The organism is Streptomyces sp. NPDC038280, from assembly GCF_055600045.1.
Genome location: NZ_JBVJYZ010000007.1, coordinates 227,820 through 285,035 on the forward strand (window position 1 = coordinate 227,820; position 57,216 = coordinate 285,035).

Sequence of the window (57,216 nt, forward strand, 5' to 3'; positions counted from 1 at the left end):
GCCTTGGCCCGCTGACCGGCGTCGCGGAAGAGCGTGCGGATGAGCGCGAGCGTGGACGGCATCAGGCAGGCACCGGCGACTCCGAGCAGCGCCCGGGCGGCGATCAGGGTCGCCGGGGAGTCGGCGTACGCGGCGGCGAGGGACGCCGCGCCGAAGAGTGCCGCGCCCATGAGCAGCAGCCTGCGGCGGCCCACGCGGTCGCCCAGCGCGCCCATGGTGATGAGGAGGCCGGCGAGGACGAAGCCGTACATGTCGAGGATCCAGAGCTGCTCGGTGGCGCCGGGCCGGAGATCCTCACTGATGGCGGGGATCGCGAAGTAGAGGATGGAGACGTCCATCGAGACCAGGAGGAGAGGCAGCATCAGCACGCCGAGCGCGGTCCATTCGCGGCGGCCCGCAAGGGGGGTCGTAGAGGTCATGCGGCGGAGCGAACCAGCGTGCCGCGTACGCCGCAAACAGCGACCTAGTGCACCCGTGCCCAATGCCGCGCGCTGACAGTCCAGTTGACTGGTCGGGAGCGTGTACGGGGCAAGGGGCGCACTAGTACACTGCGGCACCGTGCCGACACAGCCGCCCTACCTCAGGATCGCCGCCGAGATCCGGGGTCGCGTCGTCTCCGGCGAGCTCGCCCCCGGCGATCCCATCCCCTCCACGCGCGCGATCACGCGGGAGTGGGGCGTGGCGATGGCCACCGCGACGAAGGTGATCGCGGCGCTGCGCGAGGAGGGACTCGTGCGGGTGGTGCCGGGCGTCGGGACCGTCGTCACGCACGCCGGGTCGGAGCGCCCGGCGGCCGGCGGGGCGCCGCTGACGCGGGACCGGATCGTGCGGACCGCGATCGGCCTGGCCCGCGCCGACGGCCTGGCCGCTCTGTCCATGCGCCGCGTGGCAACCACCCTGGGCCTGTCGACGATGGCGCTGTACCGCCATGTGCGCGGCAAGGGCGAACTGGTCGTGCTGATGACGGACGCGGCGTTCGCGGAGGTGCCGCTGGGCGCGGTGCCGGATCACTGGCGGGCCGGTCTCGAGCAGGCGGCGCGGTGGCTGCGGGGCGCGTACACGCGGCATCCGTGGATGGCCCAGGCGATGGCGTCCTTCACCCGGCCGACACCCTCCCCGCACGCGATGGCGTACACGGAGTGGGTCCTGGCGGCGCTGCGGAGGACCGGCCTTTCGCCGTACGCCATGGTGCATGTCCATCTGACGGTCTTCGCGTATGTCCAAGGCGTGGCCATGGCAGCCGAGTTGGAGTCGCAGGCGATCCAGGACACCGGGCTGTCGGACGAGGAATGGATGGCACGGAACGAGCCACAGTTCGAGGCGATCGCCGCGGGGGGCGGGTATCCGCTGCTCAACACCCTGTTCACACAGGACGACTTCGAGCTCGACCTCGATTCCCTCTTCGAATTCGGGCTTCGGCGAACACTGGACGGCGTCGCCGTGTTGATCGCCGAAACGTCCGGTTAACGAACATCACCTTTCGGGCACCGGACGATTTCCGGCCAACTTCTTGACGCGGTCCTGACAGCGAGCCGTCACGGCTGCCACTCTTCCCCCGGTTCTGCGCATCACTGCTCCACCACTCTGTTTGCTCCTCCCGGACGGCCCACCCAGCCGCCGGTACCCCCCTCGCAAAAGGAGTTCGCGTGAGATCCACGCCAAGCCGTCGCGCCACAGCGACGGGCGCTCTGATCGCCGCCGCGGCCATGCTCGCCGTCGGTGTCCAGACCGGTTCCGCCACGGCGGCCGGTGACGCCGGTACCGCCGCTCCGAAGGCCCAGGCCACCGGCCAGGCCGACCCCGGCGCACTGCCCGCCGACCTCTCTCCCGCCCAGCGCACCGCGCTGATACGCGCGGCCGACGCCTCCAAGGCGGACACCGCCAAGAGGCTCGGCCTCGGAGCCCAGGAGAAGCTGGTCGTCCGTGACGTCGTCCAGGACCGTGACGGGACGACGCACACCCGCTACGAGCGCACTTACGCCGGACTCCCCGTACTCGGCGGTGACCTGATCGTCGAGGCCACCAAGGCCGGGAAGACCGCGAGCGTCACCAAGGCCTCCCACGAGCGGCTGGCGAACGTGGACACCGCCGCGGCCATCGCCCCGGCCGCCGCCAAGTCGCAGGCGCTGAGCGCCGCCAAGGCGGAGGGCTCGAAGGCAGCGGACGCCAACCGCGCCCCGCGCAAGGTTGTCTGGATGGCCCAGGGCAAGCCCGTCCTCGCGTACGAGACCGTCGTCGGCGGCCTCCAGCACGACGGCACCCCGAACGAGCTGCACGTCGTCACCGACGCCAAGAGCGGCAAGAAGCTCTACGAGTGGCAGGGCGTCGAGACCGGCACCGGCAACACCATGTACAGCGGCCAGGTGACCCTCGGCACCGCGCCCTCGTACACGCTGACCGACACCGGTCGCGGCAACCACAAGACGTACAACCTCAACGGCGGCTCCTCCGGCACCGGAACGCTCTTCTCCGGCGCGGACGACATCTGGGGCGACGGCACGCCGCAGAACAAGGAGACGGCCGGCGCCGACGCGCACTACGGCGCCGCGCTCACCTGGGACTACTACAAGAACGTGCACGGCCGCACCGGTATCCGGGGCGACGGCGTCGGCGCGTACTCGCGGGTCCACTACGGCAACGCGTACGTCAACGCCTTCTGGCAGGACAGCTGCTTCTGCATGACGTACGGCGACGGCTCGGCCAACACCAAGCCGCTCACCTCCATCGACGTGGCCGCGCACGAGATGACGCACGGCGTCACCTCCAACACGGCGGGCCTCCAGTACAGCGGCGAGTCCGGCGGTCTCAACGAGGCCACCTCCGACATCTTCGCGGCGGCCGTCGAGTTCTACGCCAACAACGCCCAGGACAAGGGCGACTACCTGGTCGGCGAGAAGATCGACATCCGCGGCAACGGCACCCCGCTGCGCTACATGGACAAGCCGAGCAAGGACGGCTCCTCCAAGGACGCGTGGTACTCGGGCATCGGCGGCATCGACGTCCACTACTCCTCGGGCCCGGCGAACCACTGGTACTACCTGCTCTCCGAGGGCAGCGGCGCCAAGACCATCAACGGCGTGAACTACGACTCGCCGACCTCGGACGGTCTGCCGGTCACCGGCATCGGCCGGGACAAGGCCTCGCTGATCTGGTTCAAGGCGCTCACCACCAAGTTCGGTACGACCACGAACTACGCGGGTGCCCGCACCGGCACGGTCGACGTGGCCAAGGCCCTCTACGGCGCCACCAGCCCCGAGGTCACGGCCGTCGAGAACGCCTGGGCCGCCATCAACGTGGGTACCCGCCCCGGCGGCGACCCCGGCACCGGCAAGGTCTTCGAGAACACCGCCGACGTCTCCATCCCGGACAACGGCGCGGCGGTCACCTCGGCGGTCAACGTCACCGGCATCGCCGGCAACGCCCCCTCGACCCTCAAGGTCGGCGTCGACATCATCCACACCTGGCGCGGTGACCTGGTCGTCGACCTGGTGGCCCCCGACGGGTCGGTCTACAACCTGAAGCCCTTCAGCTCCTCCGACTCGGCGGACAACGTCCAGGCGACCTACACCGTCAACGCCTCCACCGAGGTGGCCAACGGCTCCTGGAAGCTCCGCGTCCAGGACAAGGCCGCCCAGGATGTCGGCTACATCAACAGCTTCAAGCTGACCTTCCCGTAACCGGGAGACAGCGGGAGTGACACCGGCCGCCCGGAGGGACATCCGTCCCTCCGGGCGGCCGCGCGTTCAGTGGGGGTTGCCCGCGTGGGTCAGCGTCTCCCAGGCGACGAAGAGGTTGTTGGAGCCGGCCGGCCGCTGCTGCTCGGTCAGCCGCTGGGTGCGGGACATCGCGTATCCCATGCGGTGGTGCAGGGCGTTGAAGCCGACCTCGGTCACCGGGCCCATGTGGTCCTTCAGACTGCCGCCGCAGAGCCAGGACGGCACGGGCTCGCCCAGTTCGTAGGTGGCCTGGAGGCCGAGTGCGTGCCGCAGCCGGTCGGCGATCTCGGGGTAGAGGTCCTGGCCCTGGATGCGGCTGGTCTCGGCGATGTGGGAGATGGCGGAGAGGCCGTACCCGGTGTGGGTGAGGTCGCGGCAGGTCTCCTGGGTGAGGCCGTCGGTGAAGGTGCTCTGGCCCTGCCAGTAGCGGACGATCTCGTCACGGGTGTCGAGTCCGCTGCCGGGGGCGGTCCTCGGCAGCGATCCGTCGGAGTTCAGGTAGATGTACGCCGGGACCCGCCCGCGGAACTTGCCCACGGCCTTGTCGTAGGCCGCCCGGTCCTCCAGGAAGACCGCGATGCCGATCGCCGCCTCCGTCATGCTCAGCTCCCAGTTGCCGTTGGAGTGGGAGCCGCCCGCGACCTCGGGCAGATAGACCGTGCGGAGCATCGTCCCGAAGCGGCCGGCGTTCGGCCAGCCGCTGTAGGTGTACCTGATGATCTCGGCGGCCCTCGGCCACGAGGAGCCTGCCCAGCCCGTCTGGAGCGGGGCGTTGGAGTTGGTGTGGTCCCTGATCACGGCCGACCAGGCGTCCATGATCTCGATCGCCTTCTTCGCGTACCGGCTGTCTTGCGTGACGTACCAGGCCAGCGAGAGCGTGTACGCGGCCAGGGCGTCCTCGCGCTCGTCCGTGCAGCCGTAGTTGGGCTGGGAGTACGAGCCGCACTCGACGATCGCGCGGGGCCTCGGCGTACGACTGAGCGAGGCGTACTTGCTCGCGAGCATCTGGTCGTACGCCGCCTTCCACGGCTGCGCGCCGGCCTGCACCCTCGCCCGTACGAAGTCGAGCTGCGGACGGCTGACCAGGACACCCGGATGGGTGAACGCCGCTGGGGCGGCGGCCTGTTCGGGTGCGGCGACCGCCATGGGGGTGAGGGTCAGGGCAGCCGCCACGGCCAGGACCAGAGCTCTGATTCCGCTACGCATAAGGGGTGCCCTTTCGTTCAGCCACATGAACAACGGGCGACACAATGAACGCCGCGTTGAACGTGGAAACTAAGGGCACCCCATGGACACGTCAAGACTCTGGTACGGACCAACCGGTCCGGGTCATCGCATCAGCACCCCGGCCCCCTCCCCCGTCGCCTCGGTCGGCAGCGCCACCAGACCGAGGTCCGCGCCGGTCGCGAGCAGCGGGTGGGCCGGCAGGATCCGGACCGTGCAGCCGTAGGGGCCCGTCCGGTCCAGCGCCAGCGGTCCCTCGTACAGCCAGCGGCCGTCCATGTCGGGACCGCCCCCGGCCGGTTTCAGCGAGCAGAGCCGGGCGTCGTCGATCGCGTCGTCGGTGTCGACCCGCCCGGCCACCGCCTGGACCTCCACGTCCTCCGGCTGCAGCGGGCCGAGCGCGACGCGCACCCGCAGCGCGAGGGTGGCGCCCAGTTCGACGACTCCGCACTCCTCGCCGGCCTCCACATGGCCGACCGCGACCTGCGGCCAGGCGGCCCGTACCTTCGCCTTCCAGGCGGCGAGCTCCCGCGCCCGGTCCTGGTCGAGCGCCCGGTGGGCGAGGGCGGCCGGCGCGTACAGCCGCTCCACGTACTCGCGCACCATCCGTCCCGCGAGCACCTTCGGGCCGAGCGTGGTCAGCGTCCTGCGGACCATCTCGGTCCACCGCTCGGGGACGCCCGAGGCGCTCCGGTCGTAGAAGCGGGGCGCGACCCGGCCCTCGATCAGCTCGTAGAGCGCGTGGGCCTCCACGTCGTCGCGGCGGTCCTCGTCCGGGGAGCCGTCGGCGGTCGGGATGGCCCAGCCGAAGTCCGGCTCGAACCACTCGTCCCACCAGCCGTCGAGCACGGAGAGGTTGAGGCAGCCGTTGAGCGCGGCCTTCATCCCACTCGTGCCGCAGGCCTCCAGCGGCCTCAGCGGATTGTTCAGCCAGACGTCACAGCCGGGATAGAGCCTGCGCGCCATCGCCATGCCGTAGTCGGGCAGGAAGACGATGCGGTGACGCACCCGGGGATCGTCCGCGAACCGCACCAGCTCCTGGACCAGGCGTTTGCCGCCGTCGTCCGCGGGGTGGGCCTTGCCCGCGACGACGATCTGCACCGGGCGGGTCGGGTGCAGCAGCATCTCCGTCAGCCGGTCCCGGTCGCGCAGCATCAGGGTGAGCCGCTTGTACGAGGGGACCCGGCGGGCGAAGCCGATGGTGAGGACGTCGGGATCGAGGACCCCGTCGATCCAGCCGAGCTCGGCGGTGAGGGCGCCGCGCTGCCGCCAGGAGGCGCGCAGTCTCTCGCGCACCTCGGTGACCAGCTGTTCGCGCAGGGTGCGGCGCAGGGCCCAGAGGTCCTGACTGCTGGTGTCGGGGCCGAGCCGGGTCACCTCGGGGGCGACCCAGGTGGGGGCGTGCACTCCGTTGGTGACGGAGGTGATGGGGACTTCCTCGGCGTCGAACCCGGGCCACAGACCGGCGAACATCTGACGGCTCACCGCGCCGTGGAGGGTGGAGACGCCGTTGGCCCGCTGGGCCAGGCGCAGTCCCATGACGGCCATGTTGAACAGGCGCGGCTCGCCGCCCGGATAGGTCTCCATGCCGAGGCCGAGGATCCGCTCGACGTCCACGCCGGGCAGTTCGCCGCCGTCACCGAAGTGGCGGGCGATCAGATCGCGGTCGAACCGGTCGATGCCGGCGGGCACAGGGGTGTGGGTGGTGAACACGGTCCCGGCCCGCACCGCCTCCAGGGCCGCGTCGAAATCGACCCCCTGATCGGAGAGTTCGCGGATGCGTTCGAGTCCGAGGAAGCCGGCATGGCCCTCGTTGGTGTGGAAGACCTCGGGCTCGGGCCGCCCGGTGAGCCTGCTGTGGATGCGCACGGCCCGGACGCCGCCGATGCCGAGGAGCATCTCCTGAAGCAGCCGGTGCTCGCTGCCGCCGCCGTAGAGCCGGTCGGTGACCTCGCGCTCGCCGGGCTGGTTCTCGTCGACGTCCGAGTCGAGCATCAGCAGCGGGACGCGGCCGACCTGCGCGACCCAGATGTGGGCGTGCAGCGAGCGGCCGGCGGGCAGGGCGAGGGAGACCCGCGCGGGTGTCCCGTCCGCCTCCCGCAGGAGGGTCACCGGCAGCTCGTTCGGGTCCAGGACGGGGTAGTGCTCCTGCTGCCAGCCCTCGCGGGAGAGCGACTGGCGGAAATAGCCGTGGCGGTAGAGCAGACCGACCCCGGTGAGCGGTACACCGAGGTCGCTGGCGGCCTTGAGATGATCCCCGGCGAGGATGCCGAGGCCGCCGGAGTACTGCGGAAGAGCGGCGGTGACGCCGAATTCGGGCGAGAAGTAGGCGATGCCGGCCGGGAGCTCGCCGAGCTGCTCCTGGTACCAGCGGGGTCGGTGCAGATAGTCGTCGAGGTCGGCGGAGGCGGCGGCCAGCTTCGCCAGGAAGTCCTGGTCCGCCGCGAGCTCGCCCAGCCGGGCGGCGGGCACGGAGCCGAGCAGCCGGACGGGATCGCCGTCGGCGGCCCGCCAGCCGTCGGGGTCGACGGAGTGGAAGAGCTCACGGGTCTCGGCGTGCCAGGACCAGCGCAGATTGCGGGCCAGGTCGCTGAGTGGTCGAAGGGTGTCGGGGAGGACGGGGCGCACAGTGAATCGACGGATTGCCTTCACGTGTTCCACCTTCGCAGGGGAGGTACGGATCGGGGCGGACACACCACGCTGTGCGTCCGACCGTGTCCCCGAAGACCGTAGGGCACCCGGCCCCGCGCGACCACGGCGCACGGGGGCGGGGCGGCGCAGTCAGGAAAGCGCCCCCACCGGCACGTCGTAGGGCGAACCGTCGTTGACGGCGGCCGGGTCGAACGCGCCGGCCGCCGCGTACCGGGCGGCGATCTCCTCCAGTTCCCGCCGGGGAATCACCTCGTGGACGTCGGTGAAGCCCTCCGGGGCCCGCTGATGGGCCAGATTGATGACGACCTCCGGGCCGAGCTTCCGGTTGGCGCGCTGGAGCGCGGTCATGGCGGGCCTGCGGTCCGCCTCGTACGCCGCGAGCGCCACCGCCGGGTCGCGGTGCACGGCCAGGGAGTGGGCGAGGGCGCGGCCGTCGACGATGGACTGGGTGGCGCCGTTGGAGCCGATGGGGTACATGGCGTGGGCCGCGTCGCCGATCAGGGTCGTACGGCCGTGGGTCCAGCGGTCGAGGGGTTCACGGTCGACCATCGGGTACTCGAACGCTCCGTCGGCGGCCCTCAGGGTGTCGGGGACGCTGACGCCGTCGAACTCCCAGCCCTCGTAGTGGTGCAGGAACCGCTCCACCGGCACCGGCCGGTTCCAGTCGCCCCGCGAGAGCCGGGCGAGCCGCGACGCGTCGTCCACCGATTCCGCGGGCATCGCCAGGGCCCAGTTGACCAGCACCTCCCGGTGGGCGCCGGCCGGCTCGGTCATCGGGTAGACGACGGCCTTCTGGCGGTCGTCCCCCGCGATGATCATGGCCGAGCCGGCGCTGCCGGCCGGCATCCAGGAGGTGCCGCGCCACACCAGCATGCCGTTCCACGGCGGGGCGCCCTCGCCGGGGTTGAGGGCGGCGCGGACCGCCGAGCGAATGCCGTCGGCTCCGATCAGGAGATCCGGTTCGAGCGAGGCACGGCCGCGCAGCTCGCCGTCGCGGTGCTCCAGCTGGATGCGGGGGCGGCCGTCCGGAAGCATCTCCAGGCCGATGACCCGGACGCCGGTGACGAGGGCGCCGGGGCCGAGCCGTTCGCGTACGGCGTCCGCGAGGACCTCCTGGAGATGGCCGCGGTGGATCGAGAGCTGGGGCCAGCGGTAGCCGGCGCCCAGCCCGCGCGGTTCACCGGTGATGAGCGCGCCGGAGCGGTGGTAGTAGCGCAGCTCGCGGGTGCGCACGGCGCGGCTCTCCAGGCGCGGGAGCACACCGAGCGCGTCCAGTTCGCGGACGGCGTTGGGCATGATGTTGAGCCCGGCGCCGACCGGCTGGATCTCCCGGGCGGCCTCGACGACGGTGACGCGGTCGAAGCCCGCGGTGTGGAGGGCGAGGGCGGCGGTGAGCCCGGCGATGCCGCCGCCCGCGATGACGATGTGCCGGGACCGGTGTGCGGCATGGGGGGGCATGGTCTCCTCCTCAGGCGGCCGTGGGGCCGGCGCCGGACCGGGGCGTGGAGCGGCGCACCAGCGTCTCGTTGTCCCGGGTCAGGTCGAGTATCGAACGCAGCAGGACCACGGGGGCGCCTCCGCTGCCCTCGTCGTAGAGGCGTATGTCGTCGCTGTAGGCCTTGCGGGCGATGCCGAGGTGGCGGGCCCGGAAGGTCTTGAGGATGCGCAGCACCCGGGCCAGGGACGCGGCGGAGGCCGCCAGTTGCGGGGGCAGTCGGTGGACGGTCTCCCAGCTGATCGCGGCGGACAGCTTGGAGACGGCGGAGGTGCCGCCCGCGTGCCGGGCGTGGAAGGCACGCCAGCTCGGCAGGCTGTACTGGACCGATTCGGCGAGGAACGCGTCGTAGGCCGGGTTGGAGCGGTCGGACTGCCACAGCGTCAGATCGACGAGCCAGAGCGGCACCTGCGCGGCGGCCGGGCCGAGGTAGTCGCGCCCGGCCACGTCTATCTCCTCGAAGTAGGAGCGCAGGGTCTGCGCGAAGTACACCGGGGAGACATGGGCGACGGTGAAGTCGATCGAGTCGACCATCGACTGGACGTGGTGGGCGGTGCGGTCCAGCGTGAGGGCGAAGCCCGGGTCGTACGGTTCCAGCCTGGCGAGCTCGCCGCAGGTGTCGAGGGCGGCGACCAGACCGGGGAAGACCATCCGGACCGCCTCCTGGAGGTCGGCCTCCATGGGGTGCCCGGTGTACATCCGCTGGCGTCGGCCGAGCGGGTTCCAGGTGGTGTAGTGGTGCACGGTGTCGCGGGGCACCATGTCGGTGCGGCGGGCCAGTTCCTCCAGGACCGGCAGGACTTCGGGGACGGCGGCGACGGGCTGGGTACCGTGCCGTTTGAGCGAGCCGAGCAGCATGCCGAGGTCGCGCATCGCGGCGAGCGCGTCGACGACGCTCCACTCGGCGACACGGTCGAGGTCGGGCACGAGTGCGCGCAGGGCGACGGTGAGCGCCGCGACGTCGGCGTCACGGTTCATCGCGGGCAGCGCGGCGAGCAGGGCGTCGGCGCCGAGCGGGTCGGCCGCGCGGATCTCGGCGATGCGGTAGCGCGGGTCGCCGTGTGTATCGAGACCGGGCGCGACAAGGTCGTACAGGGTCAACGGAATGTCCCCCTCGGGCGAGGTTGGGCAGCGGGTGGATGCGGTCCGCTCAGCGGTTACCGCGGGTCGCCCACCCGGTCCGGGCGCGGTGGCGCCGTCGCGGGCCGGGGCAGGCGAAGCCGTACGGAGAGCAGGGCGGCCGCCCCGGCGAAGGCGGCGCCGACCAGCAGCGCCGTCCTGTAGCCGGTGGTCTCGGCGACCGCTCCGGCGGTCTCGGTACGGGCGGTGGCTACGGCCACCAGAACGGCCAGGCCGAGCACCGAGCCGAACTGCTGGCTGGTGTTGACGAGTCCGGAGGCGAGTCCGGTCTCCTCGGCGGTGGCTTCCGCCGTGGCGGCCACATTGGTGGTGACCATGACCAACGGCAGGGCGGCGCCGAGCACGAGGCTGGGCGCGAGGACTGTGGTGAAGAAGGTGCCGTCGGCGCGGAGCGCGAGGGCCAGCCAGAGGGTGCCGGCGAAGAGCAGCCCGAAACCGAGGGTCATGGTCCGGGTGAGACCGAGCCGGTGGATGATCCGGCCGGTCTGCGGAGCGACGGCGACGACGACCAGGGACAGCGGAAGCAGCCCGAGGCCGCCGGTCAGCGGGGAGTGGCCGAGCACGCGCTGCAGATAGAGGCTGACCAGGAAGAACATCGGGAACAGCGCCATCTGGGCGAGCGCGCTGAGGACGTTGGCCAGACGCAGCGCGGGCCGCTTGAGGACCGCGGGCGGCACCAGGGGCCGGGCGGTCCTCGTCTCCAGTACGGCGAAGACGGCGAGCAGGGCGAGTCCGGCGGCGCCGGTGACGAGGGTACGGGCGCCGGCCCAGCCGTTCTCGCCGGCGCCGACGAGGGCGTAGGCGATCAGGCCGAGGCCGCCGGTGACGGTGAGGGCGCCGCCCAGGTCGAAGCCCGCTCCGGCGCGGGCGGCGTCCTTGGCGCCCGCGGAGCCGCGGGGGAGCCTCCCCCCGTCGAGTACGCGCAGTGCCAGGGTGGCCAGGAGCAGCCCGACGAGCACATTGAGCCAGAAGGTGGAGCGCCAGCCGAGGACGTCGGTGAGGATGCCGCCGAGGACGGTGCCGACGACGCCGCCGAGTCCGCCCATGGCGGCGAACGCGCCGAGCGCCTTGTGCCGGGCGGGGCCGTCGGGGAAGAGCGTCAGCAGCAGCGCGAAGGCGGCCGCGCCGGCCAGTGCCGCTCCGACGCCCTGCGCGGCACGGGCGGCGACCAGCACACCGGCACTGGTCGCGAGACCACCGGCGGCGGAGGCGGCGCCGAGCAGCGTGAGCCCGGCGACGAACAGCCGCCGGTGGCCCAGCAGATCGGCGGTGCGCCCGCCGAGGAGCAGCAGCCCGCCGAAGGTGATCAGGTAGGCGTTGGCCACCCATGACAGTCCCGCCGAACCCGAGCCGAGGTCGTCGCCGATCGAGGGCAGCGCGACATTGATGATCGCGGTGTCCATGATCAGCAGCAGCTGGGTGGAGGCGAGCAGCCCGAGGGCCGCGCGCGGGGAGACCGTGGTCACCGGCCCGGCCCCAGGCTGTAACCGTCGAGGCACGCCTGGGCGAGGCTCTCGCAGTGCGCGCCCTCCCCCTCCCAGGCCTGCTGCATCAGATAGATGTGCGGGGCTCCGTGGTAGAAGCGCTCGTACTGCTCGTGGCGGCCGGCGAACTCCGAACCGAGCGCGTCCCAGGCGAGCTTGAGGAGCTTGACGCGGTTCTCGGCCGGGGTCCCGGGCGAGCGGATGTACTTCCTGATCAGCGGGCCGAGCTCGGGGTGCAGCAGGTCGTCGCCGGACGCGGGCAGCTGGATGACGCCGCCGCCGGCGAGGAGCTTGATCTCCTGGACGGCCTGCGGGTAGATCTCGCCGGCCATGATGCGCTGGGCGAAGGAGATGTCCTTGCCGGGCATGACACCGCCGTGGCCGCCGTCGACCTGCTGACAGGACGCCTCGGCTGCCAGGACGAAGGCCTTGGCCTGGGCGACCTTGCCGAGAAGACGACCGATGGCCTGGGTGACGGGCGGCAGTTGGTACGTGTTGTTCGCCTTGGTCAGCAGGATCGCGATGCCGGTGAGGAATTCGAGCTTGGTCCAGAAGCGGGTGGCCGCCTGGTGCACGAAGTTCAGATAGGCGGGCGTCTGCCACCACATCCGGAAGGACACGTCGACGTTGCGGTAGGCGAGGACGTTCTCCCAGGGGACGAAGACGTCGTCGCAGACGAGCAGCGCGTCGTTCTCGTCGAAACGCGAGGAGAGCGGGTTGTCGAAGACGCTGCGGGCCTGCGCCTCGTACGAGGTCCGGGAGATGAACTTCAGCCCCGGGGTGTCGATCGGCAGCGAGAAGCAGACGGCGTGCTCGACGTCCTGCGGGGCGAGCGGTTCGATGGTGCCGACGATCACCTCGTTGCCGAAGACGGCGGCGGTGCCGATCATCTTGGCGCCGCGCACCACGATCCCGCCGTCCTTCTCGGCGACGACCCGGACGATCAGGTCGTCCTCCTCCTGCTCGGAGGCTGATGCGGTCCGGTCGATCTGCGGGTTGGTGATGGTGAACGTCGGATACAGATCGCCCTCGGCGAGCCGCCGGTGGTAGGCGAGGGCGTTGCCGGCGCCGTCGAACGCGTCGGTGGTGAAGACCTGGGGCACCGCGGCGAAGCCGGCCGCCGCGCCCGCCATGTAGTCGGGTGTGCGTCCCAGGAAGCCGAAACTCGCCTCCGCCCACACCTTGTACGCGGCCCTGCGGGAGACCAGGTCCTGGTACGAACGCGGAACGGCGAACGCGCGGTGGACGCCTCCCTGGGTCAGCACCGGTGTGTGCTCGGAGTCGTGCGCGAGGTCGTACAGGTGGGCGATCGACGCGGCGGTGTTGCGGAACGCGGGGTGCCGTGTGACGTCCTTGATCCGCTCCCCGTCGAGCCATACCTCCCGCCCGTCGCGCAGCGACTCCAGATAATCCCGACCGGACCTCGTCACCAGTTCTCCTCATCCGTACGGCCACGCCCCGAGCCGAGCCTCTCCTCCCGTACCCACCTGCGGCAATGAACGTCCGTCCACTGGTCCTTAAGAACCGGCCAGTCCGGGTCAAGGCGGCGCGCCGGGGCATATTCCGTTTCGTCGGATCAGGCTGCGCTGGCGACGCTCGTGCGGTACTCACCCGGCGTCTTGCCGAACCATTTGCGGAACGCGAGATGGAAGCCCACCGAGCTCTGGTAGCCGACGCGCTGCGGCACGGCCGACTGGGGCAGCGAGGTCTCCCCCAGCAGCCGCGCCGCCTCCTGCATCCGGCGGCCGGTCAGATGACGGGCCGGAGCCTCGCCGACGAGCTCCCGGAAGGCGGCGGTGAACGCCGAGCGGGACATCCCGACCTCCTTGGCGAGCGAGTCGATGGTCCACGGCTCGGCGAACCGGGTCGCGATCGTCACCAGCGCCCGGCTGATCCCCGGGTGCCGCAGGACGGGCAGCGAGGCCGGGTTGTCGGTGAGCTCGCGCAGCAGCGGCCGCAGGGCGAGGACGAGCGCCATCTCGAAGGCGCGCAGCGTGATGAGCCGGTCCCCGGGCCCGATCGGCCGGTCCGGTGACGCCAGCAGGCGCAGTGTGTCGCGCAGCAGCGGCTCACGGTCGACCTGGGAGCCGTCCAGGACGAGCGCCCAGGGCAACGCCTGGTAGAGACCTGTGGCGGCGCTGGCGTCGTAGTGCAGGCCGGCGCAGAGCAGCCGGCTCCGCGGGCCGGTGCCCTCGATCCGGATTTCGCCGGAGGTGCCGGGCTGACGCTCCGGCAGTACGGCCTTCAGTGGTACGCCCTGGCGGTCGGGGCGGTCGGAGAGCCGGTGCGCGGTGCCGGTGGGAAAGACGATCAGGTCGCCGGCCCGCAGTTCGAGCGGGGTCTGCTCCTCTCCTGTGATCCAGCAGCCGCCCTCGACGATGTAGTGGAGGACGGCGCAGCTCTGTTCGGCGTCACCCTCGATGGCCCAGGGGGCGCTGACGTGCCAACGGCTGTCGAAGACTCCGGTGAGCCGGAGCGGCTTCAGCAGCTCACTGAGGAGGTCGTCGCTTTCGGTACCCACGGTGTCCATGGACGATCCTTCAACTTCCGCCCCGGTTTGTTAATTGATCGGCCAAAGCCGCCGCCATCAACCTGAGAAAGCCGTTGACGGCAGCAGCCACACCCTATCGAAGGGCACTTCAGACACATGTCCGATCACATTCCGATGCGCGTGGCGGTCGTGGGAGCGACCGGCTTCCAGGGCGGGGCCGTGGCCCGTCTGCTGGCCGAGCGGCACCACCGGATCCGTACGCTGACCCGGCGGCCCGACGGCGACCGGCCGCCGCTGCCGGGCGTCTCCTTCGTCGCGGGTGACCTGACCGACGCGGCGGACGTCCGGCGGCTCTTCGAGGGCGCGACGCACGCCATGGTGACGATGCCGCTGGTGTACGACACCGAGCGGGTGCGCCGGTACGCCCGGAACATCGCGCGGGCGGCGGCGGACGCGGGGATCCTGCGGCTCGTGTACAACACCAACACCCGGATCCCGCAGGAGCGGACCCGGATCACCGCGTTCGAGACCCGGCGGATCGCCGAGGAGGTCCTCCGGGAGAGCGGCGTTCCGCTCGTGGTGGTGCGGCCGCCGGTCTATCTGGACAACCTCTTCAGCCCGTGGAACGGTCCCGCCCTGGTCAATGAGGGCGTCCTCGCCTATCCACTGCCGGCGAGCGCCCCGACGGCCTGGCTCTCCCACCGCGACCTGGCGGAGGCGGTGTACGCGGCGCTGACGGGTGAGGGTCTCGACGGCCGTACGTTCGACATCGGCGGCGCGCACTCCCTGACCGGGACGGACCTCGCGGAGGCGTTCTCCCGGGGGCTGGGCCGGGAAGTGCGGTATCTCCCGCTGGAGCCCGCGGCGTTCGAGAAGGGGCTGGCCCAACTGCTCGGCGCGGAAGCCGCGGCCGGCGTCGCGGGGATCTACCACTACATGGCGACCGGCGCGGACCCGCTGCTGATGGCGGGCGACGACGGCGTCGCGGCGGACGTCCTGTCGGTGCGGCCCGCGCCGGTGGAGGAATGGGTGACGCGACAGCCGTGGCAGGTGTGGGGCAGCGATACGGAGGAGAGGGACGCGCAGCCGCAAGGCTGAATTCGGTCCACCCTCGTCCGGCCCCGCCACACTCAGGCGGGGCCGGACTTTTGTTCGGAGCGATTTCCGGACGCCCCACCGAAAACCCGCCGCCGCGGTCCGATCGTCTTGTGCGCTTCCCCACGCCCTAGTAGTACTGCGATCGCCGGGGGGCGACCACCGGACCCCCAGCCGGAAAACCCGCCTCGCGGGCCCGATCGTCTTGTGCGCTCCCCTACGCCCTAGTAGTTAACACAGCACCGGATTGCCCACCCGAAAACTGTGGGAAGGCTCACCCGGTACGCACACCCGAGTGCACGCCGTAGACCCGCTATCCGAGTGAACGCGGACAGGAGCGGCCATGCCCGCAGCCCGCCATCCGTCGACGGAGCAGCTACAAAGAGCGCACCCGCACCCCTTTGAGCAACCCCAGGTGATGCCGTGAAGTCGCTGATTGGTCGCATTCCCGTGCTCGACGTCCGCCCCCTGGTGGACTGCGGGCGAAGGCCCGCCAAGGCGGTGGCCGGAGAAACGTTCCAGGTCACCGCCACCGTTTTCCGTGAGGGCCATGACGCGGTCGCCGCCAATGTCGTCCTGTGCGATCCCTCGGGCCGCCCCGGGCCCTGGACTCCCATGCGGGAACTGGCCCCCGGCACCGACCGCTGGGGTGCCGACGTCACCCCGGACTCCCCCGGCCACTGGACGTACACGGTCGAGGCCTGGAGCGATCCGCTGGCCACCTGGCGCCACCACGCCGGGATCAAGATCCCGGCCGGGATCGACTCCGAGCTGGTCCTCGCCGAGGGCGCCGAACTCCATGAGCGCGCCGCCGCCGGGGTCCCGAAGAAGGACGGCCGGGAGGCCGTCCTTGCCGCCGTGGACGCGCTGCGCGACGAGCGGCGGCCCGCCGCCGCGAGGCTCGCGGCGGCCCTCGCACCGCAGGTCACCGAGGCCCTGACGCGTCATCCGCTGCGCGAACTGGTCAGCTCCAGCCCTTCCCTGCCGCTGCTCGTGGAGCGGGAGCGGGCGCTCTTCGGCTCCTGGTACGAGCTCTTCCCCCGCTCCGAGGGCGCCCGGCTGCGCAAACGGGGCGGCCCGGTCTCCGGGACTTTCCGTACGGCCGCCGAGCGGTTGCCGGCCATTGCCGCGATGGGCTTCGACGTCGTCTATCTCCCACCCATTCACCCCATTGGCACCACCCATCGCAAGGGCCCCAATAATTCACTGAAGCCCGGTCGGCACGATGTCGGCGTGCCATGGGCCATCGGCTCTCCCGAGGGCGGCCACGACGCGATCCACCCGGCCCTGGGCACCATTGAGGACTTCGACGCCTTCGTGGCCCGGGCCCGCGAACTGCGGCTGGAGATCGCTCTGGACTTCGCGCTCCAGTGCTCACCCGATCACCCGTGGGTGGAGAAGCACCCGGAGTGGTTCCACCACCGCGCCGACGGCAGCATCGCCTACGCCGAGAATCCGCCGAAGAAGTACCAGGACATCTATCCGATCGCCTTCGACAAGGATCTGGCCGGAATCGTTCAGGAGACCGTACGCATTCTGCGGTACTGGATGGACCACGGGGTACGCATCTTCCGTGTGGACAATCCCCACACGAAACCGGTCGTCTTCTGGGAGAAGGTGCTCGGGGAGATCAACCGGACCGACCCCGACGTGATTTTCCTGGCCGAGGCATTCACCCGGCCGGCGATGATGCACACCCTTGGCGCGGTCGGATTCCAGCAGTCGTACACCTACTTCACCTGGCGCACCACCAAGCACGAGCTGACCGAGTACCTCACGGAACTGTCCGGGGACGCCGCCGCCTACATGCGGCCCAACTTCTTCGTGAACACGCCCGACATCCTGCACGCCTACCTCCAGCACGGGGGCCGGCCCGCCTTCGAGGTGCGGTCGGTGCTCGCCGCGACCCTCTCCCCGACCTGGGGCGTCTACGCGGGCTTCGAGCTCTGCGAGAACACCCCCCTGCGCGAGGGCAGCGAGGAGTACCTGAACTCGGAGAAGTACGAACTGCGCCCGCGCGACTGGGAGTCCGCCGAGCGCGAGGGCCGCACGATCACCCCGCTGATCACCGCGCTCAACCGGATCAGGCGCCGCCACCCCGCCCTGCGGACCCTGCGGACCCTCCGTTTCCACCACGCGGACAACGACGCGGTGATCGCCTACAGCAAGCGGTCGGGTTCGAACACCGTTCTGGTGGTCGTCAACCTCGACCCGCACCACACCCAGGAGGCCACGGTCTCGTTGGACATGCCGGAACTCGGCCTGGAAGGACTTCAGGGGCACGAGACCGTTCCGGTGCGCGACGAGCTCACCGGCGAGACCTATCACTGGGGCAGGGCCAACTATGTGCGCCTGGAGCCGGGCGTCACGCCCGCGCACATCCTCGTCATCCGGGGGTCCGGAAGCCGCGCGGCGGAAGCCGCGGACGTCGCGGCACCGGACGAGTACAGCGCCCTGCGACCGTCCCCGCCGATCGGAGGGTCACCCACATCATGATCGTCAACGAACCCGTCCCCGACACCTTCGAGGACACCCCAGCCAAGGACCGCGACCCGGACTGGTTCAAACGAGCCGTCTTCTACGAGGTCCTGGTCCGGTCCTTCCAGGACAGTAATGGCGACGGGGTGGGCGACCTCAAGGGCATCACCGCCAAGCTGGACTATCTCCAGTGGCTGGGCGTGGACTGCCTCTGGCTGCCGCCGTTCTTCAAGTCCCCCTTGCGAGACGGTGGTTACGACGTCTCCGACTACACTGCCGTGCTGCCCGAGTTCGGCGATCTCGCCGACTTCGTGGAGTTCGTGGACGCGGCGCACCAGCGTGGCATGCGGGTGATCATCGACTTCGTGATGAACCACACCAGCGACCAGCACCCGTGGTTCCAGGAGTCCCGGGCCCACCCGGACGGGCCCTACGGCGACTACTACGTCTGGGCCGACGACGACAAGCAGTACGCGGACGCCCGGATCATCTTCGTCGACACGGAGACGTCCAACTGGACCTTCGACCCGATCCGCAAGCAGTACTTCTGGCACCGGTTCTTCTCGCACCAGCCCGACCTGAACTACGAGAACCCGGCGGTCCAGGAGGAGATCCTCTCCGCGCTGCGCTTCTGGCTGGACCTGGGCATCGACGGCTTCCGGCTGGACGCGGTGCCGTACCTCTACCAGGAGGAGGGGACGAACTGCGAGAACCTCCCCGCGGCGCACGCCTTCCTCAAGCGGGTCCGCAAGGAGATCGACGCCCACTACCCGGACACCGTGCTGCTGGCCGAGGCGAACCAGTGGCCGGAGGACGTGGTCGACTACTTCGGCGACTTCGCCTCCGGCGGCGACGAGTGCCACATGGCGTTCCACTTCCCGGTGATGCCGCGGATCTTCATGGCCGTCCGGCGCGAATCCCGCTACCCGGTCTCGGAGATCCTGGCGAAGACCCCGGAGATTCCGGCCAACTGTCAGTGGGGCATCTTCCTGCGCAACCACGACGAGCTGACGCTCGAGATGGTCACGGACGAAGAGCGCGACTACATGTACGCGGAGTACGCCAAGGACCCGAGGATGCGGGCCAACATCGGCATCCGGCGGCGGCTCGCCTCGCTGCTCGACAACGACCGCAACCAGATGGAGCTGTTCACCGCCCTCCTGCTGTCGCTCCCCGGCTCGCCGGTGCTCTACTACGGCGACGAGATCGGCATGGGCGACAACATCTGGCTCGGTGACCGGGACGCGGTACGGACACCGATGCAGTGGACGCCCGACCGGAACGCGGGCTTCTCCTCGTGCGACCCGGGCCGGTTGTACCTGCCGACCATCATGGACCCGGTCTACGGCTACCAGGTCACCAATGTCGAGGCGTCGATGGCCTCCCCGTCGTCGCTGCTGCACTGGTCACGGCAGATGATCCAGATCCGCAAGCAGAACAAGGCCTTCGGTCTGGGCACGTACACGGAACTCCCGTCGTCGAATCCGGCCGTGCTCGCGTTCCTCCGGGAGTACGGCGACGACCTGGTGCTGTGCGTGAACAACTTCTCGCGTTTCGCGCAGCCGACCGAACTGGATCTGCGGGCCTTCAACGGACTGCACCCGGTGGAACTGCTCGGCGGGGTACGGTTTCCGGCCATCGGTGAGTGGCCCTATCTGTTGACCCTTGCCGGTCACGGCTTCTACTGGTTCCGTCTCCGCCGGGAGACAAAGCCGAGTTGACCATGAATGCCCGGGGGTGGGGCGGTTTCCACCGCTCCTCCCTGGGCAGGGTCACCAGCACACCGCATCTGGTCCATCCGGACCGTCTTGTCGGGCCCATACGGACCTTCCCCGCCCGACACGTCCCGCACAGCCGGACAGTCAAGCCGCAATCCGGGACACTCTGCGCATTCCGAGCTGCGCCCGGGGAAAGGACGCGACGCCATGCCGGAGACCGCTTCCACCACCCGGGCCCCGGCCGCCCTCCTCCCGTCACTCGCGCCGCTGCTGCATGAATGGCTGCCCCGGCAGCGCTGGTTCGCGGGCAAGGGGCGGCCGGTGAACGGGTTCTCCCTCGTCTCGGCCACCGAGCTGCTGCCGGTGGACGGCGCGGGGCCGGGGCTGCTGCATCTGCTGGTACGGGTCCAGCAGCCCGGCCCGCCCTCACGGGCCGGGGCCGACTGCTACCAACTCCTCCTGGGCGTACGCACCGCGCTGCCGCCCAGGCTGGCGCCCGCGTTGATCGGCCGGGTCCACGAGGGCCCGCTGGCCGGCCGCACGATCTACGAAGGGCTGCGCGACCCGCGCCTCGCCGCGCTGCTCCTGGAGCGGCTGCGCACACCGGGCGCCCTCGGACCGCTGCGGTTCGCCCGCATCACCGAGCTCCCCGAGGGACTCGCGCCCCGGGTGCTGGACGCCGAGCAGTCCAACTCCTCGCTGGTGTACGGCGATGCGTACATCCTCAAGATCTTCCGCCGGGTCGGGCCGGGCGCCAACCCCGACCTCGAACTCCCGCTCGCGCTGGCCCGCGCGGGCTGCGGCCGGGTGCCGGCGCCCGTCGCCTGGTACGAGGCGGCAGAGGGACCCGAGCCGAGCACCCTGGGTGTGCTCCAGCCGTATCTGCGGGATTCCCGGGACGGCTGGCGGCTCGCTCTCGACGCCCTCACCGCCGGGCGGGAGTTCACCGCGGAGGCCCACGCGCTGGGGCGGGCCACCGCCGAGGTGCACACCGCGCTGGCCGAGGCGCTGCCCACCGAAACCCTCACCGAGGCCGGCACCGAGCAGCTGGTGGCCGCCATGTGCGAGCGTCTGGACGCGGCCGCGCAGGCGGTGCCCGCGCTCACGCCGTACGTCCCCGGGCTGCGCGCGGTGTTCGCAGAGGTCACCGCCAAGTCCGGGCCCGGGTTCGTCCAGCGGGTGCACGGCGATCTGCACCTGGGCCAGACCCTGTGCGCCACCGACGGCAGCTGGTCCGTCATCGACTTCGAGGGCGAACCGGCCAAGCCCGTGGCCGAGCGGCGCCGCCCCCACCCGCCAGTCCGCGACGTCGCCGGAATGCTCCGCTCCTTCGACTACGCGGCCCGCACGCACCACCCGTGGAACCCCGAGTGGGCGGCGCGCTGCCGGGAGGCGTACTGCGCCGGATACGCCGAGGCGTCCGGCACCGACCCGCGGGACGAACCTGCGCTGCTGCGCGCCTACGAGACCGACAAGGCGGTGTACGAGGTCGTGTACGAGGCACGGCACCGCCCCGACTGGCTGCCGGTGCCGATGGCGGCGATCCACCGCCTCGCCGGCCGCTCCTGAGACCGCCGCGCGCTCCGCGCGTCCCCCTCTCCCCGTTCACTCTCCAAGGAGGCCATCCCCCGTGACCGCCCGCCACCCGTCCCGCGAACCTGCCCGCCAGGTGTCGGACGAGCAGCCCTCCGCGCCCGTCCTGCCGCCTCCCGCGACGTCGCCGGAACCGGCACCGGCTCCGGCACCGGAACCGGCCAAGACGAAGCGAGCCGCCAAGGCGCCGGCCAAGACATCGGCCAAGGCCCCGGCGAGGGCTTCCACCAAGGCGTCGGCGAAGGCCCCCGCTCCCCGCAAGGGAGGCGGGCGGGGCGCCCGGCTCGCGCCACCCATCGAGTTCGGGGACCGGGCACGACTGCTCGCCGGTGAGCACTACGACCCGCACGCCGTGCTGGGCGCGCACTCGGTGCGCGGCGGGGTGGTGTTCCGGACGCTGCGGCCGTACGCCAAGGCGGTCACGGTGGTGGGCAAGGGGCTGCGGGCCGAGCTGTTCGACGAGGGCGACGGGTTCTTCGCCGCGCTGCTCCCGCTGCGCAAGGTCCCCCAGTACACGCTGCTGGTGCGTTACGACAAGGACGAGATCGAGGTCGGCGACCCGCACCGCTTCCTGCCCGCGCTCGGAGAGCTCGACCTGCATCTGATCGGCGAGGGTCGGCACGAGGAGCTGTGGACGGCGCTCGGCGCACGGCCGATGGTCCACGAGGGCGTGAGCGGGACCCGGTTCACCGTCTGGGCGCCCAACGCGCGCGGGGTGCGGGTGAGCGGCGACTTCAACTACTGGGACGGCACCTCGCTTCCGATGCGGTCGCTGGGCGCGACCGGGGTGTGGGAGCTGTTCGTGCCGGGCGTGGGCGACGGCGCGCTCTACAAGTACGACATCACCCGGCCGGACGGCTCGCACACGCTGCGCGCGGACCCGATGGCCCGGCGCGCCGAGGTGCCGCCGGCCACGGCGTCGATCGTCACCGACTCGCACCACGAGTGGGAGGACGGCCAGTGGATGGCGCGCCGCGGAGCGCATCCCCACCACGAGTCGCCCATCTCGGTCTACGAGGTGCACCTGCCGTCGTGGCGGCCGGGCCAGACCTACCGCCAGCTGGCGCAGCAGCTTCCCTCGTACGTGCGCGACCTGGGGTTCACCCATGTCGAGCTGATGCCGATCACCGAGCACCCGTTCGGCGGTTCGTGGGGCTACCAGGTCACCGGCTTCTACGCGCCGACGTCCCGGATGGGCTCACCGGACGACTTCAAGTACCTCATCGACGCGCTGCACAGGGCCGGTATCGGGGTCCTGATGGACTGGGTGCCGGCGCACTTCCCGCGTGACGACTGGGCGCTCGCGGAGTTCGACGGACGCCCGCTGTACGAGCACACGGATCCGCAGCGGGCCGCGCACCCGGACTGGGGCACCCTCGAATTCGACTACGGCCGCAAGGAGGTCCGGAACTTCCTTGTCGCCAATGCGGTGTACTGGTGCGAGGAGTTCCACATCGACGGGCTGCGGGTGGACGCGGTCGCCTCGATGCTCTACCTCGACTACTCGCGCGAGGAGGGCGAGTGGTCGCCGAACGAGCACGGCGGCCGGGAGAACCTGGACGCGGTCGCCTTCCTCCAGGAGATGAACGCCACGGTCTACCGGCGCTGCCCCGGGGTCGTCACGATCGCCGAGGAGTCCACGGCCTGGGACGGCGTGACCCGCCCCACCGACCAGGTCGGTTCCGGTGGCTTCGGCGGCCTCGGCTTCGGCATGAAGTGGAACATGGGCTGGATGCACGACTCGCTCGGCTATGTCTCCAAGGAGCCGGTGCACCGCAAGTACCACCACCACGAGATGACCTTCTCGATGGTGTACGCGTACAGCGAGAACTACGTTCTGCCGATCTCGCACGACGAGGTGGTGCACGGCAAGCGGTCACTGGTGTCCAAGATGCCCGGTGACTGGTGGCAGCAGCGCGCCAACCACCGCGCGTACCTGGGCTTCATGTGGGCACATCCGGGCAAGCAACTCCTCTTCATGGGCCAGGAGTTCGCCCAGGGTGCGGAATGGTCGGAGGGCCACGGCCCGGACTGGTGGCTGCTCGACCCGTCGTACGCGGCGGAGGCGGACCACCGGGGTGTGCGGGACCTGGTGCGCGACCTGAACACCGTGTACACGCGGACTCCCGCGCTCTGGCAGGGGGACACCGTCCCCGAGGGGTTCGCCTGGGTGGCCGGGGACGCCGTGGAGGACAATGTGTTCGCCTTCCTCCGCTTCGACACGGAGGGGGCTCCCCTGCTGGCGGTGAGCAACTTCTCGCCGGTGGTGCGCCACCACTACCGTCTGGGCGTGCCGGACGGGGTGGAGGCCTGGTCGGAGGTCCTCAACACGGACGCGGCCCGCTACGGCGGCGGCGACGTGGTGTGCCCGGACCCGCTGAAGGCGGAGTCGGTGGCCTCGCACGGGCGGTCGTCGAGCATCGAGCTGACGCTGCCCCCGCTGGCGACGGTGTGGCTGCGGCCGGCGTGACGGCTTCCTGACGTGAGCGGCCCCGTGCGCCGGCCGGCGCACGGGGCCGCTCTGCGTCGTCACTGCCGCGCTAGCGGGCGGCGTCCCCGGCCGGGGCGATGTGGACGATCCCGAGGCGCTGGGTCGCCCGGGTCAGTGCCACGTAGAGGTCGTTGACGGGCATCCGGTCCGGCTCGACGACGAGCACGGTGTCGAACTCCAGGCCCTTGGCCTCGCGCGGGTCGAGCAGGACGACGGGCCGGGAGAGGTCCAGCGGCCCGTCGGGCGCCAGGTCCGCGAGAGGGGCGTGCAGGTCGCGCGGGGCGATCACGGCGAGCCGGCCCTCCGTCGGTGCCTCCTCGAGGGCGAGTGCCGGTACCTCGCTCAGCGGGAGGGTCCGCTCCCACGGCCGCGCGCCCGTCGAGCGGATGGAACGCGGCGGCTCGAATCCCGGATCGTGGGCGCGGCGCCGCTCGGCGGCGTACTCCATGATCTCCGCGGGGGTGCGGTAGTTGACGCCGAGCCGCGTGAGTTCCCAGCGGTCCTCGACGTACGGGTGGAGGATCTGCTCCCACGAGCCGCACCCCGCCTCGTCCCCGGTCTGGGCCGGGTCGCCGACAAGGGTCATCGAGCGGGTGGGGATGCGGCGCATCAGCAGCCGCCACGCCATGGGCGACAGCTCCTGCGCCTCGTCGACGATGATGTGCCCGAACGCCCAGGTCCGGTCGGCGGCGGCGCGCTCGGCGGCGGTGCGGTGGTCGCTCTCCTCGTGCCGGTCGGCGAACCGTTCGGCGTCGATGACGTCGTGCGCGGCGAGGACCTCCGAGGCGTCCTTGTCGAGCTCCTCCTTGTCCTCGAACTCATAGGTGCGGGAGGCGTAGGAGACGTCCAGGACGCCCTGGGCGTAGGCGATCCGCTGCTGGCGTTCGGCCTCCTGGGCGGCGCGGGCGGCGGAGTCGTCCTCGCCGAGGAGCTCGGCGGCCTCGTCCAGCAGGGGCACGTCGGAGACGGTCCACGGGCCGCCGGTGCGGCGGATCGCCGCGGCGTCCTGGTCCGGCAGGTGGGAGGGTTCCTCGAGGAAGTCGGCGACGAAGTCCTGGGGGGTCAGCGCCGGCCACAGGGAATCGATCGCCGCGTGCACCTCGGCGCTGGCGGCCACGCCCTTGGCGAGCTGGGCGATGTCGTCGGGGCCGAGGAAGTTGGGGCCGCCGTAGGGGTCGGCGCCGATCCGGTCGGACAGCTGCTCGGCCAGTGCGTCGATGATCCGGAAGGCGAAGTACGGGCGGGCGAGGTTGTGCGGCAGTTCCGTCTCGCGCGCCTTGTGCCGGGCCTCCAGGGCCATGTCCCAGTCCAGGACCAGATCGCCGTCGTCGTGCGGGATCACCAGCGGGGCACCCCGCTCGGGCACCTGCTGCCGGTCCCGTACGGCGTCGGCGAGGGTCGACGCCATCTCCGCGCGGCCCTTGACGGCGGCGGCGCGGGGGCTGTCGGTGGCGGTGGCGTGCACGCCGGGGAACAGTTCGCCGACCGTGGAGAGGAGCACTCCGGTCTCGCCGAGCGAGGGCAGCACCTCGCCGATGTAGCCGAGGAAGGCGGGATTGGGCCCGACGACGAGGACGGCGCGGCGGGCCAGCAGCTCGCGCTGCGCGTACAGCAGGTAGGCGGCGCGGTGGAGGGCGACGGCGGTCTTCCCCGTTCCCGGTCCGCCCTCGACGACCAGGACGCCCTGGTGCGGGGCCCGGATGACGCGGTCCTGCTCGGCCTGGATGGTGCGCACGATGTCTCCCATCCGGCCGGTCCGGGCGGTGCTCAGCGCGGCGAGCAGGACCTCGTCCGCGTCCCGGGACTCGTAACCGGTGCGGGTCGTGTCGTCGAGGTCCATGATCTCGTCGTGCAGCGCGGTGACGGTGCGGCCCTGGGTGGTGATGTGGCGCCTTCTGCGCAGCCCCATCGGCTCGAATCCGGTGGCGAGGTAGAAAGGCCGCGCGACGGGCGCGCGCCAGTCGATGAGCAGGGGTGTCCGCTCGGCGTCGTCCCGCCGGATTCCAATTCGGCCGATGTGATGGGTGACTCCGTCGCGGTGGTCGATGCGACCGAAACACAGTCCGGAATCATTGGTGTTGAGCGCGGCGAGCGTGGCGGACTGCTCGATGACGGCGACATCCCGCTCCACGCGGGCCTGAAGACCGTTCCCGACCTGCTGGATCGACGTCTGGACGGCGGATTCGGCCTCGTCCCTGAGCGCGTCGAGACGCGCGTGGACGAGGGAGACGAATTGCTGTTCCCGCCGCAATTCCTCGCTTGACAATTCAGCTCCTGACGCGATACAGTGCCATTAGTTGATTCGGCCTTGCGCTTTCATGTGCGCATGGATGGAAACAACCAATATACGCAGAGAAATACCCCGGCCGTCAATTCGGATCCGGGGATTTTTTATGCGTACGCGCCCTGGGCGCGGCCCCGTGGGGCCGCGCCACGCATTGTCAGACGCGGTCGACGAGCACGTCCTCCAGCTCCTGGAGCAGCCGCCGCTTGGGCCGGGCGCCCACCATGGACTTCACCGGCTCGCCCGTGCGGAAGACCATGAGCGTCGGCATCGACAGCACGCCGTAGCGCGCCATGATCTCCGGGTTGGTGTCGACGTCGAGCTGCACCACCTTCAGCCGGTCCCGCTCCTCCCGCGCGACCGCGCTGAGGACCGGGGCGAGCTGGCGGCACGGCCCGCACCAGTCCGCGGTGAATTCCACCAGGACCGGGAGGTCCGCCCCCAGCACCTCCGCGTCGAAGTCCGCGTCCGTGACCGCGTCGACGCCCTCTATCCGGATCATCCGTTCATCCTCCGAGTTCGCACTTGGGTTCGGGGCCGGCCGGCAGCTCCGCCTCGGCCCTGAGAAGTTCCGCGCCGACCTGCGCGCGCACCGCCTGGAGCTGGTCGATGAGCCCGTCCAGCTCGGCGAGTTTGCGCCGGTACACGGCGAGCGAGGCGGGGCAGGCGTCCCCGGCCGGGTGGCCGGCGCGCAGACACTCGACGAACGGCCGGGTCTCCTCCAGCTCGAACCCGAAGTCCTGCAGGGTCCGGATCTGCTGGAGCAGCCGCAGGTCGTCCTCGTCGTAGGTGCGGTAGCCGTTGACCGTCCGCCGGGCGGGCAGGAGGCCACGGGACTCGTAGTACCGCAGAGTCCGCGTGGTCGTTCCGGCCCGCTCGGCAAGCTCGCCGATTCGCATGCCCCCGACCGTAATCCTTGACGTCGGGGTCAAGGCAACGCTCCGAACGCCGAGGAGACCCCGCCCTCACCTCAGCAGCGGGATCACCTGCTCCTCCTCATGGACGAAGTGGGCCTCCAGCTCGGCCTGGAGCCGGTCGAACTCCGCCCGGAGCGTGCCCGGTTCCACTTCGTCCAGTCGCGACAGCAGCGCCTGGAGCTCGTCCAGGACACGGGCGACCGTGCCGTGCTCCCGTCGCAGCCGCTCGAAGACATCCGCCTTGTGAGGGTGGGTACGGTCCAGACGGGAAGAGACCCGCGTCCTCACCACCGTGGTGGACCGCCAGCGCCGAACAGAACGTCAGGCAGTGCCTGCGCGGTTCGACGGTGAGGACCCGTTCCCGAGAACCTCGACGATGCTCGCCCAGTCGTCGGCGGCGTGCCCCCGCGCGATCGCCCGGTCGGCGACGGACGTCACGGCCTCCAGGTGGGACACGTCCAGACCGCGCTCCCGGGAGGCGTGGAGGACGTGCGCGACGCCCTCCCTCATCATCCCCAGGTTCGCCGCGTGGCCGGGGTACTCGCCCGCGTCGACGGCCTCGGCCCAGCCCTGTGCGAGGGGCGGCAGGATGTCCACGATGGTCTGCATGTACGGGACGAGCGCTCTCGCCGGCACCTTGTCGGCGGCGCCCAGCGCGAAGGCGTGGATGAGGCCGGTGATGGAGCCGTAGAAGAAGTCCAGCAGGGACAGGTCGTAGAGCGCGGCCAGCCCGTGGTCCTCGCCGACGAACGCGGCCCGGCCGCCGAGTGCCTTGAGGGTGGACTCGTACGCCTCGAAGGAGGCGCGTGAACCCGCGTAGAAGAGCAGCGCCTCCGGGGTGCCGACGGCCGGGGTCGGCACCATGACGGCACCGTCCAGATAGGCGATGGAGTGGGTGGCGGCCCAGGCGGCTGCGGTGCGTGCCCGCTCGGGGGTGTCCGAGGTGAGGTTCACCAGGACACGTCCCGCGAGGGCGCCGGCCAGCGGGTCGAGGATGGCCTGGGACGCCGCGAGGTCGACGACGCAGACGACGACGACCTCGCCCGCACGGACGGCCGCCTCGGCGTCGGCGGCGCGGACCGCGCCCCGGGCGACGAGGTCGTCCGCCCTGCCCGGCGAACGGTTCCAGACGGTGGTGGGGTGGCCGGCCGCGAGGAAGGCTCCGGCGAGGGCGCTGCCCATGGCACCGAGGCCGAGGACGGTCACGGGGGCCTTGGCTTCCGTGGTGGAAGGCGTGGTTGCTGGGGTGGATCGTGCGGTGGACATGGCCGCCATGCTTCTTGGGCACAGCGTCACGTCACAAGTACCGACAAAAAAGTCAGATACTCACCAGCAGGTAACCATCCAGGTCAGCGCGGTGCCGGCAGCAGAGGCTTCCGCTCGACGGGGGACGACAGCACGATCGAGGTGGTCGTCCGGCCGAGGGCGGAGGTCTGTTCCAGGATCTCTTCGAGATGGAGGGTGTCGGTCACCGCGACCTTGAGGATCCAGCAGTCCTCGCCGACCACGTGGTGGGCCTCGGTGACCTCGGGCCGGCCGGTCAGTTCCAGGGTCCGGGGGTGCTTGAGGGTGTAACCGCCGTGCGGATCGACGCGGATGAAGGCCTGGATGCCGTAGCCGAGCCGGGCCGGCGAGACATGCGCGCCGTAGCCGGTGATGGCTCCGCACGCCTCGAGACGGCGGACGCGCTCGGTGACGGCCGCGGGGCTCAGCCTGACCCGCCGGCCCAGCTCGCTCAACTTGATGCGGCCGTCGCTCTGGACGAGCTCCAGGATCTGTCGGTCGACGGGGTCGAAAGCGGGCGCCGATGTTTCTTCGGTGGCGGCGCGCAGATGCCGTGGTTCTTTTGGCGTGACGTCCGTGACTCCCATGTTTCCCCCTTCAGAACGCGGTGCGCCACCGTAACACTTGTCCTACCGCGAGAGGGAGTTGGGAAAATGGGCAGGGCATTGGACATCTGCGTCATCGGCGGAAGCCGCTATTTCGGAAAGCGGCTGATCGGCCTTCTGCTGACGTCCGGACATGCCGTCACCGTCATCAACCGGGGTTCTTCGGCGCCACCGGAGGGGGTGACGCATCTGGTCGCCGACCGCGATGACGAGGCGTCTCTGGAGTCCGCGCTCGGTGCGCGCACCTTCGACGCCGTCATCGACCAGGTCTGCTACACCCCTGTTCAGGCGGAGATCGCGCGCCGGGTCTTCGGCCCGCGCGCCCGGCGTTATGTGATGACGTCCACGGTCGAGGTGTACGAGTACGAGAACTCCGCGTCGCCGGTGCGGGAAGAGGCCGTCGATCCACGCGGGATCGCCGTGGACACCGGCCTCCCGTGGGACGACGCCGCCTTCCTCGACGCGCACTACGGAGAGGGGAAGCGGCAGGCGGAGGCCGTCTTCGCCGCGGATCCGGCGTTCCCGTACGCGGCCGTCCGGGTGGCTCATGTCCTCGGCGGCGAGGACGACTTCACCGGGCGGGTCGGACATTACGCGCGGCGCGTCCGCGCGGCCGAGCCGATCGCGGTACCGGTCGTGAACCACCCTGCCACCTATGTGTACGTCGAGGAGATCGCCGAATTTCTCGCCTGGGCGGTGGAGCAGGAATTCACCGGGCCGGTGAACGCGCATTCCCATGGCCCGTTGACGACGGCCGACATCTGCGCGGTGATCGAGGAACTCGTCGGCGGACGGACCGTTTTCCGGAAGGTCGAGGTGGGAGACGTCTCCCCCTTCTCCTTCGCCCGCTCGTATGGAATGGACAACTCCCGCGCCACGGAACTCGGATTCACCTTCCGACACTCCTCCGAGTGGCTGCGCGAGGCGATCGCGCAGACCGTCGCCCTTCCCGGAGAGGCCCGCTGATGCGCTCACGGACGATCGGCGGGGTACGGGTCGGCGCGGTGGGGCTCGGCACCATGCCGCTGTCGATCGAGGGCCGTCCGGACACCGCCCGGGCTCTCGCCACCGTCCACGCGGCCCTGGACGCGGGCGTGACACTGCTCGACACGGCCGACTCGTACCACCCGCCGGGCGGCGAGCCGGGCGCCGGGGAGCTGCTGGTGGCCAGGGCGCTCGCGGCGTACGGCGGCGGTACGGACGAGGTACTGGTCGCCACCAAGGGCGGGCGCGGACGGACGGCCGACGGCGGCTGGAGCGTGAACGGCCACCCCCGCCATCTGCGGCGGGCCGCGGAGGCTTCCCTCACGCGCCTGGGTGTCGAGGCGATCGGGCTCTACCAGCTCCACAAGCCGGACCCGGACGTGCCGTACGAAGACTCGCTGGGGGCGGTCCGCGACCTCCTGGACGCCGGCACGGTCCGGCTCGCCGGGATATCCAACGCGGACGAGGCACAGATCCGGCTGGCCAGGGAGATCCTCGGCGACCGGCTGGTCTCCGTGCAGAACCGCTACTCGCCCGCCGTCCGGGCCGGCGAGGCGCAGCTGCGGCTCTGCGAGGAGCTGGGGCTGGCGTTCCTGCCGTGGAGTCCGCTCGGCGGAATCTCGCGCAGCTCGCTGGACGGTGCGTCGGGCCAGGAAGCGGACCCGGCGTTCGCCGGGTTCCACGCGGTGGCGCGGGAGCGGGGGGTGAGCCCGCAGCGGGTGGCGCTGGCGTGGCTGCTGGCCCGGTCACCGGCGGTGATCCCGATCCCGGGGGCGAGCCGGCCGGAGACCGTACGGGATTCGGCGGCGGCCGCCGATCTGGTGCTGGAGGAGCGGGAGTTGGCACAGCTGGAGTCCGGCGAGCCGATGCCTTCGTGACTCCGGACCACTGCCGCGGTCCGACGAACCAGTGCCTTCGTGACTCCGGACCGGCCTCGGGGACGTACCCCCCGACCTGACCGGCCGGCCCGCCGGCGTACGGACGCTGTCCGTACGCCGGCGGGCCCACGCGCCGCGGGAAGCCTCAGACCACCGCGGGGGCCTTCTCGTCGCCCCGCTGCTCCGGCACGTCCGCCGGGGCCTCGGCGTGATCGTCGACCAGGGTCTTCTCGTCGAACGGCACACGGCCGGCGAGGACTTCGGCGGCCCGTTCCTTGTCGATCTCCTTCGTCCAGGTGCCGACCAGTACGGTCGCGACCGCGTTGCCCGCGAAGTTGGTCAGGGCGCGGGCCTCGCTCATGAAGCGGTCGATGCCGACGATCAGGCCGACGCCGTCGACCAGTTCGGGCCGGTGCGACTGGAGGCCGCCCGCGAGGGTGGCCAGGCCCGCGCCGGTGACGCCCGCCGCGCCCTTGGAGGCGATGATCATGAAGACGAGGAGCGAGATCTGCTCGCCGACCGACAGCGGGTTGCCCATCGCCTCGGCGACGAAGAGCGAGGCCATCGTCAGGTAGATCGCGGTGCCGTCGAGGTTGAAGGAGTAGCCGGTCGGAACGGTGATGCCGACGACGGGCTTGCTCACCCCGAGGTGCTCCATCTTCGCGATGAGACGCGGCAGCGCCGACTCCGACGACGAGGTGGAGAGGATCAGCAGGAACTCCCGGCCCAGGTACTTCAGCAGCGTGAAGATGTTGATGCCGGCGACCAGCCGCAGCAGCGTGCCGAGCACCAGGAAGACGAAGAGCACGCAGGTCGCGTAGAAGCCGATCATGATGACGGCGAGGGACTTCAGGGCGTCCACGCCCGTCTCTCCGACCACCGCGGCGATGGCTCCGAAGGCGCCCACCGGGGCGGCCCACATGATCATGGCGAGAATGCGGAAGACCAGACGCTGGATGTGTCCGATGCCGCGCAGAACCGGCTCGCCCGCCTTGCCCATGGCCTGCAGCGCGAAGCCGGCGAGCAGCGCGACCAGCAGCGTCTGGAGGACCTCGCCCTCGGTGAAGGCGGAGACCAGGGTCTTGGGGATGATGCCGAGGAGGAAGTCCGCGGTGCTCTCACCGCCGCCCGCGGCCTGCTTCTCGCCCGCGGCCGCCACCTCCTTGGTGAGGTGCAGACCGGAACCCGGGTCGAGCAGATTGCCGACGAGCAGGCCGATGGCGAGGGCGACGGACGACATGACCATGAAGTAGCCGAGGGCGAGGCCGCCCACCGCGCCCACCTTCGCGGCCTTGCGGACCGAGCCGACCCCCAGCACGATCGTGCAGAAGATGATCGGCGAGATCATCATCTTGATCAGATTCACGAAGCCGGTGCCGAGCGGTTTGAGCTCGACGGCGACGCCGGGGGCGGCGAAGCCGACGGTGATGCCGAGCACGACGGCACCGATGACTGCCAGATACAGATAGTGGGTACGGTCCCGTCCTGCGGCCACGGGGTCCTCCTCGTCCAGATGGTGTCCCCGTCCCGGGGGATTGCGGCGACTATCCATCACCCTGTGAGCCCGGTCACCCTTGCGTGCGTTTCGTTCACCGATCCGCCGACACGATTGAGACACGCGATTCCGCCATGCAATTCCAGCCAGGCAGACTGAGTGCATGCGCATACCCCGCCCCCGGCCCCGCAGCCTCGCCGGGCAGCTCTTCGCGATGCAGGTCGTGCTGGTGGCCGCGATCGTGGCCGGGTGCGCGGTCTTCGCCTATGTGACGGACCGCTCGCAGGCCGAGGAGACCGCCCGCCGGCAGTCCACGGCGACCGCGACGGCCGTCGCCGCCTCCCCGTCCGTGGTGGAGGCGGCCCGCTCCCCGCACCCGACCGCGCTGCTCCAGCCGTACGCCGAGGCGCTGCGCAAGGAAGCGGGGGTCACGTTCGTGGTGATCATGGCCCCGGACGGGACGCGCTGGACGCACCCGGAGCCGGCCCAGATCGGCCGGACCTACCTCGGGCACATCGAGCCCGCCGTACAGGGCCGGACCTTCTCCGAGACGCACCTGGGTGTGCTCGGCCCCTCCGTGCGCACGGTCGCGCCGGTCGTCGACGACGGCAAGGTCGTCGCCCTGGTCAGCGCGGGCATCACCATCGAGCGGATCAGCGCGCAGATGCGGGAGCAGGTGACCGCGCTCCTCGTGATGGCGGGCGCGGCGCTGGCGCTCGGCGGCGCGGGGACCTACGTCATCAACGCGCGGCTGCGGCGGCACACCCACGGCATGAACGCCGCCGAGCTGAGCCGGATGCACGACTACCACGAGGCCGCGCTGCACGCGGTGCGCGAGGGTCTGGTGATGCTGGACGGTCAGCGCCGGATCGCCCTGATCAACGACGGCGCGCGGGAGCTGCTCGGCCTGGACGCCGACGCGGTGGGCGCCCCGGTCGCCGACCTCGGGCTCCCGAAGTCCCTGACCGGCGCCCTCCTGTCGAGTGAACCGCGGGTCGACGAGCTGCACCTGACGGCCGACCGGGTACTGGTGGTGTCCACCCGCCCGGTGGTCGGCGGCGAGCGGCGCGGTACGGTCGTGACACTCCGCGACCACACCGAACTGCAGGCACTCTCCGGCGAGTTGGACTCCGAACGGGGCTTCACCCAGGCGCTGCGCTCGCAGGCCCACGAGGCGGCGAACCGGCTGCACACCGTGGTCTCGCTGATCGAGCTGGGCCGCTCGCAGGAGGCGGTCGACTTCGCGACGGCCGAACTGGAGCTGGCCCAGGCCCTGACCGACCGGGTCGTCGACGCGGTCGGTGAGCCGGTCCTCGCGGCCCTGCTGCTGGGCAAGGCGGCCCAGGCCAATGAGCGGGGCGTGGAACTGGTCCTCACCGCGGACAGCCGTATCGACGACGGCCTCCTTCCGCCGGCGCTCCCGGCCCGGGACCTCGTGACCATCCTCGGCAACCTGATCGACAACGCCGTCGAGGCGGCGACGGACGACGAGGAGCGGGTGGCGGAGGGCGGGGAACGGACCCGTCCGGCGACGCCGCCGGGGACGGGCGCCGCCCCGGGGAGGCCGCGCGTCACGGTCACCGCACGCGCCGACGAGTCCGAGCTGCTGCTGCGGGTGGGCGACAGCGGGCCCGGGGTGCGGGGCGAGGACACGGCCGTCGTGTTCGAGCGCGGCTGGTCGACCCGGGGCACCGGGCGGGGCCTCGGCCTGGCCCTCGTGCGGCAGGCGGCCCACCGGGCGCGCGGAGCGGTCGAGCTGGCCCAGGGGCCGGACGGCGGCGCCGAGTTCACCGTACGGCTGCCGCTGCGGCGCACGGAGGTCCCGGCATGATCAAGGTTCTGGTGGTCGAGGACGATCCGGTCGCGGCCGACGCGCACGCGCTGTACGCGGGGCGCGTCCCGGGGTTCACCGTCGTCGCGGTGGCGCACTCCCGCGCGGCCGCGGTACGCGCCCTGGACCGCATGCCCGTCGATCTGATCCTGCTCGACCTGTACCTGCCCGACGGACACGGCCTGCAGCTGCTCCGCGCGCTGCGCGCCGCCGGTCACGCGGCGGACGTCATCGCCGTCACGTCCGCGCGGGACCTGGGCATCGTCCGTGAGGGCGTGTCCCTCGGGGTCGTCCAGTACGTCCTGAAGCCCTTCACGTTCGCGACGTTGCGCGACCGCCTGACCCGCTACGCCGAATTCCGGGCCTCCGCCGGCGAGGCGTCCGGCCAGGAGGAAGTCGACCGGGCGCTCGCCACGCTGCGCACCCCGCAGCCCGCCGCGCTGCCCAAGGGCCTCAGCGCGCCCACCCTGGCGGCGGTGACCCGAACCCTGCGCGAGGCGCCGGGCGGGCTCACCGCGAGCGAGGCCGGGAGCGCCGTCGGCATCTCCCGGATCACCGCGCGCCGCTATCTGGAGCACCTGGTCACCGACGGCCGGGCGGCGCGCAGCCCCCAGTACGGCCAGGTCGGACGCCCGGAGCTCCAGTACCGCTGGACCGCCTCCGTCCGCTGAAACAAGATCCGCACGCCCTCTTCCGTGTTACCAGCCAGTTCGATACGGTGGCCGGAGCCACGCCCGCGTCCGGACCCAGGCCCCCCGAGGGGGTCTCTCAGAGGTTCCTACGAGTTATGGCGTTGGGTGAACGCACCGTAGCCAATTGTGACCGGATGCTTCTACCGTGTCGGCGTGCAACCCTCCCCTCCCTTCAACGCCCCAGCAGCACGTCGACTGCGCGAAGCCCTCGGCATGGCCCCCGGCCATGTCGCCTACGGACTGCGCGCCCAGTACGGCCTGCCCATCTCCCCCGACACCGTCATCGCCTGGGAGCGCGGTCACCTCGCTCCCAGCTCGCAGGAGCTCACCGCGCTCGCCGGAGTGCTCTGGTGCGCCCCGGCCGAGCTGCTCGCCGCCGCCACGACGCTGCGCGAACACCGGATGGCGCGCGGCCTGGCCCTCGAGGACCTGGCCCGCCGGGTCGGGCTGGACGCGAACGCCTACCGGCGGATGGAGGACTCCGGCCGCTGGCGCGGCAATGAGCGCCAGACCACCGCCCTCGCCGAGGTCCTCGTCCTGTCGCCCCGCGCGCTCGTCTCGGCCACCGGCCGCGACGATGAGCTGGCCGAGCTGCTGCAGAGCGCGTCGACGACCCGCTGGCAGGCGTATGTGAAGCCGCTGGGCAAGCTCCTGCCGATACCCAGGCCCGTGCTGGAGCGGGTCCTCCAGCAGCTGCACACCGAGTACCACTCCCGGATGGCGGCCACCAGCAGCTGGGGCGCCTCCGGCGGCAGCGGCGACTCCGGGCGGTCGTTCCTGGACCGGATCGTCCCGCACTTCTGGGAGCTGACGGGCGACTGAGCCACACGCCCGACCCGCTCCCTCATCCCTCCCCGCGCACCCCTCGCACATCCCTCCGTGCGGCGTCCGCGCGCTACGCGGCCGGCTTCTTCGCCGGATCGACGGCCTTCGGGTCGAAGCTGAACAACTGTCCCGCCCCGTCCTCCGCGCACCGCGTCTGTTCCAGCCGCGCCCACTCCGCCTTCGGGTCACCACCCACCACCGCCACACACAGCCCGGTGTGCGTGGGCCTGAGCAGGTAACCCCTCACCGGCGTACCGAAGGGCTCGATGCGGAACGCCTCCGCGTCACCCCGCTGACCGCACTCGCTGTCCTGCAGCGGGCCGCCCGGCAGCCGGGCCTCCGACGGAATCCCCGAGCAGCCCGGGCCGAACTCCGGATGGTGCGACACGATCCGCCACCGGCCGCCGTCGAGCCGTTCGAGGGCGTACTGGGGCACGACCGCTCCCTCGCAGCGCACCTGGTAGACCTGCCCCTCCCTCGATTTCGGGCGTTCGTTCAGGCACAGGCCGGAGTGGACAGCGCGGATCGCCACGAACCCGGGCGCGGGCGCGACGGGCGGCCGGAGGGCGCCGACGGTCCCTCCACCCGTCGCGCCGCCCTTGCCGGGGGACTCCTCGCGGACATAAGCGACCACGCTCACCACGGCGATGACCAGCGCCGCGACGGCGATCAGGGCGACCAGCAGGCGCGGCGTCCCGGACCGGCCGCGCCCGGAACCGGGTCCGGGCACCGGGGTCGTCGGCCGGTGCGGGCGGGCGCCCGCTTCCTGGGTACGTTCGCTCTCGGGGCGGCCTTCCGTACGGGCCTCACCGGCGCCCGGCGCGCCTTCCGCCCACTCGGCCCCGCTCGCGTCCCCGCCCGTCCTCCCGCCCCCGGCCGGGTCCCCGGCGGGCTCCTCGGCCGCCTCCTTGGCGTATGCCGCGTCGAAGCGTCCCCGTACGGCCAGCTCCTTGCGGACCGCCAGCCAGCTCTCCAGCGCCTCCGGACCCGCGCCGCACGCCCGCACGAAGGCGGTCAGCAGCTCCTCGCGGGGGACGGTCGCACGCGACAGCATGTTCGCCACGGTCGAGCGGGGCAGTACGTCCCCGACCGCCTCAGCGCGCGCGGACAGCTCGCGGTAGGTCAGCCCGGACCAGTCCTTGAGAGCGGCCAGCAGCGCGATGAACTCGGCGGGGCTCCGTGCCTCCCGTGGATCGGGAGATCTCTCCCCATCGGCCATGCGTGCCTCTCCCCCGTTCCCCGGCCCAGGTGCCGAACCGCCACCGGACAGAGTTGGGACATGTCCGGGACATGCCTAAGCCTTGTTGATCCCGCGTCCCAACTCAAGAGTGGAAACCGGCAATTCCGGTGGGGGCCGGGATGCCGCGGGGGCACGAACGGCCCTGATCGTCCACGGGGGTGACGATCAGGGCCGCTCGACGGGTCACTCGGCGAAGTGTGTCCCGGACAGCGCCCGGACGCCCCGGCACCGGGGCACGCGCGCGGTCAGAAGACCGACTCCGCCTCGAACATGCGGTTCTCGGGGACCGTCTTGAGGCGGGTCACGGCTTCCCGCAGCGGCACCATGGTGACCTCCGTGCCCCTCAGCGAGGTCATCCGCCCGTACTCGCCGCGGTGCACCGCCTCCACCGCGTGCCAGCCGAACCGGGTGGCGAGCACCCGGTCGTACGCGGTCGGCGTGCCGCCGCGCTGGACGTGTCCCAGGATGACCGGCCGGGCCTCCTTGCCCATGCGCCGCTCCAGCTCGACGGCCAGCCGGTTGCCGATGCCCTGGAAGCGCTCGTGGCCGTACTGGTCGATCTCGCCCTTCTGGTACTCCATGGAGCCCTCGGCCGGGTGCGCGCCCTCCGCGACGCAGATGACCGCGAACTTCTTGCCGCGCGCGAAGCGTTCCTCGACCATCTTCACCAGGTCGTCCACCTGGAAGGGGCGTTCGGGCAGGCAGATCCCGTGGGCGCCGCCGGCCATCCCGGACTCCAGGGCGATCCAGCCCGCGTGCCGGCCCATGACCTCGACGACCATGACCCGCTGGTGGGACTCGGCGGTGGTCTTGAGCCGGTCGATGGCCTCGGTGGCGACCATGACGGCGGTGTCGAAGCCGAACGTGCGGTCGGTGGAGGAGATGTCGTTGTCGATGGTCTTCGGCACGCCGACGACGGGCATGCCGGCGTCGGACAGCAGCCGGGCGGCGGTCAGGGTGCCCTCGCCGCCGATGGGAATGAGCGCGTCGATGCCGTAGCGCTTCTGCAACTCCGCGCAGTTCTCGGCGGCTTCGCTCAGCCGGGCGCGCTCCATGCGGGCCGAGCCGAGGATGGTGCCGCCGCGGGCCAGGATGCCGCTGACGGCGTTGAGGTCGAGGGGGCGGTAGTGCCCGTCGAGGAGACCCTTGAATCCGTCCTCAAAACCGATGACTTCGTCTCCGTACCCGGTGAGCGCGCGGTGCACGACCGACCGGATCACAGCGTTCAGACCGGGACAGTCGCCGCCTGCGGTGAGAACTCCGATGCGCATCGTGCCGTGTCTCCTGCTCCGTAGTGGTACATGTGAGCTTTACCGATTCTCCCACTTTCGGGGCTCGGTTCGCCTCCGGGGCGCTTTCAGCATGCGCCGACGCCCCTTTGGCTCACTCGCCCGTCGGGGTCACTCGCCTGCCCAGTCGGGGGGCCGGAGATCCCACGGGCGCTTTATCCATGGCCAGAGGTATTGTCAAGAGGGCAATGCCACCCTATCGGGGATTTCCCACCGCACTCGTTTGACAGGAGACGACGGCGTGACGCGCAGCGTGTACGTGACCGGGATCGACCGCGGAGACGGCCGGCAGGTCGTGGAGCTGGGGGTCATGGAGCTCCTGACCCGCCAGGTGGACCGTGTGGGAGTGTTCCGGCCGCTCGTGCACGACGGGCCGGACCGCCTCTTCGAACTGCTGCGGACGCGCTACCGCCTCTCCCAGGATCCGTCCTCCGTGTACGGCATGGACTACTACGAGGCGTCGGCGCTCCAGGCCGAGCAGGGTACCGACGAGCTGGTGTCCCGGCTCGTCGAACGCTTCCACCGGGTGGCGCGGGAGTACGAGGTCGTGCTCGTCCTCGGCACCGACTTCGCAGGTACCCAGCTCCCCGACGAGCTGGCGCTCAACGCCCGGTTGGCCAATGAGTTCGGCGCCTCGGTGATCCCGGTCGTCGGCGGCAGGAAGCAGGAGGCCGAGGCCGTCCGGGCCGAGGCCCGCAACGCCTTCCGGGCGTACGACGGGCTCGGCTGCGACGTCCTCGCCATGGTGGTGAACCGGGTCGCCGCGGCGGACCGCGAGGCCATCGCCGACCGGCTGGCCGCCCGCCTCCCGGTCCCCTGCTACGTCCTGCCCGACGAGCCGGCCCTGGCCGCGCCCACGGTCGCCCAGATCACCCACGCCCTAGGGGGCACGGTGGTGCTCGGTGACGACGCGGGGCTCGCACGGGACGCCCTGGACTTCGTCTTCGGCGGGGCGATGCTGCCGAACTTCCTGAACGCGCTGACCCCGGGGTGCCTGGTCGTCACCCCCGGCGACCGGGCCGACCTGGTGGTGGGCGCGCTCGCCGCGCACTCCGCCGGCACGCCACCGATAGCGGGCGTCCTGCTCACCCTGAACGAGCGGCCGAGCGAGGAGATCCTCACGCTGGCGGCCCGGCTGGCGCCCGGCACCCCGGTGATCTCGGTCGCCGGCAACAGCTTCCCGACCGCCGCCGAACTCTTCGCCCTCGAAGGCAAGTTGAGCGCGGCGACACCCCGCAAGGCCGAGACCGCGCTCGGTCTCTTCGAGCGGCACGTGACCACCGCCGATCTGCTGAAGCGGATCTCGGTGGCGCGCAGTGGCCGGGTCACGCCGATGATGTTCGAGCACGACCTGCTGGAGCAGGCGCGGGCCGACCGGCGCCGGGTGGTTCTGCCGGAGGGCACCGAGGAGCGGGTGCTGCGGGCGGCCGATGTGCTGGTGCGGCGTGATGTGTGCGACCTGACTCTGCTCGGCGACGTCGAGGTCATCCGCAAGAAGGCCGCCGATCTCGGGATCGATCTGAGCGCCACGCAGCTGATCGACCCGCAGACCTCCGAGCTGCGCCCGCGCTTCGCCGAGCAGTACGCGCGGCTGCGCGCCCACAAGGGCGTGACCGTGGAGCTGGCGTACGACGTGGTGGCGGACGTGAACTACTTCGGCACCCTCATGGTCGAGGAGGGCCTGGCCGACGGCATGGTCTCCGGCTCGGTGCACTCCACGGCCGCCACGATCCGCCCGGCCTTCGAGATCATCAAGACGAAGCCGGACGCGGGGATCGTCTCCTCGGTCTTCTTCATGTGCCTCGCCGACAAGGTGCTGGTCTACGGCGACTGCGCGGTCAACCCGGACCCGAACGCCGAGCAGCTCGCCGACATCGCCGTCCAGTCGGCCGCGACGGCCGCCCGGTTCGGGGTGGAGCCGCGGATCGCGATGCTCTCGTACTCCACCGGCACCTCGGGCTCGGGCGCGGACGTGGACAAGGTGCGCGAGGCGACGAAGCTGGTCCGTGAGTCGCGCCCGGACCTGAGCATCGAGGGCCCCATCCAGTACGACGCGGCCGTCGAGCCGTCCGTCGCCGCGACGAAGCTGCCGGACTCGGAGGTGGCGGGCCAGGCGAGCGTGCTGATCTTCCCGGACCTCAACACCGGCAACAACACCTACAAGGCCGTGCAGCGTTCGGCCGGCGCCGTCGCGGTCGGCCCGGTGCTGCAGGGTCTGCGCAAGCCGGTGAACGACCTCTCGCGCGGCGCGCTGGTCAGCGACATCGTCAACACGGTCGCCATCACGGCGATCCAGTCCCAGGGTCAGGAGATCTCCGCATGACGGCCACGCAGGCCCGGACGGCCACGCGCGTCCTCGTTCTCAACTCCGGCTCGTCGTCGGTGAAGTACCAGCTGCTCGACATGCGGGACAGCTCGCGGCTGGCCATGGGCCTGGTCGAGCGGATCGGAGAGGAGACGTCCCGGCTGGTGCACACCCCGCTGAGCACGGGGGCCGACCGGCGTGAGCGTACGGGCCCGATCGCCGACCACGCGGCGGCGCTGAAGGCCGTCGCCGAGGAGCTTGCGCACGACGGACTGGGCCTGGACTCACCGGACTTGGCCGCGATCGGCCATCGAGTCGTGCACGGCGGGCTGAAGTTCACCGCGCCGACGGTGATCACCGAGGAGGTCATGGCGGAGATCGAGCGGCTGGTCCCGGTCGCGCCCCTGCACAACCCGGCGAACATCACCGGCATCCGGACCGCGCGGGCGCTGCGCCCCGATCTGCCGCAAGTGGCGGTGTTCGACACCGCGTTCCACACGACCATGCCGGAGTACGCCGCCCGGTACGCGATCGACGTGGAGACCGCGGACGCGCACCGCATCCGGCGCTACGGCTTCCACGGCACCTCGCACGCCTATGTGTCGCGGCAGACGGCGAAGCTGCTCGGAAAGGCGCCGGAGGACGTCAATGTGATCGTGCTGCATTTGGGCAACGGCGCGTCGGCGTCGGCGGTCGCGGGCGGACGCTGTGTCGACACCTCAATGGGGCTGACGCCGCTGGAGGGTCTGGTGATGGGCACGCGCTCCGGTGACATCGACGCGGCCGTGACCTTCCACCTCATGCGGGTCGCCGGAATGAGCGCGGACGACATCGACACGCTGCTGAACAAGAAGAGCGGTCTGGTGGGGCTCTGCGGCGACAACGACATGCGGGAGATCCGCCGGCGGATCGACGAGGGCGACGAGCGGGCCCGGCTCGCTTTCGACATCTACATCCACCGGCTGAGGAAATACATCGGCGCGTACTACGCGGTACTCGGCCGGGTGGACGCGGTGGCGTTCACGGCGGGTGTCGGGGAGAACGCCGCCCCGGTGCGGGAAGCTGCGGTCACGGGCCTGGAGGAGCTGGGCCTGGCGGTGGACGCGGAACTCAATGGCGTACGTTCCGACGAGCCACGGCTCATCTCGCCGGAATACGCGCGAGTGGCGGTGGCAGTAGTGCCGACGGACGAGGAGCTCGAAATCGCGCGTCAGACGTTCGATCTTGTGAACGCCTGAGCGGGCCCCCGCCCATTTGTACTTTCCACCAGACGGAATATTCCGCAGGGAAACAAACCGATAGGATCCGCCTTATGCGCCGTTCCAAAATCGTCTGCACACTGGGCCCCGCCGTCGACTCCTACGAGCAGCTGAAAGCGCTCATCGAGGCCGGCATGAACGTGGCCCGCTTCAACTTCAGCCACGGGACCCACGCCGACCACGAGGAGCGGTACCACCGCGTCCGACAGGCCTCGCAGGACACCGGCCGCGCCGTGGGCGTGCTCGCCGACCTCCAGGGCCCGAAGATCCGCCTGGAGACCTTCGCCGAGGGACCGGTCGAACTGGTCCGGGGCGACGAGTTCATCATCACCACCGAGGACGTCCCCGGTGACAAGTCCATCTGCGGCACCACGTACAAGGGCCTGCCCGGAGACGTCTCCAAGGGCGACCAGATCCTGATCAACGACGGCAACGTCGAGCTGCGGGTCATCGAGGTCGACGGCACCCGGGTCAAGACCATCGTCGTCGAGGGCGGCGTGATCTCGGACCACAAGGGCATCAACCTGCCCGGCGCCGCGGTCAACGTCCCGGCCCTGTCCGAGAAGGACGTCGACGACCTCCGCTTCGCGCTCCGGATGGGCTGCGACATGGTCGCGCTCTCCTTCGTGCGGGACGCCAACGACGTCAAGGACGTCCACAAGGTGATGGACGAGGAGGGCCGCCGGGTCCCCGTCATCGCCAAGGTCGAGAAGCCGCAGGCCGTCGACAACATGGCGGACGTCGTGGCGGCCTTCGACGCGGTGATGGTCGCCCGCGGTGACCTGGCGGTCGAGTACCCGCTGGAGAAGGTCCCGATGGTGCAGAAGCGCCTCGTGGAGCTCTGCCGCCGCAACGCCAAGCCGGTCATCGTCGCCACCCAGATGATGGAGTCGATGATCACCAACTCGCGCCCCACGCGCGCCGAGGCCTCCGACGTGGCCAACGCGATCCTGGACGGCGCGGACGCGGTCATGCTGTCGGCGGAGTCCTCCGTCGGCGCGTACCCGATCGAGACCGTGAAGACGATGTCTAAGATCGTCACCGCGGCCGAGGAGGAGCTCCTCTCCAAGGGCCTGCAGCCGCTCGTGCCGGGCAAGAAGCCGCGTACGCAGGGCGGCTCGGTCGCCCGCGCGGCCTGCGAGATCGCGGACTTCCTGGGCGCCGAGTCGCTGGTCGCCTTCACCCAGTCCGGCGACACCGCCCGTCGCCTCTCCCGCTATCGCGTGGCCCAGCCCATCCTGGCCTTCACCACCGACGAGGGCACCCGCAACCAGCTCGCCCTGAGCTGGGGCGTCGAGTCCTTTGTCGTCCCGTACGTGGACAACACCGACGCGATGGTCGACCTGGTCGACGCGGAGCTGCTGAAGCTCCAGCGGTACAACGCGGGCGACACCATGATCATCACCGCCGGTTCGCCCCCCGGCGTCCCGGGCACCACGAACATGGTCCGGGTCCACCACCTGGGCGGCCAGGCCGCCGCCGAGTAGTCACGGCGCGGACCGCGCGAAAAGCGGTGAGCCCCCGTCCGGTGCGGACGGGGGCTCACCGCTTTTCGCGGCTCCCGGAAAAGTCTGGGGGTGGATCAGCTGGGCTCGATCGTGTTCCGCAGGCCCGGCACCTTGAGCGTGCCGCCGAACTGGCCGGCCTGCTTGACGTGCACCTTGGTGAAGAAGGCGTAGGGAACATTCAGCGGGGGCGGGGTCTCCGGGCTGAACGTGATCGGAATGAGGCCGAAGAGGTTGCCCTTCAGCTCCTCCGTGTACATCGTCACCGTGCCGTCGGTGATCGTGGACGTCGAGCCCGCGTTGGACCTGACGTGGCCGGTCAGACCGTCGGAGTGGACCGTGAGCTGATGCAGGTCCTTGATGTCGACGCCGGTGGCGGTGAACTTCAGAACCTTCTTGATCTTGCCGCTGCCCGTCTTCACCTCGACGATGCCGTGGTAGTCGAGGCCCTTCAGGGTGAGCAGGCTGCTCTCCAGCAGCCACGGCTCGTCCGGGAGCAGCGGGATGCCCGGCTCCATCTTCGCGTCCGCGAGCGCCTGGGGATCGGGCGTCGGGCAGGGGAAGGGCTGCTTGGCGCCCTCGGGTATGTCCTCGTCCTTCGTGGGGTCGAGGCCCTTGGCCTTCTCCGGCAGCTCCTCGACCGTGGCGCCGGCCTTGTCGGCGGCGTCCTTGATCGCGTCCTTGGTGCTGTCGGTGACCTCGCCGGTCTTCGTGCCGCCCGACTCCGCGGACGGCTCGGTGCTCGGCTCGGTGCTCGGCTCGGTGCTCGGCTGCGTCGAGGGCTTGGTGGACGGGCTGTCCGGCACGCTCGGGGCAGTGGTCGACGGGGTGGCCGTCGGCTGCTCGTCGGGGCCGTCGAAGATGTCCTTGATCTTGTCGCCGAGACCCAGCGGGTCGAGCGGGTTGACCGACTTCGTCGGGGTCGGGGCCGGGGCGGGCGCCTGGGCGGCCGTGTCCTTCGGCAGGGTCTGCGTACCGCTGGTGCTCGCGGAGGGGCTGGCGCCGGGAGTGGGCTTCTTGCCGTCCGCCGTGTCCGTGTCGTCCTTGGACCCGGCGTCGTCCTTGCCCGCCGACTCGCTCGCGCTCGGCTTCGCCGACGGCTTGGTCGACTCCTCCGGGCTCTTCGACGCGGTGGGCTTGTCCGACTCCGACGGCTCGTCGGAGCGCGTCACGCACGGGCCGGGCGCGAAGGGGATGTCCTTCTCGTCGGCGAGCGCGAGCTTCGGGGTCAGGCCCAGACCGATGAAGACGGCGGTCGGCATCGCCGCCAGGGCCATCGCCTTGCCGGCGGGGGCCTGGATCTTGCTCAGCAGCGACTTCCGGGGGGCCGCGTGTCGCGGCCCGCTTCTTGCCAGAGTGGCGTCGCCCCCAGCCGTCGCCGACTGTGTTTCGTCACCCCGCACTGTTCCTCCCGCCGTTGGCGTCGAACGCCGTTTCATGGGCGTTCGCGTTCGAGTACGACTCCTCGCCGGCACGCTGCTCGGGGAGGACAGAGGCGCCGTCGGTGCCCGAAGGCCCCGCGGTCCCGTCGTGCTGCGCCTGCTCGGCCCGCACCGCGTCGCCCTCCTCCACCGGCACTCCCGGGGCCCACGCCGCGGAGAGCGCGCCTCCGAGCAGCGAGCAGAGGAAGCCGATGAGGAAGCCGCCGATGTTGGCCACCGGAAGGGACACCAGGGCCAGCACGATGGCAGCGACGCCCGCGAAGACCCGGACGGCGGCCTGGAACCACATCGTGAGACCGAGGGTGACGAGCAGGACACCGATGATCAGCGATCCTGCGCCCGCCGTGGTCGACATGGCGATCGTCATGTTGCCCAGCCGCATGTCGGCGTAGGGCAGGTAGGCGATCGGTACGCCGCCGAGCATGGTGAACAGCCCGCCCCAGAACGGCCGGTTGCCACGCCACGCCCGGAAACGCAGCCACCAGTAGGGGAATCCGTGGGAACCAGTGGACTCGGCGCTCATGGAAAACAGCTCCCTGGAAGCGGTGTTGCTGAGAAAAGGTGGTGAAAAGTAATGAAGGGGACCGGAACGGGCGGGGCCACGACCGCGGCCCACGCCCGTCTGGAGCTTCTTACTCGGAGAAGCACTCCTTGGTGCCCTTGTGCAGCTTCAGGCTCAGGTTGGGGAGCTTGAAGGTGCCGGCGGTGGTCGCCCAGGCCTTCTGCTCCACGCCCGTGAGCGTCGCCGTCTTGGCGCGCTGCGAGAAGCCGTACGGGTTGGCCTGGGTGCCCGGCTGAATGCCCGGGTCCTTCAGCGAGCCCGCGGCCACACCGATGTCGATGTTGCCGAACTCGGCGTCGGCCTTCAGCGAGGAGACATCGAGGTAGATGTCCTTCGCGTAGACCGGCTTCTTGTCCTCGGTGCCGGCCCTCAGCTCGAGGCTGACGCTGCCGATGAACGGCACGTCGGGCGTGACGACCGACTGGCACATGTTGGTGATCCAGGCCTCGCTGAAGCCCGACACGGCGACCGGCTCGGCGAACGGCTTGCCCTTGAGGTCCTTGCCGCTGGCGACGCTTCCGTACTGGACGAAGTCGTTGCCCTTGAGGCTGTCAGCCTTAACCTTGAACTCTTGGCCGGAGATGCTGAACGACGCGGCGAGCGCGCCCTGCGCCAGGCCGACACCGATCGCGGCCGTAGCGACCACGCTCGGCACCATGACAACGGCGAACCGCTTCCATCTGGTACCGCCACGAACCTGGGACTTCATGAGAATTCCTCCTTCTCGGACGTACATCTCCGGATGGGCCCAGGGCCCGTCCTGGGATGGGAGAAGTGCTACGTCCTCGGGAAGGAGAGCGCCGTACTCCAGGCGCGAGGTGCGTCCGAATCACCGGCGATCACCCCCGAGCGACAACCACTGGCTGTGCTTCACGCGTCCACACAACCTGTTTGGACAGGCCCTGCCGGATCAGCAGGAACCCCCCTGTCCACAGCCGGCGACACCGTCACCGACCAGCTCGGTGGGGACCCTCCCCGCTCACCCGGCAGGTTGCCGGGCTGGTGCGGTGGAGGACCGAGCGTCGCCGATCGTGGTCCATTCCGAGCCGGGGCACAAGGGGGTTCGTTACTGACTAGTAACGGGTGGATAACCACGCCACGACGGGGTGATGTCGACCGGCCACACAGGGTGCCACCCGGGTGTACGACATAGAGGGAGATTGCCGGTAAAAACCGGACAGAAATATGAGTTTGATTTACTACGAGTAACAGCGGCCGCGATTACCAAGTTTTGGTAAAGCGCGGCCGCGTTTTGTCACTGTGTCGCCAAATCAGTGGCGTACGGGGTGTTCAGGGGGTCAGAACAGCACGCGCGCCAGAGCCGACCGGGCGGCGGTCACCCGGGAGTCGTCGGAGCCGATGACCTCGAAGAGTTCGAGGAGGCGCAGCCGCGCCCTGTCCCGGTCCTCGCCCGCGGTGCGCCGCACGACGTCGATCAGCCGCCCGAAGGCGTCCTCGACGTGGCCGCCCACGAGATCCAGGTCGGCCGCGGCGATCTGGGCCGTCGGGTCCGCCGGGTTCTCCGCGGCGTCCTTGCGCACCTGCGCCGGGTCCAGGTCCCGCACCCGGGCGAGCAACTCGGCCTGGGCGAGGCCGAGCTTGGCCTCCAGGTTGCCTGGGTCGTCGCCGAGGACGTTCTTGTACGCCTGGATCGCGCCACCGAGGTCGCCGGCGTCCAGCGCCTGGACGGCCGCTTCGAGCAGCGCGTCGTACGGGCCGACGGGCACGGGGGCGGGGGCGGACGGGTCGGCCTCCGGGTCGACCACGACGCCGGTGAGACCGAAGCGCTCCTCGCCGACCTGGATCAGCTGGTCCAGGGTCTGGCGGATCTGGGCCTCCGGGGCGGCGCCCTGGAAGAGCGGCAGCGCCTGGCCGGCGACCACCGCGAAGACGGCCGGAATCCCCTGGATCCCGAACTGCTGCATCAACATCTGGTTGGCGTCGACGTCGATCTTGGCGAGCACGAAACGGCCGTTGTACTCAACGGCGAGGCGCTCGAGAAGGGGGCTCAGCTGCTTGCACGGCTCGCACCACTCGGCCCAGAAGTCGAGGACGACCGGCACCTCGGTGGAGCGCTGGAGCACCTCGCGCTCGAAGCCCGCCTCGTCGACATCGATCACCAGGGCGGAGGGGGCCACCGCCGCGGTACCGCCGCCCTGACGGGCCGCTTCGGCGCGCGCCTGCTCCGCCTTGACCTTGGCCTCTCCGGCCGCCTTCACCGCGGCGAGGTCGACGACGCCGCTCATGGACATGTTCCTAGGCTGCATGAGTACATCCTCCCCCTTCCGCGCGCGTAACCGGTAAGCCTCTTGCCACTCTTCGCTGTGGCGCCGGGTCCCCACCTGGCGCCTGTGGTTGTCGCTGGGGCCGCTCAAGCCTTTCGCTACGAGTCGTAGCGTAACTGGATCTTCTCGGGGCGGCGGGAAAACCGGCGGGTGAACTGGCTCACACGGCGAGGACACTGGCGCATTACTTACTCGCCGGTATGGTCGCCGTCATGTGTAGCCGCACCACTTCCCGCAGCCGAACCGGGCGCCCCCGCAGTGTCGAGGCCGATGCCGCGATCCTCGAGGCGACCCGTGACGCACTGGTGGAACTGGGCTGGTCGAAGCTGACCATGGGCGATGTGGCGACCCGCGCCAAGGTCGCCAAGACGACGCTCTACCGGCGGTGGGCGAGCAAGAACGAGCTGGTCGTGGACGCGGTCGCCGTGCTCTTCGACGAGCTCGAACTGCCCGATCTCGGCAGCCTCCGGGCCGACATCGAGAACGTGGTGCTGCAGTTCGCGGCTCTCCTGGAGCGGCCCGAGACCAAGACGGCACTGATGGCGGTGGTGGCGGAGTCCACGCGCGACGAGCCCCTGCGGATGCGGATCCGGACGTCCATCGTGGACCGTCAGAAGAGGCTGGTTCTGGAGGGTCGTCAGCGCGCCCAGGAGCGGGGCGAGCTGCCCGCGGACCGGGATCCGGGCGCGATGGAGGGCACCGACGACCTGATCTTCGACGTGATCGCGGGGGCCGTGGTGCACCGGGCGCTGGTGAGCGCCGAACCCGTGGACGAGGAGTGGGTCCGGCGCTTCACCGCGCTGCTGATCGGGGGCCTGGGGGCGGCGGCCGGCGGCTGAGCGCCCCGGCACCGCGCCACGGTGGCCAGGTCGTGTCCGGAAAGTCTTGCCTGGCGTGCGACTCCCTAGAAGCCGGGCGGCTCGGTGTACGTGCCCCACTCGTCGCGCAGGGCGTCGCAGATCTCCCCGAGCGTGGCCTCGGCTCGGACGGCCTCCAGCATCGGCGCGATCATGTTCGAGCCGTCCCTGGCCGCCGCCAGCATCGCGTCCAGGGCGCCGCGCACGGCGGCGTCGTCACGGCCGGCCTTGCGGTCGGCCAGGACCCGCACCTGCTCGCGCTCCACCTCGTGGCTGACCCGCAGGATCTCCAGGTCGCCGGTGACCGAGCCGTGGTGGACGTTGACGCCGACGACCCGCTTGTCGCCCTTCTCCAGGGACTTCTGGTACTGGAAGGCCGACTCGGCGATCTCACCGGTGAACCAGCCGTCCTCGATGCCCCGCAGGATGCCCGAGGTGATCGGCCCGATCGGGTGCTGTCCGTCGGGGTGCGCCCGGGTGCCCCGCTCCTTGATCTGGTCGAAGATCTTCTCGGCGTCGGCCTCGATGCGGTCGGTGAGCTGCTCGATGAACCACGAACCGCCCAGCGGGTCGGCCACATTGGCGACGCCGGTCTCCTCCATCAGCACCTGCTGGGTGCGCAGGGCGATCTCGGCGGCCTGCTCGCTCGGCAGCGCGAGGGTCTCGTCCAGGGCGTTGGTGTGCAGGGAGTTGGTGCCGCCGAGCACCGCGGCGAGCGCCTCGACGGCCGTCCGTACGACGTTGTTGTACGGCTGCTGGGCGGTGAGGGACACACCGGCGGTCTGGGTGTGGAAGCGCAGCCACTGCGCCTTGTCGGTCTTCGCGCCGTACACCTCCTTCATCCAGCGGGCCCAGATGCGGCGCGCGGCGCGGAACTTGGCGATCTCCTCGAAGAAGTCGAGGTGCGCGTCGAAGAAGAACGACAGGCCGGGTGCGAAGACGTCCACGTCCAGGCCCCGGGAGAGGCCGAGTTCGACGTAGCCGAAGCCGTCGGCGAGCGTGTACGCCAGCTCCTGCGCGGCCGTCGCGCCCGCCTCGCGGATGTGGTAGCCGGAGACCGAGAGGGGCTTGTACGCGGGGATGCCCTGCGCGCAGTGCTCCATCAGGTCGCCGATCAGGCGCAGATGGGGCTCGGGCTGGAAGAGCCACTCCTTCTGCGCGATGTACTCCTTGAAGATGTCCGTCTGGAGCGTGCCGTTGAGCACCGCGGGGTCCACGCCCTGGCGCTCGGCGGCGACCAGGTACATGCAGAAGACGGGCACGGCGGGCCCGCTGATCGTCATGGAGGTGGTGACGTCGCCCAGCGGGATGTCCTTGAACAGGACCTCCATGTCGGCGGCGGAGTCGATGGCGACACCGCAGTGGCCGACCTCGCCGAGCGAACGCGGGTCGTCGGAGTCGCGGCCCATCAGGGTCGGCATGTCGAAGGCGACGGAGAGCCCGCCGCCGCCGGCCGCCAGGATCATCTTGTAGCGCTCATTGGTCTGCTCGGCGTTGCCGAAGCCGGCGAACTGCCGGATGGTCCAGGTCCGGCCGCGGTAGCCGGTGGCGTGCAGACCCCGGGTGAAGGGGTACTCCCCCGGCCAGCCGATCCGCTCGAAGCCTTCGTAGGTGTCGCCCGGCCGGGGGCCGTACACGGGCTCGACCGGGTCCCCGGAGAGCGTGGTGAAGTCCGCGTCGCGCTTGCGGGCTTTGTCGTACCGGGCCTGCCAGCGACGGCGGCCTTCCTCAATCGCGTCAGCGTCCATGCTTCAAATTTACTAGGACGTCCTAGTAAATGTCGATGGTCAACCGCCGTACGCATCCGTACGGCGGTAGGACTAGGCCTTGACGGGCGCCGGGGCGCCGTCGGTGACCAGCGGCTCGACCTCGCGGGCGACCTTGCGCTCGACGAAGAAGGCGGCGGTCGGGATGGTCCCGGAGACCAGGACCCAGAGCAGCTTGCCGAACGGCCACTTGGCCTTGGAGCCCAGGTCGAAGGCGAAGATCAGATAGATGATGTAGAGCACGCCGTGGATCTGGGAGACCACGAAGGTGAGGTCCTCACCCTTGCCGAAGCCGTACTTGAAGATCATGCAGGTGCAGAGCACCAGCAGCATGACGGCGGTCACCAGGGCCATGACCCGGTAGCGGGTCAGCACGCTCTTTTTCATGGCATCGAGCGTAACGGCACGTTCCGGGCGATCTTCGCGCGGGTCAGGACTCCTCGAAGTCGCCGGCGGCCACCCGCAGGGGCCGCAGCGTCGCGAAGATCTCGGCGCACTCCTCGGCGTCGTACACCCCGAGCCCGAAGTCCATCGCCATCAGATCGCGGGTCGCCGCCTCGACCACCTCACGGCCCCTCTCCGTGATGGAGGCGAGGGTGCCGCGGCCGTCGTTGGGGTTGGGCCGCTTGTCGACGAGACCGGACTTCACCAGCCGGTCCACGGTGTTCGTCACCGACGTCGGGTGGACCATCAGCCGCTCGCCGATCTTGGACATCGGCAGCTCGCCGGCCTTGGAGAAGGTGAGCAGCACCAGCGCCTCGTAGCGCGCGAAGGTCAGTCCGTACGGCTTCACCACGGCGTCGACCTCGGCGAGCAGGATCTGGTGCGCCCGCATGATCGAGGTGATCGCGGCCATCGACGGCACCGGGCCCCAGCGGTTCTGCCAGAGTTCGTCGGCGCGGGCGATGGGGTCGAAGGGAAGACTGAGCGGTTTCGGCACGGCACCGACCTTACCGACTGGTCACATGCTGGTCAGCCCTGTCTCGCTGTTCGGTCCGCGGGTGTGCGGACCGCCTCGGCACCGCCGCGGTGGGCGGTGGTCCGGAGAACGGCGAAAGCCCCCGGCCGGACGGGCCGGGGGGCTTTCGCGGGCAGGGGGGCGCTCAGGCCGAGAGGTGCCGCTCCACCGTCTCGACCTTGCTGGTCAGCCCGTCGGTGACGCCGGGCCTGACGTCTGCCTTGAGGACCAGCGAGACGCGCGGCGCGCGGGCCTCGACCGCCGCGACGGCGCGCTTGACGACGTCCATGACCTCGTCCCAGTCGCCCTCGATCGAGGTGAACATCGCGTCGGTACGGTTCGGCAGCCCGGACTCGCGGACGACCCGGACGGCGTCGGCCACGTACGCGCCGACCTCCTCCCCGACGCCGAGCGGGGTGACGGAGAAGGCGACGATCACGCCTTCACCGTGCCCTCGCGGCGGGCGCGGGAGGCGATGACCGCGTCCTCGGCGGCGCGCTTGAGCTTGCGCTCGGCGAAGAAGCCGCCGAAGGGCAGGACGGAGAGGACGAAGTAGAGGGCGGCGGTCGTGAACTGCCACTTCGTACGGTTCCAGGCGTCCAGCCAGAAGAGCACGTAGAGGATGAAGAGGATGCCGTGGACGGCACCCATCACCGGGACCGCGTTGAAGTCCGTGGTGCGCTTGAGCACCGAGCAGACCAGCAGCAGCAGGAACGACACGGCCTCGGGGGCCGAGACGAGCCGGAGCCGGTGGAGGGAGGAGGCGGTCTTGATGTCCACGGTTCACCTTCGGGGGGAGGGGCCGGTGATCTTGTGAATGGAAGCACAAGCGTTCGCCCCATTGTGGCAGCCGTCTTTTGCCGGAGCTTTATGAGGGTCGGATCAGGGGTCGGATCGTCCCGGGGTCTCTGTTCGCGCCCGCTTCCCGCCCAGTAACGTCACCCCGTGGCAACGTTTCGACTCCAAGGCAGCAAAGTGCTCGCCGTCGACATGACCGGCGACGCCGTCAAGGCGAAGAACGGCTCGATGGTCGCGTACGACGGCCGGATGGCCTTCAAGAAGATGTCCGGCGGCGGTGAGGGGATCCGCGGCATGGTCACCCGCCGGCTCACCGGCGAGCAGATGACCGTGATGGAGGTGACCGGCCAGGGCACGTGCTACTTCGCCGACCGCGCGTCCGAGATCAATCTGGTGTCCCTGCGCGGCGACAAGCTGTACGTCGAGGCGAGCAATCTGCTCTGCACCGACGCCGGCCTGCGCACCGGCACCAGCTTCACCGGGCTGCGCGGTGGTGCGACCGGGAACGGCCTGTTCACCACGACGGTCGAGGGCACCGGGCAGGCCGCGATCATGTCGGACGGCCCCGCCGTGGTGCTCCGGGTGACCCCGCAGTACCCGCTCTCGGTCGACCCCGGCGCGTACATCGCCCACCAGGGCAACCTCCAGCAGAGCTTCCAGTCCGGTGTGACGTTCCGCACGTTCATGGGCGAGGGCGGCGGCGAGGCGTTCCAGATCCGGTTCGAGGGCGACGGCCTGGTCTACGTACAGCCCAGCGAGCGGAACACCATCGGAGGGGACGTCTGACATGCCGTTCCGAGAGATCAATTCGAAGATGGTCGAGGCCACGGTGGTCCCCGGTCAGCGGATGTTCAGCCAGCGTGGCGCGATGCTCGCCTACCGGGGGGACGTCACTTTCACGCCGAACATCGCGGGGGGCCAGGGCGGCGTGATGTCGATGATCGGCCGACGGGTGGCCGGCGAGGCGACGCCGCTGATGACCGTCGAGGGCAACGGCACCGTGATGTTCGGTCACGGCGGCCACCACATCCAGGTCGTCCAGCTGACCGGCGACACCCTGTACGTCGAGGCCGACCGGCTGCTGGCCTTCGACGGCACCCTGGAGCAGGGGACGATGTTCATGGGCTCCCAGGGCGGCGTCATGGGAATGGTCCGCGGCCAGGTCACCGGCCAGGGCCTGTTCACCACGACCCTCAAGGGCCATGGCGCGGTCGCGGTGATGGCCCACGGCGGCGTGATCGAACTGCCCGTCACGCCGGGCCGGGACGTCCATGTGGACCCGCAGGCCTACGTCGCCCACCACGGCGACGTGCGCAACAAGCTCTCCACCGCGCTCGGCTGGCGCGACATGGTGGGCCGGGGCTCTGGCGAGGCGTTCCAGCTGGAGCTGAGCGGCAATGGTGTGGTGTACGTCCAGGCGTCGGAGGAGAAGCTGTGAGCGCGTACGGCGGGGCGGGCCCCGTGATTCTGGACCCGATGACGCTGCCGAGCGACGACAACGTCAACGCGTACACCTTCTGCGTGGAGCTCAAGGGCTCCCAGTGGTTCCTGCAGAAGGGGAAGATGATCGCCTACTACGGGCGGATCGACTTCAACGGCATCGGCCACGGCCGCTTCGAGCGGCTGCTGCGGACGAGCTTCCACTCGCCGCTGCACGCGAGCGACTGGGTGGTGGCGGAGGGCAGCGGGAAGATGCTGCTCGCGGACCGGGCCTTCGACGTCAACTCGTTCGACCTGGACGAGGGCAATCTGACGATCCGGTCGGGCAATCTGCTGGCCTATCAGCCGTCGCTGGCACTGAAGCAGTCGATCGTCCCGGGATTCGTGACCCTGATCGGTACGGGCAAGTTCGTGGCCGCGTCCAACGGTCCGGTGGTCTTCATGGAGCCGCCACTGCGGGTCGACCCCCAGGCGCTGGTGGGCTGGGCCGACTGCCCGTCGCCGTGCCACCACTACGACCACGGCTACATGGCCGGCGTGATGGGCGGAGTGCGGGCGCTGACGGGCCTGGGCGGTGTCTCCGGCGAGGAGCACCAGTTCGAGTTCGTGGGGGCCGGTACGGTACTGCTCCAGTCGACGGAGGTCCTGATGGCCGAGCAGCCGACGGGTGCCGTGCCGCACGAGCCGGGCGTTCCCGGCGGCGGGTCGGGTTCCGGCCATGGTCAGCCGGGCTCGGTACCGCGCCTTCCCGGACAGCTCGGAGACCTCCAGCGTCGCTTCGGCCTGTGAGCGGTAGTCTGCGGAGTGTGACGTTCTCGAACGTGTGCGCCCTTGTCGGGCGGCCGACGGGGGCGTCGCACTCCCCGACTTCGTCCAGTATTCAACTTCTTAGGTAGAATCCACATATGGAGACCGAGACCGCCACCCACTGGCTGAGCGACGCCGAGCAGTGCGCCTGGCGCACCTACCTGGACGTCAACAGGATGCTGACGTACCAGATGGAGAGGGACCTCCAGCCGTTCGGCCTGACCAACAACGACTACGAGATCCTGGTGAACCTCTCGGAGTCGGCCGAGCGACGCCTGCGGATGAGTGACCTCGCGGCGGCGACGCTCCAGTCCAAGAGCCGGCTCTCGCACCAGATCACCCGCATGGAGAAGGCCGGTCTGGTCCGCCGCGAGAACTGCGAATCGGACCGGCGCGGGCTCTACGCCGTGCTCACCGAGCAGGGCATGGAGACGATGCGGAAGGTCGCGCCGCACCACGTCGACTCCGTGCGGAAGCACTTCATCGACCTGATGACGCCCGAGGCCCTCGCGGATCTACGCGAGTCACTCACCCCGGTGGCGGAGAAGCTCCGGGGCCGCCGGGGCAAGCCGTAACACGCGCGACCCCCCGGTCGGGGGCACCCGCCCCGCGGGACGGGTGCCCGGGAAAGGGCTACGCCGTGATCGCGGCCACCAGCTCGTCCGCCGCCGCGTAGGGATCGAGCTGCCCCGCCACGATCCGCTCCGCCAGCGCGTCCAGGCGCCGGTCGCCGTGCAGGTCCCCGATGCGCTCCCGCAGGGCCGTCACCGCGATGGTCTCCACCTCGCGCGCCGAGCGCGCCCGGCGGCGCTCCGCGAGGACCCCGTGCTCCTCCATCCACGCCCGGTGCTTCTCGAGCGCCTCGACCACCTCGTCGATGCCCTCGCCGCGCGCCGCGACCGTCTTCACGATCGGCGGCCGCCAGTCGCCCGGGCCCCGGGCCTCGCCGAGGCCCAGCATGTGGTTCAGCTCGCGGGCGGTCGCGTCGGCGCCGTCCCGGTCCGCCTTGTTCACCACGTACACGTCGCCGATCTCCAGGATGCCCGCCTTGGCCGCCTGGATCCCGTCGCCCATGCCGGGGGCGAGCAGCACGACGGAGGTGTCCGCCTGAGAGGCGATCTCCACCTCCGACTGCCCCACGCCGACCGTCTCGACGAGGATCACCTCGCAGCCGGCCGCGTCGAGGACGCGGATCGCCTGCGGCGCGGACCAGGCGAGACCGCCCAGGTGCCCGCGGGTGGCCATCGAGCGGATGTAGACGCCCGGGTCGGAGGCGTGCTCCGACATCCGGACCCGGTCACCGAGCAGTGCGCCGCCGCTGAAGGGCGACGACGGGTCGACGGCCAGGACGCCGACCCGCTTCCCGGCCCGCCGGTACGCCGAGACGAGCGCCGAGGTCGACGTCGACTTGCCGACACCGGGCGAGCCGGTCAGACCGACCACGTACGCCCCGCCGGTCAGCGGCGCCAGCGCCGCCATCACCTCGCGCAGCTGCGGGGACGCCCCCTCCACGAGTGAGATCAGCCGGGCCACGGCCCGCGGCCGGCCCTCCCGCGCCTGGGCGACCAGCTGGGGGACGTCCACCATCGTGCTGCTCCGTTCGTCGAGACTTACTTACCCGGGACGCGCACGATCAGGGCGTCGCCCTGGCCGCCGCCGCCGCACAGCGCGGCCGCGCCCACGCCGCCTCCGCGGCGCTTCAGCTCCAGCGCCAGGTGGAGAACCACGCGCGCGCCGGACATGCCGATGGGGTGGCCGAGCGCGATCGCGCCACCGTTCACGTTCACCTTTTCCGGGGAGACCCCGAGGTCCTTCATTGACTGCACGGCGACCGCGGCGAAGGCCTCGTTGATCTCGATGAGGTCCAGGTCGTCGACGGACAGGCCCTCCTTCTTGAGGGCGTGCTGGATGGCGTTGGACGGCTGCGACTGGAGCGAGTTGTCGGGGCCGGCGACGTTGCCGTGGGCCCCGATCTCGGCGATCCACTCCAGACCGAGCTCCTCGGCCTTCGCCTTGCTCATCACGACGACGGCCGCGGCGCCGTCGGAGATCTGCGAGGAGGTGCCGGCCGTGATAGTGCCGTCCTTGGCGAACGCGGGGCGCAGCTTGCCGAGCGACTCGACGGTGGTCTCGCCGCGGATGCCCTCGTCCTTGGAGAAGACGACCGGCTCACCCTTGCGCTGCGGGATCTCGACCGGGGTGATCTCGGCCTCGAAGATGCCGTTCTTCTGCGCGGCGGCGGCGCGCTGGTGCGACAGCGCGGCGATCTCGTCCTGCTCGGGGCGGGCGATGCCGAGGCGGGTGTTGTGCTTCTCGGTCGACTCGCCCATGGCGACGTTCTCGAAGGAGTCGGTCAGACCGTCGTACGCCATCGCGTCGATCATCTCGATCGCGCCGTACTTGTAGCCCTCGCGGGACTTCGGCAGCAGGTGCGGCGCGTTGGTCATCGACTCCTGGCCGCCCGCGACCACGATGTCGAACTCACCGGCGCGGATCAGCTGGTCGGCCAGCGCGATGGCGTCCAGGCCGGACAGACAGACCTTGTTGATGGTCAGCGCGGGGACGTTCATCGGAATGCCGCCCTTGACCGCGGCCTGACGGGCCGGGATCTGGCCCGCACCGGCCTGCAGCACCTGGCCCATGATCACGTACTGCACCTGGTCGCCGCCGATCCCGGCGCGGTCCAGGGCGGCCTTGATGGCGAATCCGCCGAGGTCGGCGCCCGAGAAGGACTTGAGGGAGCCGAGGAGACGGCCCATGGGCGTGCGAGCGCCCGCGACGATCACTGAAGTGGTACCGGTCGTTCCAGACATGAGGCACAGCCCCTTGGAGATGAGGAGTGAACGAGGGTTTACCTCAATGTACTGAGCGGTACTGGTCCGGGTCACCGGCCAGTCAGTGTGATCGCGCGCACGTTGCGTAACCACCGCCGGGGCGCTGCACTAGGTGCCATGCTGACGCGAATCGACCACATCGGGATCGCCTGTTTCGACCTCGACAGGACTGTCGAGTTCTACCGTGCGACGTACGGCTTCGAGGTGTTCCACTCCGAGATCAACGAGGAGCAGGGCGTCCGCGAGGCCATGCTCAAGATCAATGACACCTCCGACGGGGGCGCCTCCTACCTCCAGCTCCTCGAACCCACCCGCGAGGACTCCGCGGTCGGGAAGTGGCTGGCCAAGAACGGTGAGGGGGTCCACCACATCGCCTTCGGCACCGCCGACGTGGACGGCGACGCCCAGGACATCCGTGAAAAGGGTGTGCGGGTTCTCTACGACGAGCCGCGCATCGGCTCGATGGGCTCGCGGATCACGTTCCTGCACCCCAAGGA

At 70.6% G+C, this 57,216-nt stretch carries 49 protein-coding genes (2 of these 49 running past the window's edge); 21 read left to right on the forward strand and 28 right to left on the reverse strand.

The window, feature by feature from the left end; translation table 11 throughout:
* Positions 1-419 carry the 5' portion of an MFS transporter gene (locus ACZ7J0_RS17480; protein ID WP_470888225.1) on the reverse strand. 1,126 nt of this gene lie to the left of the window's left edge, so the window shows 419 of its 1,545 coding nt (coding positions 1-419); it begins with the start codon at positions 417-419; its stop codon lies off the left edge, out of view.
* Between the two features lie 139 nt (positions 420-558).
* Between ACZ7J0_RS17480 and ACZ7J0_RS17485 the strand changes: the two genes are divergently transcribed.
* On the forward strand, positions 559-1,467 hold the full coding sequence (locus tag ACZ7J0_RS17485) for a TetR/AcrR family transcriptional regulator C-terminal domain-containing protein (RefSeq protein WP_470888227.1): 909 nt from the start codon (positions 559-561) through the stop codon (positions 1,465-1,467).
* A gap of 179 nt (positions 1,468-1,646) precedes the next feature.
* Positions 1,647-3,677: a M4 family metallopeptidase gene (locus ACZ7J0_RS17490; RefSeq protein ID WP_470888229.1), complete on the forward strand. Its 2,031-nt coding sequence runs from the start codon at positions 1,647-1,649 to the stop codon at positions 3,675-3,677.
* 66 nt (positions 3,678-3,743) lie between these two features.
* Here ACZ7J0_RS17490 and ACZ7J0_RS17495 read toward each other — a convergent pair whose 3' ends face one another.
* The 7 genes from ACZ7J0_RS17495 to ACZ7J0_RS17525 form a co-directional block, all read right to left on the reverse strand.
* Entirely contained in the window at positions 3,744-4,922 is a 1,179-nt protein-coding gene (locus ACZ7J0_RS17495; RefSeq protein WP_470888231.1) for an alginate lyase family protein, read from the reverse strand.
* A 123-nt stretch (positions 4,923-5,045) separates the two neighbouring features.
* Complete coding sequence (glgP, locus tag ACZ7J0_RS17500) at positions 5,046-7,592, reverse strand: alpha-glucan family phosphorylase (RefSeq protein ID WP_470888233.1); 2,547 nt, start codon at positions 7,590-7,592, stop codon at positions 5,046-5,048.
* 129 nt (positions 7,593-7,721) lie between these two features.
* Positions 7,722-9,050, reverse strand: coding sequence for a flavin-dependent oxidoreductase (locus ACZ7J0_RS17505; RefSeq protein WP_470888235.1), 1,329 nt, complete (start codon positions 9,048-9,050; stop codon positions 7,722-7,724).
* Positions 9,051-9,060: 10 nt separating this feature from the next.
* The gene (locus ACZ7J0_RS17510) at positions 9,061-10,188 is read right to left on the reverse strand and encodes a monodechloroaminopyrrolnitrin synthase PrnB family protein (RefSeq protein WP_470888237.1); all 1,128 of its coding nucleotides are present in this window, start codon (positions 10,186-10,188) and stop codon (positions 9,061-9,063) included.
* Between the two features lie 56 nt (positions 10,189-10,244).
* A complete protein-coding gene (locus ACZ7J0_RS17515) occupies positions 10,245-11,693 on the reverse strand; it encodes an MFS transporter (protein ID WP_470888239.1) in 1,449 nt (482 codons plus the stop codon).
* Positions 11,690-13,141 carry a 4-hydroxyphenylacetate 3-hydroxylase family protein gene (locus tag ACZ7J0_RS17520; RefSeq protein WP_470888241.1) on the reverse strand — a complete coding sequence of 484 codons (1,452 nt, stop codon included), beginning with the start codon at positions 13,139-13,141 and terminating at the stop codon, positions 11,690-11,692. The genes ACZ7J0_RS17515 and ACZ7J0_RS17520 overlap by 4 nt, the downstream gene beginning before the upstream one ends.
* 146 nt (positions 13,142-13,287) lie before the next feature.
* Positions 13,288-14,241, reverse strand: a complete 954-nt coding sequence (locus tag ACZ7J0_RS17525; RefSeq protein ID WP_470888243.1) for an AraC family transcriptional regulator — start codon at positions 14,239-14,241, stop codon at positions 13,288-13,290.
* A 117-nt stretch (positions 14,242-14,358) separates the two neighbouring features.
* Between ACZ7J0_RS17525 and ACZ7J0_RS17530 the strand changes: the two genes are divergently transcribed.
* The 5 genes from ACZ7J0_RS17530 to glgB all read left to right on the forward strand — a co-directional run bounded on the left by ACZ7J0_RS17530 (position 14,359) and on the right by glgB (position 23,556).
* A complete protein-coding gene (locus ACZ7J0_RS17530) occupies positions 14,359-15,300 on the forward strand; it encodes an SDR family oxidoreductase (protein ID WP_470888245.1) in 942 nt (313 codons plus the stop codon).
* Between the two features lie 429 nt (positions 15,301-15,729).
* The gene (locus ACZ7J0_RS17535; RefSeq protein ID WP_470888363.1) at positions 15,730-17,793 is read left to right on the forward strand and encodes an alpha-1,4-glucan--maltose-1-phosphate maltosyltransferase; all 2,064 of its coding nucleotides are present in this window, start codon (positions 15,730-15,732) and stop codon (positions 17,791-17,793) included.
* A complete protein-coding gene (gene treS / locus ACZ7J0_RS17540) occupies positions 17,790-19,496 on the forward strand; it encodes a maltose alpha-D-glucosyltransferase (RefSeq protein WP_470888246.1) in 1,707 nt (568 codons plus the stop codon). Before ACZ7J0_RS17535 ends, treS begins: the two co-directional genes overlap by 4 nt.
* 204 nt (positions 19,497-19,700) lie before the next feature.
* Positions 19,701-21,062 (forward strand): maltokinase N-terminal cap-like domain-containing protein, encoded by a 1,362-nt coding sequence (locus tag ACZ7J0_RS17545; RefSeq protein ID WP_470888248.1) that lies wholly within the window; start codon positions 19,701-19,703, stop codon positions 21,060-21,062.
* 61 nt (positions 21,063-21,123) lie between these two features.
* A complete protein-coding gene (glgB, locus tag ACZ7J0_RS17550) occupies positions 21,124-23,556 on the forward strand; it encodes a 1,4-alpha-glucan branching enzyme (RefSeq protein WP_470888250.1) in 2,433 nt (810 codons plus the stop codon).
* Positions 23,557-23,626: 70 nt separating this feature from the next.
* On the opposite strand, the gene ACZ7J0_RS17555 is transcribed toward glgB, so the two are convergent.
* The 6 genes from ACZ7J0_RS17555 to ACZ7J0_RS17580 all read right to left on the reverse strand — a co-directional run bounded on the left by ACZ7J0_RS17555 (position 23,627) and on the right by ACZ7J0_RS17580 (position 28,649).
* Positions 23,627-25,843, reverse strand: a complete 2,217-nt coding sequence (locus tag ACZ7J0_RS17555; protein WP_470888252.1) for a HelD family protein — start codon at positions 25,841-25,843, stop codon at positions 23,627-23,629.
* Positions 25,844-26,018: 175 nt separating this feature from the next.
* Positions 26,019-26,363, reverse strand: coding sequence for a thioredoxin (gene trxA / locus ACZ7J0_RS17560; RefSeq protein ID WP_470888254.1), 345 nt, complete (start codon positions 26,361-26,363; stop codon positions 26,019-26,021).
* Positions 26,364-26,367: 4 nt separating this feature from the next.
* Positions 26,368-26,760, reverse strand: a complete 393-nt coding sequence (locus tag ACZ7J0_RS17565) for a MerR family transcriptional regulator (RefSeq protein WP_468706889.1) — start codon at positions 26,758-26,760, stop codon at positions 26,368-26,370.
* 66 nt (positions 26,761-26,826) lie between these two features.
* Positions 26,827-27,066, reverse strand: a complete 240-nt coding sequence (locus ACZ7J0_RS17570) for a hemerythrin domain-containing protein (RefSeq protein ID WP_470888257.1) — start codon at positions 27,064-27,066, stop codon at positions 26,827-26,829.
* Positions 27,067-27,099: 33 nt separating this feature from the next.
* A complete protein-coding gene (locus ACZ7J0_RS17575; RefSeq protein WP_470888258.1) occupies positions 27,100-28,044 on the reverse strand; it encodes an NAD(P)-dependent oxidoreductase in 945 nt (314 codons plus the stop codon).
* Between the two features lie 83 nt (positions 28,045-28,127).
* Positions 28,128-28,649, reverse strand: coding sequence for an Lrp/AsnC family transcriptional regulator (locus ACZ7J0_RS17580; RefSeq protein ID WP_469119346.1), 522 nt, complete (start codon positions 28,647-28,649; stop codon positions 28,128-28,130).
* A 66-nt stretch (positions 28,650-28,715) separates the two neighbouring features.
* On the opposite strand from ACZ7J0_RS17580, the gene ACZ7J0_RS17585 reads away from it, so the two are divergent.
* A complete protein-coding gene (locus ACZ7J0_RS17585) occupies positions 28,716-29,633 on the forward strand; it encodes an NAD-dependent epimerase/dehydratase family protein (protein ID WP_470888260.1) in 918 nt (305 codons plus the stop codon).
* Positions 29,633-30,529 (forward strand): aldo/keto reductase, encoded by an 897-nt coding sequence (locus ACZ7J0_RS17590; protein WP_470888262.1) that lies wholly within the window; start codon positions 29,633-29,635, stop codon positions 30,527-30,529. The genes ACZ7J0_RS17585 and ACZ7J0_RS17590 overlap by 1 nt, the downstream gene beginning before the upstream one ends.
* 145 nt (positions 30,530-30,674) lie before the next feature.
* Here ACZ7J0_RS17590 and ACZ7J0_RS17595 read toward each other — a convergent pair whose 3' ends face one another.
* Complete coding sequence (locus ACZ7J0_RS17595) at positions 30,675-32,081, reverse strand: cation:dicarboxylate symporter family transporter (RefSeq protein ID WP_470888264.1); 1,407 nt, start codon at positions 32,079-32,081, stop codon at positions 30,675-30,677.
* A 106-nt stretch (positions 32,082-32,187) separates the two neighbouring features.
* On the opposite strand from ACZ7J0_RS17595, the gene ACZ7J0_RS17600 reads away from it, so the two are divergent.
* The 3 genes from ACZ7J0_RS17600 to ACZ7J0_RS17610 all read left to right on the forward strand — a co-directional run bounded on the left by ACZ7J0_RS17600 (position 32,188) and on the right by ACZ7J0_RS17610 (position 35,369).
* Positions 32,188-33,855: a sensor histidine kinase gene (locus ACZ7J0_RS17600; protein WP_470888266.1), complete on the forward strand. Its 1,668-nt coding sequence runs from the start codon at positions 32,188-32,190 to the stop codon at positions 33,853-33,855.
* Positions 33,852-34,526, forward strand: a complete 675-nt coding sequence (locus tag ACZ7J0_RS17605) for a response regulator (RefSeq protein WP_470888268.1) — start codon at positions 33,852-33,854, stop codon at positions 34,524-34,526. Before ACZ7J0_RS17600 ends, ACZ7J0_RS17605 begins: the two co-directional genes overlap by 4 nt.
* A gap of 234 nt (positions 34,527-34,760) precedes the next feature.
* On the forward strand, positions 34,761-35,369 hold the full coding sequence (locus ACZ7J0_RS17610) for a helix-turn-helix domain-containing protein (protein WP_470888365.1): 609 nt from the start codon (positions 34,761-34,763) through the stop codon (positions 35,367-35,369).
* 73 nt (positions 35,370-35,442) lie between these two features.
* Here ACZ7J0_RS17610 and ACZ7J0_RS17615 read toward each other — a convergent pair whose 3' ends face one another.
* Positions 35,443-36,591 (reverse strand): RICIN domain-containing protein, encoded by a 1,149-nt coding sequence (locus ACZ7J0_RS17615; protein ID WP_470888269.1) that lies wholly within the window; start codon positions 36,589-36,591, stop codon positions 35,443-35,445.
* A 266-nt stretch (positions 36,592-36,857) separates the two neighbouring features.
* A complete protein-coding gene (locus tag ACZ7J0_RS17620; protein WP_470888271.1) occupies positions 36,858-37,883 on the reverse strand; it encodes an ATP-dependent 6-phosphofructokinase in 1,026 nt (341 codons plus the stop codon).
* Positions 37,884-38,142: 259 nt separating this feature from the next.
* Between ACZ7J0_RS17620 and pta the strand changes: the two genes are divergently transcribed.
* The 3 genes from pta to pyk all read left to right on the forward strand — a co-directional run bounded on the left by pta (position 38,143) and on the right by pyk (position 42,952).
* On the forward strand, positions 38,143-40,224 hold the full coding sequence (gene pta / locus ACZ7J0_RS17625) for a phosphate acetyltransferase (protein ID WP_470888273.1): 2,082 nt from the start codon (positions 38,143-38,145) through the stop codon (positions 40,222-40,224).
* Positions 40,221-41,444 (forward strand): acetate kinase, encoded by a 1,224-nt coding sequence (locus ACZ7J0_RS17630; protein ID WP_470888275.1) that lies wholly within the window; start codon positions 40,221-40,223, stop codon positions 41,442-41,444. Before pta ends, ACZ7J0_RS17630 begins: the two co-directional genes overlap by 4 nt.
* A gap of 74 nt (positions 41,445-41,518) precedes the next feature.
* A complete protein-coding gene (gene pyk / locus ACZ7J0_RS17635) occupies positions 41,519-42,952 on the forward strand; it encodes a pyruvate kinase (protein ID WP_470888277.1) in 1,434 nt (477 codons plus the stop codon).
* Between the two features lie 95 nt (positions 42,953-43,047).
* On the opposite strand, the gene ACZ7J0_RS17640 is transcribed toward pyk, so the two are convergent.
* The 4 genes from ACZ7J0_RS17640 to ACZ7J0_RS17655 form a co-directional block, all read right to left on the reverse strand.
* Complete coding sequence (locus ACZ7J0_RS17640) at positions 43,048-44,373, reverse strand: hypothetical protein (protein ID WP_470888279.1); 1,326 nt, start codon at positions 44,371-44,373, stop codon at positions 43,048-43,050.
* Positions 44,363-44,935, reverse strand: coding sequence for a DUF6114 domain-containing protein (locus ACZ7J0_RS17645; protein ID WP_470888281.1), 573 nt, complete (start codon positions 44,933-44,935; stop codon positions 44,363-44,365). Before ACZ7J0_RS17645 ends, ACZ7J0_RS17640 begins: the two co-directional genes overlap by 11 nt.
* 109 nt (positions 44,936-45,044) lie before the next feature.
* On the reverse strand, positions 45,045-45,683 hold the full coding sequence (locus ACZ7J0_RS17650; protein ID WP_470888283.1) for a DUF6230 family protein: 639 nt from the start codon (positions 45,681-45,683) through the stop codon (positions 45,045-45,047).
* 589 nt (positions 45,684-46,272) lie between these two features.
* Positions 46,273-47,241 carry a tetratricopeptide repeat protein gene (locus tag ACZ7J0_RS17655; RefSeq protein ID WP_470888284.1) on the reverse strand — a complete coding sequence of 323 codons (969 nt, stop codon included), beginning with the start codon at positions 47,239-47,241 and terminating at the stop codon, positions 46,273-46,275.
* Between the two features lie 230 nt (positions 47,242-47,471).
* Here ACZ7J0_RS17655 and ACZ7J0_RS17660 point away from each other — a divergent pair, with 230 nt between their 5' ends.
* The gene (locus ACZ7J0_RS17660; RefSeq protein WP_470888286.1) at positions 47,472-48,098 is read left to right on the forward strand and encodes a TetR/AcrR family transcriptional regulator; all 627 of its coding nucleotides are present in this window, start codon (positions 47,472-47,474) and stop codon (positions 48,096-48,098) included.
* A 65-nt stretch (positions 48,099-48,163) separates the two neighbouring features.
* Here the strand turns inward: ACZ7J0_RS17660 and ACZ7J0_RS17665 are convergent, their stop codons facing one another.
* The 5 genes from ACZ7J0_RS17665 to ACZ7J0_RS17685 form a co-directional block, all read right to left on the reverse strand.
* Positions 48,164-49,864 carry an acyl-CoA mutase large subunit family protein gene (locus ACZ7J0_RS17665; protein WP_470888287.1) on the reverse strand — a complete coding sequence of 567 codons (1,701 nt, stop codon included), beginning with the start codon at positions 49,862-49,864 and terminating at the stop codon, positions 48,164-48,166.
* A gap of 72 nt (positions 49,865-49,936) precedes the next feature.
* Positions 49,937-50,269 (reverse strand): DUF3817 domain-containing protein, encoded by a 333-nt coding sequence (locus ACZ7J0_RS17670; RefSeq protein ID WP_470888289.1) that lies wholly within the window; start codon positions 50,267-50,269, stop codon positions 49,937-49,939.
* A gap of 43 nt (positions 50,270-50,312) precedes the next feature.
* Positions 50,313-50,822 carry a MarR family winged helix-turn-helix transcriptional regulator gene (locus ACZ7J0_RS17675; protein ID WP_470888291.1) on the reverse strand — a complete coding sequence of 170 codons (510 nt, stop codon included), beginning with the start codon at positions 50,820-50,822 and terminating at the stop codon, positions 50,313-50,315.
* 163 nt (positions 50,823-50,985) lie between these two features.
* Positions 50,986-51,279, reverse strand: coding sequence for an MTH1187 family thiamine-binding protein (locus tag ACZ7J0_RS17680; protein ID WP_470888293.1), 294 nt, complete (start codon positions 51,277-51,279; stop codon positions 50,986-50,988).
* Positions 51,276-51,620: a DUF3817 domain-containing protein gene (locus tag ACZ7J0_RS17685; protein ID WP_470888295.1), complete on the reverse strand. Its 345-nt coding sequence runs from the start codon at positions 51,618-51,620 to the stop codon at positions 51,276-51,278. Before ACZ7J0_RS17685 ends, ACZ7J0_RS17680 begins: the two co-directional genes overlap by 4 nt.
* 165 nt (positions 51,621-51,785) lie before the next feature.
* Here ACZ7J0_RS17685 and ACZ7J0_RS17690 point away from each other — a divergent pair, with 165 nt between their 5' ends.
* The 4 genes from ACZ7J0_RS17690 (at position 51,786) to ACZ7J0_RS17705 (ending at position 54,460) form a co-directional block, all read left to right on the forward strand.
* Positions 51,786-52,424 carry an AIM24 family protein gene (locus ACZ7J0_RS17690; RefSeq protein ID WP_468706937.1) on the forward strand — a complete coding sequence of 213 codons (639 nt, stop codon included), beginning with the start codon at positions 51,786-51,788 and terminating at the stop codon, positions 52,422-52,424.
* Position 52,425: 1 nt separating this feature from the next.
* Positions 52,426-53,076 carry an AIM24 family protein gene (locus ACZ7J0_RS17695; protein WP_470888297.1) on the forward strand — a complete coding sequence of 217 codons (651 nt, stop codon included), beginning with the start codon at positions 52,426-52,428 and terminating at the stop codon, positions 53,074-53,076.
* A 38-nt stretch (positions 53,077-53,114) separates the two neighbouring features.
* Positions 53,115-53,867 (forward strand): AIM24 family protein, encoded by a 753-nt coding sequence (locus tag ACZ7J0_RS17700; protein ID WP_470888367.1) that lies wholly within the window; start codon positions 53,115-53,117, stop codon positions 53,865-53,867.
* 116 nt (positions 53,868-53,983) lie between these two features.
* Positions 53,984-54,460, forward strand: coding sequence for a MarR family winged helix-turn-helix transcriptional regulator (locus ACZ7J0_RS17705; protein WP_468706941.1), 477 nt, complete (start codon positions 53,984-53,986; stop codon positions 54,458-54,460).
* A gap of 58 nt (positions 54,461-54,518) precedes the next feature.
* Here the strand turns inward: ACZ7J0_RS17705 and meaB are convergent, their stop codons facing one another.
* Positions 54,519-55,472, reverse strand: coding sequence for a methylmalonyl Co-A mutase-associated GTPase MeaB (gene meaB, locus ACZ7J0_RS17710; RefSeq protein WP_470888300.1), 954 nt, complete (start codon positions 55,470-55,472; stop codon positions 54,519-54,521).
* Positions 55,473-55,495: 23 nt separating this feature from the next.
* Entirely contained in the window at positions 55,496-56,698 is a 1,203-nt protein-coding gene (locus tag ACZ7J0_RS17715) for an acetyl-CoA C-acetyltransferase (RefSeq protein WP_468706945.1), read from the reverse strand.
* A 138-nt stretch (positions 56,699-56,836) separates the two neighbouring features.
* Between ACZ7J0_RS17715 and mce the strand changes: the two genes are divergently transcribed.
* Positions 56,837-57,216: the 5' portion of a methylmalonyl-CoA epimerase gene (gene mce, locus ACZ7J0_RS17720; protein ID WP_470888302.1), read on the forward strand. It continues 73 nt past the right edge of the window; only the first 380 of its 453 coding nucleotides appear in the window; its start codon is at positions 56,837-56,839; its stop codon lies off the right edge, out of view.

Excerpts from the sequence above, each read along its gene's own strand:
- ACZ7J0_RS17575 (WP_470888258.1), bottom strand. The coding sequence starts at position 28,044 with ATGTCCACCGCACGATCCACCCCAGCAACCACGCCTTCCACCACGGAA.
- ACZ7J0_RS17695 (WP_470888297.1), top strand. The coding sequence starts at position 52,426 with ATGCCGTTCCGAGAGATCAATTCGAAGATGGTCGAGGCCACGGTGGTC.
- ACZ7J0_RS17660 (WP_470888286.1), top strand. The coding sequence starts at position 47,472 with ATGTGTAGCCGCACCACTTCCCGCAGCCGAACCGGGCGCCCCCGCAGT.
- ACZ7J0_RS17525 (WP_470888243.1), bottom strand. The coding sequence starts at position 14,241 with ATGGACACCGTGGGTACCGAAAGCGACGACCTCCTCAGTGAGCTGCTG.
- ACZ7J0_RS17565 (WP_468706889.1), bottom strand. The coding sequence starts at position 26,760 with ATGCGAATCGGCGAGCTTGCCGAGCGGGCCGGAACGACCACGCGGACT.
- ACZ7J0_RS17615 (WP_470888269.1), bottom strand. The coding sequence starts at position 36,591 with ATGGCCGATGGGGAGAGATCTCCCGATCCACGGGAGGCACGGAGCCCC.
- trxA (WP_470888254.1), bottom strand. The coding sequence starts at position 26,363 with ATGATCCGGATAGAGGGCGTCGACGCGGTCACGGACGCGGACTTCGAC.
- ACZ7J0_RS17645 (WP_470888281.1), bottom strand. The coding sequence starts at position 44,935 with ATGAGCGCCGAGTCCACTGGTTCCCACGGATTCCCCTACTGGTGGCTG.
- ACZ7J0_RS17600 (WP_470888266.1), top strand. The coding sequence starts at position 32,188 with ATGCGCATACCCCGCCCCCGGCCCCGCAGCCTCGCCGGGCAGCTCTTC.
- ACZ7J0_RS17650 (WP_470888283.1), bottom strand. The coding sequence starts at position 45,683 with ATGAAGTCCCAGGTTCGTGGCGGTACCAGATGGAAGCGGTTCGCCGTT.
- ACZ7J0_RS17495 (WP_470888231.1), bottom strand. The coding sequence starts at position 4,922 with ATGCGTAGCGGAATCAGAGCTCTGGTCCTGGCCGTGGCGGCTGCCCTG.
- ACZ7J0_RS17530 (WP_470888245.1), top strand. The coding sequence starts at position 14,359 with ATGTCCGATCACATTCCGATGCGCGTGGCGGTCGTGGGAGCGACCGGC.
- ACZ7J0_RS17590 (WP_470888262.1), top strand. The coding sequence starts at position 29,633 with ATGCGCTCACGGACGATCGGCGGGGTACGGGTCGGCGCGGTGGGGCTC.
- ACZ7J0_RS17655 (WP_470888284.1), bottom strand. The coding sequence starts at position 47,241 with ATGCAGCCTAGGAACATGTCCATGAGCGGCGTCGTCGACCTCGCCGCG.
- ACZ7J0_RS17610 (WP_470888365.1), top strand. The coding sequence starts at position 34,761 with ATGGCCCCCGGCCATGTCGCCTACGGACTGCGCGCCCAGTACGGCCTG.
- ACZ7J0_RS17545 (WP_470888248.1), top strand. The coding sequence starts at position 19,701 with ATGCCGGAGACCGCTTCCACCACCCGGGCCCCGGCCGCCCTCCTCCCG.
- ACZ7J0_RS17605 (WP_470888268.1), top strand. The coding sequence starts at position 33,852 with ATGATCAAGGTTCTGGTGGTCGAGGACGATCCGGTCGCGGCCGACGCG.
- ACZ7J0_RS17595 (WP_470888264.1), bottom strand. The coding sequence starts at position 32,081 with ATGGATAGTCGCCGCAATCCCCCGGGACGGGGACACCATCTGGACGAG.
- ACZ7J0_RS17580 (WP_469119346.1), bottom strand. The coding sequence starts at position 28,649 with ATGGGAGTCACGGACGTCACGCCAAAAGAACCACGGCATCTGCGCGCC.
- ACZ7J0_RS17705 (WP_468706941.1), top strand. The coding sequence starts at position 53,984 with ATGGAGACCGAGACCGCCACCCACTGGCTGAGCGACGCCGAGCAGTGC.
- ACZ7J0_RS17665 (WP_470888287.1), bottom strand. The coding sequence starts at position 49,864 with ATGGACGCTGACGCGATTGAGGAAGGCCGCCGTCGCTGGCAGGCCCGG.
- pyk (WP_470888277.1), top strand. The coding sequence starts at position 41,519 with ATGCGCCGTTCCAAAATCGTCTGCACACTGGGCCCCGCCGTCGACTCC.
- ACZ7J0_RS17630 (WP_470888275.1), top strand. The coding sequence starts at position 40,221 with ATGACGGCCACGCAGGCCCGGACGGCCACGCGCGTCCTCGTTCTCAAC.
- ACZ7J0_RS17620 (WP_470888271.1), bottom strand. The coding sequence starts at position 37,883 with ATGCGCATCGGAGTTCTCACCGCAGGCGGCGACTGTCCCGGTCTGAAC.
- meaB (WP_470888300.1), bottom strand. The coding sequence starts at position 55,472 with ATGGTGGACGTCCCCCAGCTGGTCGCCCAGGCGCGGGAGGGCCGGCCG.
- ACZ7J0_RS17700 (WP_470888367.1), top strand. The coding sequence starts at position 53,115 with ATGACGCTGCCGAGCGACGACAACGTCAACGCGTACACCTTCTGCGTG.
- treS (WP_470888246.1), top strand. The coding sequence starts at position 17,790 with ATGATCGTCAACGAACCCGTCCCCGACACCTTCGAGGACACCCCAGCC.
- ACZ7J0_RS17505 (WP_470888235.1), bottom strand. The coding sequence starts at position 9,050 with ATGCCCCCCCATGCCGCACACCGGTCCCGGCACATCGTCATCGCGGGC.
- ACZ7J0_RS17670 (WP_470888289.1), bottom strand. The coding sequence starts at position 50,269 with ATGAAAAAGAGCGTGCTGACCCGCTACCGGGTCATGGCCCTGGTGACC.
- ACZ7J0_RS17585 (WP_470888260.1), top strand. The coding sequence starts at position 28,716 with ATGGGCAGGGCATTGGACATCTGCGTCATCGGCGGAAGCCGCTATTTC.
- ACZ7J0_RS17715 (WP_468706945.1), bottom strand. The coding sequence starts at position 56,698 with ATGTCTGGAACGACCGGTACCACTTCAGTGATCGTCGCGGGCGCTCGC.